Origin of the sequence: Anaerospora sp. (genome assembly GCF_032013335.1) — a bacterium.
Lineage (GTDB): Bacteria > Bacillota > Negativicutes > Sporomusales > DSM-15969 > Anaerospora.
The window spans coordinates 1-57,671 of sequence record NZ_DALZUO010000011.1 but is presented as its reverse complement, the minus strand read 5'-3'; the positions used below and the strand labels follow the sequence as shown (position 1 = coordinate 57,671).

General features: G+C 44.5%; 60 protein-coding genes, 2 tRNA genes and 1 riboswitch (1 of these 63 running past the window's edge). Of the genes, 56 read left to right on the top strand and 6 right to left on the bottom strand.

What is annotated here, in order from left to right; all coding sequences use genetic code 11:
- The 22 genes from RTR76_RS10870 to pfkA all read left to right on the top strand — a co-directional run.
- A protein-coding gene (locus tag RTR76_RS10870) for an AraC family transcriptional regulator (protein ID WP_312520491.1) crosses the window boundary here: on the top strand, positions 1 to 435 show its 3' end. 450 nt of this gene lie to the left of the window's left edge; the window shows 435 of its 885 coding nt (coding positions 451-885); its start codon lies off the left edge, out of view; it ends in the stop codon at positions 433 to 435.
- A gap of 385 nt (positions 436 to 820) precedes the next feature.
- Positions 821 to 1,525: an RNA polymerase sporulation sigma factor SigK gene (sigK, locus tag RTR76_RS10865; RefSeq protein WP_312520662.1), complete on the top strand. Its 705-nt coding sequence runs from the start codon at positions 821 to 823 to the stop codon at positions 1,523 to 1,525.
- 21 nt (positions 1,526 to 1,546) lie between these two features.
- Positions 1,547 to 2,125: a YqeG family HAD IIIA-type phosphatase gene (locus tag RTR76_RS10860; protein ID WP_312520488.1), complete on the top strand. Its 579-nt coding sequence runs from the start codon at positions 1,547 to 1,549 to the stop codon at positions 2,123 to 2,125.
- A complete protein-coding gene (locus tag RTR76_RS10855; protein ID WP_312520485.1) occupies positions 2,122 to 2,898 on the top strand; it encodes a carbon-nitrogen family hydrolase in 777 nt (258 codons plus the stop codon). Before RTR76_RS10860 ends, RTR76_RS10855 begins: the two co-directional genes overlap by 4 nt.
- Positions 2,865 to 3,755 (top strand): shikimate dehydrogenase, encoded by an 891-nt coding sequence (aroE, locus tag RTR76_RS10850; RefSeq protein ID WP_312520483.1) that lies wholly within the window; start codon positions 2,865 to 2,867, stop codon positions 3,753 to 3,755. The genes RTR76_RS10855 and aroE overlap by 34 nt, the downstream gene beginning before the upstream one ends.
- A 176-nt stretch (positions 3,756 to 3,931) precedes the next feature.
- On the top strand, positions 3,932 to 5,608 hold the full coding sequence (locus RTR76_RS10845; RefSeq protein WP_312520480.1) for an ATPase, T2SS/T4P/T4SS family: 1,677 nt from the start codon (positions 3,932 to 3,934) through the stop codon (positions 5,606 to 5,608).
- Positions 5,609 to 5,625: 17 nt separating this feature from the next.
- Complete coding sequence (locus tag RTR76_RS10840) at positions 5,626 to 6,687, top strand: type IV pilus twitching motility protein PilT (RefSeq protein WP_312520478.1); 1,062 nt, start codon at positions 5,626 to 5,628, stop codon at positions 6,685 to 6,687.
- Between the two features lie 24 nt (positions 6,688 to 6,711).
- Complete coding sequence (locus RTR76_RS10835; protein ID WP_312520475.1) at positions 6,712 to 7,932, top strand: type II secretion system F family protein; 1,221 nt, start codon at positions 6,712 to 6,714, stop codon at positions 7,930 to 7,932.
- Between the two features lie 26 nt (positions 7,933 to 7,958).
- On the top strand, positions 7,959 to 8,345 hold the full coding sequence (locus RTR76_RS10830) for a type II secretion system protein (RefSeq protein WP_312520472.1): 387 nt from the start codon (positions 7,959 to 7,961) through the stop codon (positions 8,343 to 8,345).
- 50 nt (positions 8,346 to 8,395) lie between these two features.
- Entirely contained in the window at positions 8,396 to 9,136 is a 741-nt protein-coding gene (locus RTR76_RS10825) for a prepilin peptidase (protein WP_312520468.1), read from the top strand.
- Positions 9,136 to 9,585: a prepilin-type N-terminal cleavage/methylation domain-containing protein gene (locus RTR76_RS10820; protein WP_312520465.1), complete on the top strand. Its 450-nt coding sequence runs from the start codon at positions 9,136 to 9,138 to the stop codon at positions 9,583 to 9,585. Before RTR76_RS10825 ends, RTR76_RS10820 begins: the two co-directional genes overlap by 1 nt.
- A gap of 17 nt (positions 9,586 to 9,602) precedes the next feature.
- A complete protein-coding gene (locus tag RTR76_RS10815; RefSeq protein ID WP_312520463.1) occupies positions 9,603 to 10,025 on the top strand; it encodes a prepilin-type N-terminal cleavage/methylation domain-containing protein in 423 nt (140 codons plus the stop codon).
- A 27-nt stretch (positions 10,026 to 10,052) separates the two neighbouring features.
- A complete protein-coding gene (locus RTR76_RS10810) occupies positions 10,053 to 10,571 on the top strand; it encodes a type II secretion system protein (RefSeq protein ID WP_312520460.1) in 519 nt (172 codons plus the stop codon).
- 15 nt (positions 10,572 to 10,586) lie between these two features.
- Positions 10,587 to 11,570, top strand: a complete 984-nt coding sequence (locus tag RTR76_RS10805) for a pilus assembly PilX N-terminal domain-containing protein (protein ID WP_312520457.1) — start codon at positions 10,587 to 10,589, stop codon at positions 11,568 to 11,570.
- An 18-nt stretch (positions 11,571 to 11,588) separates the two neighbouring features.
- Entirely contained in the window at positions 11,589 to 11,867 is a 279-nt protein-coding gene (locus tag RTR76_RS10800) for a late competence development ComFB family protein (protein ID WP_312520454.1), read from the top strand.
- Between the two features lie 5 nt (positions 11,868 to 11,872).
- The gene (pilM, locus tag RTR76_RS10795) at positions 11,873 to 12,946 is read left to right on the top strand and encodes a type IV pilus assembly protein PilM (protein WP_312520451.1); all 1,074 of its coding nucleotides are present in this window, start codon (positions 11,873 to 11,875) and stop codon (positions 12,944 to 12,946) included.
- Positions 12,943 to 13,473 (top strand): PilN domain-containing protein, encoded by a 531-nt coding sequence (locus RTR76_RS10790; RefSeq protein ID WP_312520448.1) that lies wholly within the window; start codon positions 12,943 to 12,945, stop codon positions 13,471 to 13,473. The genes pilM and RTR76_RS10790 overlap by 4 nt, the downstream gene beginning before the upstream one ends.
- Positions 13,474 to 13,475: 2 nt before the next feature.
- On the top strand, positions 13,476 to 14,048 hold the full coding sequence (locus RTR76_RS10785; RefSeq protein ID WP_312520446.1) for a type 4a pilus biogenesis protein PilO: 573 nt from the start codon (positions 13,476 to 13,478) through the stop codon (positions 14,046 to 14,048).
- A gap of 32 nt (positions 14,049 to 14,080) precedes the next feature.
- On the top strand, positions 14,081 to 14,611 hold the full coding sequence (locus RTR76_RS10780; RefSeq protein ID WP_312520443.1) for a shikimate kinase: 531 nt from the start codon (positions 14,081 to 14,083) through the stop codon (positions 14,609 to 14,611).
- Between the two features lie 132 nt (positions 14,612 to 14,743).
- Positions 14,744 to 15,871 carry an efflux RND transporter periplasmic adaptor subunit gene (locus RTR76_RS10775; RefSeq protein WP_312520441.1) on the top strand — a complete coding sequence of 376 codons (1,128 nt, stop codon included), beginning with the start codon at positions 14,744 to 14,746 and terminating at the stop codon, positions 15,869 to 15,871.
- The gene (locus tag RTR76_RS10770; protein ID WP_312520439.1) at positions 15,871 to 18,954 is read left to right on the top strand and encodes an efflux RND transporter permease subunit; all 3,084 of its coding nucleotides are present in this window, start codon (positions 15,871 to 15,873) and stop codon (positions 18,952 to 18,954) included. The genes RTR76_RS10775 and RTR76_RS10770 overlap by 1 nt, the downstream gene beginning before the upstream one ends.
- Positions 18,955 to 18,965: 11 nt before the next feature.
- A complete protein-coding gene (pfkA, locus tag RTR76_RS10765) occupies positions 18,966 to 19,925 on the top strand; it encodes a 6-phosphofructokinase (RefSeq protein ID WP_312520437.1) in 960 nt (319 codons plus the stop codon).
- Positions 19,926 to 19,970: 45 nt separating this feature from the next.
- On the opposite strand, the gene RTR76_RS10760 is transcribed toward pfkA, so the two are convergent.
- Positions 19,971 to 20,249, bottom strand: coding sequence for a CC/Se motif family (seleno)protein (locus tag RTR76_RS10760; protein ID WP_312520434.1), 279 nt, complete (start codon positions 20,247 to 20,249; stop codon positions 19,971 to 19,973).
- 140 nt (positions 20,250 to 20,389) lie between these two features.
- Here RTR76_RS10760 and RTR76_RS10755 point away from each other — a divergent pair, with 140 nt between their 5' ends.
- From RTR76_RS10755 to RTR76_RS10705, 11 genes are all read left to right on the top strand, one after another.
- Positions 20,390 to 21,364 (top strand): 2-hydroxyacid dehydrogenase family protein, encoded by a 975-nt coding sequence (locus RTR76_RS10755; RefSeq protein ID WP_312520431.1) that lies wholly within the window; start codon positions 20,390 to 20,392, stop codon positions 21,362 to 21,364.
- Positions 21,365 to 21,482: 118 nt separating this feature from the next.
- Positions 21,483 to 21,935: a hypothetical protein gene (locus RTR76_RS10750; RefSeq protein WP_312520428.1), complete on the top strand. Its 453-nt coding sequence runs from the start codon at positions 21,483 to 21,485 to the stop codon at positions 21,933 to 21,935.
- A gap of 234 nt (positions 21,936 to 22,169) precedes the next feature.
- Positions 22,170 to 22,922 (top strand): nickel pincer cofactor biosynthesis protein LarB, encoded by a 753-nt coding sequence (gene larB, locus RTR76_RS10745; protein ID WP_312520426.1) that lies wholly within the window; start codon positions 22,170 to 22,172, stop codon positions 22,920 to 22,922.
- 5 nt (positions 22,923 to 22,927) lie between these two features.
- Positions 22,928 to 24,118: a nickel pincer cofactor biosynthesis protein LarC gene (larC, locus tag RTR76_RS10740; RefSeq protein ID WP_312520423.1), complete on the top strand. Its 1,191-nt coding sequence runs from the start codon at positions 22,928 to 22,930 to the stop codon at positions 24,116 to 24,118.
- A 90-nt stretch (positions 24,119 to 24,208) separates the two neighbouring features.
- The gene (locus RTR76_RS10735; RefSeq protein ID WP_312520420.1) at positions 24,209 to 25,279 is read left to right on the top strand and encodes an HD-GYP domain-containing protein; all 1,071 of its coding nucleotides are present in this window, start codon (positions 24,209 to 24,211) and stop codon (positions 25,277 to 25,279) included.
- Positions 25,280 to 25,303: 24 nt separating this feature from the next.
- The gene (locus RTR76_RS10730) at positions 25,304 to 27,274 is read left to right on the top strand and encodes an Eco57I restriction-modification methylase domain-containing protein (RefSeq protein WP_312520417.1); all 1,971 of its coding nucleotides are present in this window, start codon (positions 25,304 to 25,306) and stop codon (positions 27,272 to 27,274) included.
- A 26-nt stretch (positions 27,275 to 27,300) separates the two neighbouring features.
- A complete protein-coding gene (locus tag RTR76_RS10725) occupies positions 27,301 to 28,482 on the top strand; it encodes a PLP-dependent aminotransferase family protein (RefSeq protein WP_312520414.1) in 1,182 nt (393 codons plus the stop codon).
- 166 nt (positions 28,483 to 28,648) lie between these two features.
- Positions 28,649 to 29,503 carry a ChbG/HpnK family deacetylase gene (locus tag RTR76_RS10720; protein WP_312520411.1) on the top strand — a complete coding sequence of 285 codons (855 nt, stop codon included), beginning with the start codon at positions 28,649 to 28,651 and terminating at the stop codon, positions 29,501 to 29,503.
- Complete coding sequence (locus tag RTR76_RS10715; protein WP_312520409.1) at positions 29,496 to 30,482, top strand: lysylphosphatidylglycerol synthase transmembrane domain-containing protein; 987 nt, start codon at positions 29,496 to 29,498, stop codon at positions 30,480 to 30,482. The genes RTR76_RS10720 and RTR76_RS10715 overlap by 8 nt, the downstream gene beginning before the upstream one ends.
- 9 nt (positions 30,483 to 30,491) lie before the next feature.
- Positions 30,492 to 31,403, top strand: a complete 912-nt coding sequence (locus RTR76_RS10710; protein ID WP_312520406.1) for an NAD-dependent epimerase/dehydratase family protein — start codon at positions 30,492 to 30,494, stop codon at positions 31,401 to 31,403.
- A gap of 38 nt (positions 31,404 to 31,441) precedes the next feature.
- Positions 31,442 to 33,010 carry a glycosyltransferase family 39 protein gene (locus tag RTR76_RS10705; protein ID WP_312520404.1) on the top strand — a complete coding sequence of 523 codons (1,569 nt, stop codon included), beginning with the start codon at positions 31,442 to 31,444 and terminating at the stop codon, positions 33,008 to 33,010.
- A 6-nt stretch (positions 33,011 to 33,016) separates the two neighbouring features.
- Here RTR76_RS10705 and RTR76_RS10700 read toward each other — a convergent pair whose 3' ends face one another.
- A complete protein-coding gene (locus RTR76_RS10700; protein WP_312520401.1) occupies positions 33,017 to 33,175 on the bottom strand; it encodes a hypothetical protein in 159 nt (52 codons plus the stop codon).
- Between the two features lie 96 nt (positions 33,176 to 33,271).
- A complete protein-coding gene (locus RTR76_RS10695; protein ID WP_312520399.1) occupies positions 33,272 to 33,625 on the bottom strand; it encodes a hypothetical protein in 354 nt (117 codons plus the stop codon).
- 440 nt (positions 33,626 to 34,065) lie between these two features.
- On the opposite strand from RTR76_RS10695, the gene RTR76_RS10690 reads away from it, so the two are divergent.
- A complete protein-coding gene (locus RTR76_RS10690; RefSeq protein ID WP_312520396.1) occupies positions 34,066 to 35,037 on the top strand; it encodes a TAXI family TRAP transporter solute-binding subunit in 972 nt (323 codons plus the stop codon).
- 52 nt (positions 35,038 to 35,089) lie between these two features.
- Positions 35,090 to 36,127 (top strand): aminotransferase class V-fold PLP-dependent enzyme, encoded by a 1,038-nt coding sequence (locus tag RTR76_RS10685; protein ID WP_312520393.1) that lies wholly within the window; start codon positions 35,090 to 35,092, stop codon positions 36,125 to 36,127.
- Between the two features lie 55 nt (positions 36,128 to 36,182).
- Here the strand turns inward: RTR76_RS10685 and ldhH are convergent, their stop codons facing one another.
- On the bottom strand, positions 36,183 to 38,357 hold the full coding sequence (ldhH, locus tag RTR76_RS10680; protein ID WP_312520390.1) for an L-lactate dehydrogenase (quinone) large subunit LdhH: 2,175 nt from the start codon (positions 38,355 to 38,357) through the stop codon (positions 36,183 to 36,185).
- Positions 38,357 to 38,968: a lactate utilization protein gene (locus tag RTR76_RS10675; RefSeq protein WP_312520386.1), complete on the bottom strand. Its 612-nt coding sequence runs from the start codon at positions 38,966 to 38,968 to the stop codon at positions 38,357 to 38,359. The genes ldhH and RTR76_RS10675 overlap by 1 nt, the downstream gene beginning before the upstream one ends.
- Positions 38,969 to 39,237: 269 nt before the next feature.
- Positions 39,238 to 39,418, top strand: a riboswitch (cobalamin riboswitch).
- A gap of 89 nt (positions 39,419 to 39,507) precedes the next feature.
- Between RTR76_RS10675 and cbiD the strand changes: the two genes are divergently transcribed.
- The 19 genes from cbiD (at position 39,508) to RTR76_RS10580 (ending at position 56,492) form a co-directional block, all read left to right on the top strand.
- Positions 39,508 to 40,608, top strand: coding sequence for a cobalt-precorrin-5B (C(1))-methyltransferase CbiD (cbiD, locus tag RTR76_RS10670; protein ID WP_312520384.1), 1,101 nt, complete (start codon positions 39,508 to 39,510; stop codon positions 40,606 to 40,608).
- Positions 40,593 to 41,222 (top strand): precorrin-6y C5,15-methyltransferase (decarboxylating) subunit CbiE, encoded by a 630-nt coding sequence (gene cbiE, locus RTR76_RS10665; RefSeq protein ID WP_312520381.1) that lies wholly within the window; start codon positions 40,593 to 40,595, stop codon positions 41,220 to 41,222. Before cbiD ends, cbiE begins: the two co-directional genes overlap by 16 nt.
- Positions 41,215 to 41,805, top strand: coding sequence for a precorrin-6Y C5,15-methyltransferase (decarboxylating) subunit CbiT (gene cbiT, locus RTR76_RS10660; RefSeq protein ID WP_312520379.1), 591 nt, complete (start codon positions 41,215 to 41,217; stop codon positions 41,803 to 41,805). The genes cbiE and cbiT overlap by 8 nt, the downstream gene beginning before the upstream one ends.
- On the top strand, positions 41,806 to 42,516 hold the full coding sequence (gene cobI / locus RTR76_RS10655) for a precorrin-2 C(20)-methyltransferase (RefSeq protein WP_312520378.1): 711 nt from the start codon (positions 41,806 to 41,808) through the stop codon (positions 42,514 to 42,516).
- Between the two features lies 1 nt (position 42,517).
- Positions 42,518 to 43,273 (top strand): precorrin-4 C(11)-methyltransferase, encoded by a 756-nt coding sequence (gene cobM / locus RTR76_RS10650; protein ID WP_312520375.1) that lies wholly within the window; start codon positions 42,518 to 42,520, stop codon positions 43,271 to 43,273.
- The gene (locus RTR76_RS10645; RefSeq protein WP_312520372.1) at positions 43,270 to 44,343 is read left to right on the top strand and encodes a cobalt-precorrin 5A hydrolase; all 1,074 of its coding nucleotides are present in this window, start codon (positions 43,270 to 43,272) and stop codon (positions 44,341 to 44,343) included. The genes cobM and RTR76_RS10645 overlap by 4 nt, the downstream gene beginning before the upstream one ends.
- Before the next feature lie 11 nt (positions 44,344 to 44,354).
- On the top strand, positions 44,355 to 45,053 hold the full coding sequence (cobJ, locus tag RTR76_RS10640; protein ID WP_312520661.1) for a precorrin-3B C(17)-methyltransferase: 699 nt from the start codon (positions 44,355 to 44,357) through the stop codon (positions 45,051 to 45,053).
- The gene (cobK, locus tag RTR76_RS10635) at positions 45,050 to 45,823 is read left to right on the top strand and encodes a precorrin-6A reductase (protein ID WP_312520369.1); all 774 of its coding nucleotides are present in this window, start codon (positions 45,050 to 45,052) and stop codon (positions 45,821 to 45,823) included. The genes cobJ and cobK overlap by 4 nt, the downstream gene beginning before the upstream one ends.
- Positions 45,811 to 46,437, top strand: coding sequence for a precorrin-8X methylmutase (locus RTR76_RS10630; protein WP_312520366.1), 627 nt, complete (start codon positions 45,811 to 45,813; stop codon positions 46,435 to 46,437). Before cobK ends, RTR76_RS10630 begins: the two co-directional genes overlap by 13 nt.
- A 62-nt stretch (positions 46,438 to 46,499) precedes the next feature.
- Positions 46,500 to 47,885 carry a cobyrinate a,c-diamide synthase gene (locus tag RTR76_RS10625; RefSeq protein ID WP_312520364.1) on the top strand — a complete coding sequence of 462 codons (1,386 nt, stop codon included), beginning with the start codon at positions 46,500 to 46,502 and terminating at the stop codon, positions 47,883 to 47,885.
- A 17-nt stretch (positions 47,886 to 47,902) separates the two neighbouring features.
- Complete coding sequence (gene cobU / locus RTR76_RS10620) at positions 47,903 to 48,484, top strand: bifunctional adenosylcobinamide kinase/adenosylcobinamide-phosphate guanylyltransferase (protein ID WP_312520361.1); 582 nt, start codon at positions 47,903 to 47,905, stop codon at positions 48,482 to 48,484.
- Complete coding sequence (locus tag RTR76_RS10615; protein ID WP_312520359.1) at positions 48,477 to 50,000, top strand: cobyric acid synthase; 1,524 nt, start codon at positions 48,477 to 48,479, stop codon at positions 49,998 to 50,000. The genes cobU and RTR76_RS10615 overlap by 8 nt, the downstream gene beginning before the upstream one ends.
- Positions 49,997 to 50,950, top strand: a complete 954-nt coding sequence (gene cbiB / locus RTR76_RS10610) for an adenosylcobinamide-phosphate synthase CbiB (protein ID WP_312520357.1) — start codon at positions 49,997 to 49,999, stop codon at positions 50,948 to 50,950. Before RTR76_RS10615 ends, cbiB begins: the two co-directional genes overlap by 4 nt.
- 16 nt (positions 50,951 to 50,966) lie before the next feature.
- Positions 50,967 to 51,716, top strand: coding sequence for an adenosylcobinamide-GDP ribazoletransferase (gene cobS / locus RTR76_RS10605; protein WP_312520660.1), 750 nt, complete (start codon positions 50,967 to 50,969; stop codon positions 51,714 to 51,716).
- 21 nt (positions 51,717 to 51,737) lie between these two features.
- Positions 51,738 to 52,625 (top strand): GHMP kinase, encoded by an 888-nt coding sequence (locus RTR76_RS10600; protein ID WP_312520355.1) that lies wholly within the window; start codon positions 51,738 to 51,740, stop codon positions 52,623 to 52,625.
- On the top strand, positions 52,613 to 53,719 hold the full coding sequence (cobD, locus tag RTR76_RS10595; protein ID WP_312520352.1) for a threonine-phosphate decarboxylase CobD: 1,107 nt from the start codon (positions 52,613 to 52,615) through the stop codon (positions 53,717 to 53,719). Before RTR76_RS10600 ends, cobD begins: the two co-directional genes overlap by 13 nt.
- Positions 53,712 to 54,335 (top strand): alpha-ribazole phosphatase, encoded by a 624-nt coding sequence (gene cobC, locus RTR76_RS10590; protein WP_312520349.1) that lies wholly within the window; start codon positions 53,712 to 53,714, stop codon positions 54,333 to 54,335. The genes cobD and cobC overlap by 8 nt, the downstream gene beginning before the upstream one ends.
- Before the next feature lie 126 nt (positions 54,336 to 54,461).
- Positions 54,462 to 56,180, top strand: a complete 1,719-nt coding sequence (locus RTR76_RS10585; protein WP_312520346.1) for an ABC transporter ATP-binding protein/permease — start codon at positions 54,462 to 54,464, stop codon at positions 56,178 to 56,180.
- 111 nt (positions 56,181 to 56,291) lie between these two features.
- On the top strand, positions 56,292 to 56,492 hold the full coding sequence (locus RTR76_RS10580; protein ID WP_312520344.1) for a hypothetical protein: 201 nt from the start codon (positions 56,292 to 56,294) through the stop codon (positions 56,490 to 56,492).
- Positions 56,493 to 56,710: 218 nt separating this feature from the next.
- Here RTR76_RS10580 and RTR76_RS10575 read toward each other — a convergent pair whose 3' ends face one another.
- The gene (locus RTR76_RS10575) at positions 56,711 to 57,334 is read right to left on the bottom strand and encodes a hypothetical protein (RefSeq protein ID WP_312520341.1); all 624 of its coding nucleotides are present in this window, start codon (positions 57,332 to 57,334) and stop codon (positions 56,711 to 56,713) included.
- Between the two features lie 172 nt (positions 57,335 to 57,506).
- Between RTR76_RS10575 and RTR76_RS10570 the strand changes: the two genes are divergently transcribed.
- Both RTR76_RS10570 and RTR76_RS10565 read left to right on the top strand, forming a co-directional pair.
- Positions 57,507 to 57,583 (top strand) — tRNA-Gln (locus RTR76_RS10570).
- 5 nt (positions 57,584 to 57,588) lie between these two features.
- A tRNA-Lys gene (locus tag RTR76_RS10565) sits at positions 57,589 to 57,664 on the top strand.
- Positions 57,665 to 57,671 lie beyond the last annotated feature (7 nt).

The window sequence follows — 57,671 nt, the reverse complement described above, 5'->3', positions numbered from 1 at the left end:
CTTGCTGCTCTAATAATAAAGGAAATATTTTATCGCATTCTGCAAGCTGAACAGGGGCATTTTTTAAAACAAATTGGAATCAGCGACAGTTATACGCGAAAAATTGCTGAAATCACCTGCATTATCAAACAGGAGTTTACAAAAACAATACGTATTGAGCATTTAGCGAGGGCCGCCAACATGAGTGTTGCATCTTTGCATCGGCATTTTAGGCAAGTTACGGCGATGAGTCCCTTGCAATATCAGAAACAATTACGTTTGCAGGAAGCTCGTCGTCTTTTGTTGACGTCGAAGGTAAGTGCTGCTGACGCAGGTTTTCAGGTTGGGTATGAAAGCCCTTCTCAGTTTAGCCGTGAATATGCACGCATGTTCGGACGACCACCCAAAAGTGACATGAAACAGTTGAGGGAGTCGCTCAATCTGATATCAAACTGATGTTAAAATAACCAAACACCCGGTATATCGCATATTAGCGAAATAGCCGGGTGTTTATAAATAGCGTCATCTAATTATGAAGTGATTACCAACTCAATTCCGCTGCGGCAACCAATAAAATAGCAGTCAGATTCTGTTGGTATATAAAGCACGCCCCTGGCTTTATTCCGGAAATAACCGGTCCCAAAGAACATAAAGAGCTACTAATATTGCAGCAAAGATAACACCTATATCACCAATGTATTGATCCATTTTATCACCGCCTGTGCAAATTATAACAGAATCCTTCCAGGAAAATCCACTGAACTTTATTCTTAGTGACAGGCACAAACAGCTAATCCCCTCCATACAATGAAGAACAGACTCACTGGAGGTGAATAGCTTGGTGTCATTTTTTGCTGTTTTGGCAACTTCTATTATTAAAGGTGTTGCATTGCTTGCCTCTTATATTACAAACAACACTTTTCCCTTGCCTCTGTCAGAAAAAGAGGAGCAGCAGCACCTGGAAAGGTTGAAAAATGGTGAAGAGAAGGCACGTAATGTGCTCATTGAGCGAAATCTGCGACTAGTGGCTCATATCGTCAAAAAGTTTGATAATACCGGCGAAGATGTTGATGATCTGATTTCAATAGGTACCATTGGATTAATTAAAGCTATTAATACTTTTGACCAAACGAAAAAGATTCGTCTAGCCACGTATGCGGCCCGTTGTATTGAAAATGAAATTCTGATGCATTTACGCAGTACGCGCCGCACCCGCTCGGAAGTAAGCTTGTATGATCCGATCGGAGTTGATAAAGAAGGTAATGAAATCACCTTGATTGATGTGCTCGGTACTGCTCCCGATGTAGTAGCTGAAGCGGTAGAGAACCAGTGTGAGCAGGAGCGTTTAACCAAAGAAATACATAGACTTAGCGGTAGAGAACGATGGGTGCTTGAAATGCGGTTCGGTATGCCAGACGGCAGTCGAAAAACACAGCGTGATATCGCCCGTATGCTTGGCATATCCAGGTCATACGTTTCGAGAATAGAAAAGCGGGCTATTAGTAAGCTAGGTAAAAGTCTTGCCCCTAAAGACTGCCAATACTAATATTGTAAGGAGACTGTCAATATGGCAGTCTTTTTGTGTTTTACCGTACTTCGTGCTATAATTTTCCCCAAGGATTACCTGGAGGTGTCTGTTGTGTACACGTTGTTTAATCCCCGCTTATGCGTTACATCTTTATTTGATATTGATCTTGAGCAGCTGCGCCAGCAAGGCATTAAGGGTATTATTTTTGATTTGGATAATACAATTATTCCTTGGGACAGTGCGGATATGTGTCCCAAAATAACGAGTTGGCTCCATGAACTGGTTATACAGGACTTTAAAGTAGCCATTGTTTCGAACAATTGGAACAAACGGGTTAAATTAATTGCTGATCGCTTTAATCTGCCGTTTGTTTCGCGAGCATATAAGCCAGCTAAGCGAGGCTTCCATCAAGCTCTTGCCGCCATGGGGTTGCAGGCCCAGGATGCTGCAGTGATTGGTGATCAGCTATTTACCGATGTTCTTGGCGGAAACCGAATGGGTATGTATACTATTTGGGTGAAACCGTTAACTACCCATGAATTTATTGGAACCCGTGTTCACCGTAAGCTTGAGAATATTGTTATTCGCATTTTAAAAGAGAAGGGGTTGATGAAATGAAAGTTGCGCTTATTCAAATGAGAGTTGTTGCCGGGAATGTAATTGAGAATCGCGCCCATGGTTTGGCATTGGCAGCGGAAGCGGCCCAAAAGGCAGAGGTGATTGTTTTACCCGAAATTTGGACAATTGGCTATGCCTTAAAAGAAATTGAACAGTGGGCAGAAGAGGAAACAGGTCCTACTATTACAGCTTTGCAGCTTATAGCGAGACAATCACAGGTAACAATCATTACCGGCTCGCTGCCTTACCGCAGAGACGGGAAAATCTACAACGGAGCTTTTGTCATTAATCCAGCTGGCGAAATTATTGGCGACTATCAAAAAGTACATCTATTTAATCTCATGGGAGAGCAGCGTTTTTTTGCCGCAGGCAGTAAGCGGTGTACTTTTGAACTGCAACATACAACCGGCGGCTTAACGATATGTTACGATTTGCGCTTTCCAGAATTATTCCGTGCCACAACGCAAGATGGAGCGACTGTCATTTTTCTTCCCGCTGAATGGCCTGCTTCCCGTGGAAGCCATTGGCGTACGCTCATTCAGTCTAGGGCGATTGAGAACCAAATTTACATCTGTGCAGTAAACTGTGTAGGACAGCACCGGGAGAATACTTTTTATGGTCATTCTATGATCGTTTCACCAAATGGAGATATTGTTGCTGAAGGCACAGATGAGGAAGCGATTATTTACGGTGAACTTGATACTGGCATAGTGGAACAGGTGCGCAAGGGGATGTCGGTATGGCAGGATCGCCGACCGGAGTTATACCGGTGAACGTTAGCGGAACAACGAGAGTGGTGGGGTTATTGGGATGGCCGGTAGAGCATTCGATGTCTCCGGCTATGCATAATGCTGCCTTTAGGGAAACTATGCTGGACTATACCTATGTACCTTTTGCAGTTAAACCTGACGATTTGCAGCAGGCTGTTGCAGCTATTCGGGCATTGAACCTAGCAGGGGCTAATGTTACCATTCCACATAAAGTTGCTGTTATGCAATATCTGGATGATATTGATGAGGGAGCCCGGAGAATTGGCGCAGTTAATACTATTGTTAATGTGCAAGGCAGACTAATAGGCTATAATACGGACGGAATGGGGTTTATACGGTCACTTAAGGAACAGGCCGTAGTTATAACTGATGCTAAAGTTGTATTATTGGGAGCAGGCGGCGCAGCTCGTGCAGTAGTGGATGCATTATTGTCAGCTAAGGCAGAGTTTGTGACAATAGCGGCCCGGTCTGGAGTTAAGGCAAGCGATTTAGCCAGTCACTATGTAAAGTCATCTGTTAGCGGCATGGATTGGTGCTCTGAGGAATTCAATCAGAAACTAGCGGATTGCAATATAATAATCAATGCTACCCCGTTAGGAATGGCTCCCCATAGTGAGGAAATGCCGCCGGTTATATGGTCTTCACTTGCTCCTAATGCAGTTGTATGCGATTTGATCTATAATCCTCTGACTACTCGCTTTTTGCAGCAGGCTAAAGAACGGGGACATAAAATTGTGACAGGTGAAGGAATGCTGGCGGGGCAGGGAGCTCTAGCTTTTCAAATATGGACCAATGTGCCTGCACCTTATGAAGTAATGGCAAAAAATCTATTACAGCAAATAAGGGATATGTTTGAATAATTGTTAAATTTTTGTAGATTCCTGTTGTTTTTAGCAGGAATCTTTTTTATTAGTGAGAATATTCACGTTATACATACTAATACAAGTAATGGAGCAAAGCCATAATTTACGCAGCCAAACCGTGTATTACGCATGTTGCTTGGTTGTTTTTTATTTGCTCCGCAAGGTGATGGTCAATGATAAAGATGAACAAAAGACTTGAAGATTTGTTGCTAGCAGCAGGAGTACTCACGCAGGAGCAATTGGAAAAGGCTCTGCGTATTCAGCAGGAAACCGGTGAGCGCCTTATGCGGGTCATTCGTCATCTGGGATACATTACAGAGGATCATATGATACGGACTCTGGAATTGCAGCTTGGCGTTCGGCAGGTAGCGTTAGCAGAGATTGCAATTAACAGGGAAGTGGCTGATGCAATTTCTGTAACATTAGCAGAGCGGCATCAGGTCATTCCCATCAAAAAGCAAGGCAGGCAAATCACGCTCGCAATGACCGATCCCACTAATTTCGATGCCATTGATGATGTACATATGATGACAGGCTGTGAGGTTCAGCCGGTGATTGCCGCCGAGAGAGAGATTTTACGCGCAATTGAGCAGGCGTATGGAGTTAAAGCAATTGTTGATAAAGCGGTTAACCGACTGCGCATCGAGGATCAGACCGCCATGGTGGAAATACAGACTGCCGATGAAGCGCCGGTTGTCAGCATTGTTAATTCACTTATCAGTCAGGCTGTTAAAGATCAAGCTAGTGATATTCATGTTGAACCGGAAGCAAATCATATTCGTGTCCGCTTTCGTGTTGACGGCGTGCTCCGAGAAATGGTCAGCCTTCCTAAGTCTATTCATGCCGCTATAATATCGCGAATAAAAATTATGAGCGGACTGGATATTGCCGAAAAAAGGCTGCCCCAGGATGGACGTCTCAAAGTACAGGAGCAGGGACGTGACATTGATTTGCGTATTTCTACCTTGCCAACCATTTTAGGGGAGAAAATTGCAATACGTATTCTTGATAAAGACAATGCAGTCCTTGCTATTAAGGAGCTAGGTTTCCGGGATAACAACCTTTTACGATTCCGCCAGCTTATTGGTCATGCATACGGTATGTTATTAGTAACAGGGCCTACAAGCTCAGGAAAGACAACGACGCTGTATTCAACGCTCACAGATATAAATTCAGCGGATAAGAACATTATTACAGTAGAAGACCCGGTGGAAATGCTTTTAGACGGCATCAATCAGGTTCAGGTCAATAATAAGGCAGGGCTTACCTTTGCTAATGCTTTGCGCTCTATTTTACGGCAGGATCCGAATGTCATTATGGTAGGGGAAATCCGGGATACGGAGACTGCAGATATTGCCATTCGGGCAGCCTTAACGGGTCATTTGGTTTTTAGTACACTTCATACCAATGACGCGCCTGGTGCGTTACCACGTTTAATTGATATGGGAATTGAGCCGTTTTTAGTAGCATCGTCAGTATTAGGCGTGGTGGCGCAGCGATTGGTAAGGCTGATTTGTAACGACTGTAAGCAAAGTTACACTCCAGAGCCAGCTTCGCGGGAAAGGCTGCTTTTGGGGCTGGAACCAACAGCGCAGGTACGCCTCTATCGGGGGGAGGGATGCGCTCACTGCGGCTATACTGGTTATAGAGGGAGAATACCTATTCATGAAGTGATGCCTGTAACGGCAGCTATCCGTAAATTAATCGCTAAACGTGCTGCCGGTGATGAGTTGGGAGCTGCAGCACGGTCGGCAGGTATGAGTACAATGGGGGAAGATGGTATTCATAAAGTCATGGAGGGGCTTACTACAATAGATGAAGTAATCCGGGTAGCTTATACAGGGTTATAGCATAGGAGTGCGATAACATGAAAATGGAGAGGTTACTGCGGGAGGCGGTTGCCAAAGGTGCCTCTGACCTCCATCTAACAGTGGGGATGCCACCGGTTTTACGGTTAGATGGCAGTCTGATGCCTACTGATCATCCAGTATTATCAGCCAGTGATACAGATGAATGTTTGGCGGCTATTACAACTGATGAGCAACGTTGTAAATATCATCAACAGGGTGAACTGGATTTTGCTTTTTCTCTGCAAGGAGTAAGCAGGTTTCGAATAAATTCTTTTCGGCAGCGTGGCTTTACCGCTCTTGCTATTAGGGTAATTCAGGAAAAAATTCCTGCCATAGAACAATTAGTACAAACGGAAGCTGTACAAGCTTTGGCCCGTAAACTGCGCGGGCTTGTTCTTATCACCGGGGCGACAGGCAGCGGCAAGTCGACAACCTTGGCCGCCATGATCGATTTAATTAACAGGGAACGGAGCTGCCATATTATTACTCTGGAAGATCCGATTGAGTATTGGCATGAACATAAGCGGAGCATAGTGAATCAACGGGAAGTTAATACGGATACCCCATCTTTCGCTGCGGCTCTTAGGGCAGCTCTCAGGGAAGATCCTGATGTTATCCTGGTTGGTGAAATGCGCGATGCCCAAACTATGGGAATAGCCATTACGGCAGCCGAAACGGGGCACTTAGTATTGGCAACATTGCATACAAATGATGCCGTTCAGACAATTGACCGGATTATTGATGTATTCCCACCTCATCAGCAGCAGCAAATCCGCATTCAGTTGTCATTAACTCTGCAGGGAATAGTAGCTCAGCAGCTGGTGCCGTGCTGCACTGGTGGTGGCCGGGTGGCAGCCATGGAAGTAGTAATCGCTACTGCGGCTATACGCAACCTGATTCGTGAAGGAAAGAGTCATCAAATGATGTCTGTTATCCAGACAAGCGCGAAAGCGGGAATGAGGTCTATGGATAGAGCGTTGCAGGAACTCTATCAGCAAGGCATTATCTCCTATGAAGAAGCCTTGTCCCGAATGATAGATCAGGAAAGTTTTAGCAGACTGATCAATGGAGCAAGCTAAAATGGTGAGTTAGGAGATGAGCAGGTGGCTAAAACATTTTGCTATAAGGCCAGGGATCGGACTGGGCATGTTTTAGCAGGCACTATAGTGGCTGAAAATGAGGCAGCTGTTGCAAGTTTTATTCATAGCAAAGGTTATTTTGTAACGCAGATTACGAAACAGCGGCGTGAGTGGCTGCTGCGGGAATTTTTGCAAAGCCTTTCCCCTGTTGCTGTCAAAGCGTTAGTAGTTTTTTGCCGTCAGTTTGCTGTTATGATAGATGCGGGTTTACCGATGCTTGTATGTTTGAATGTGTTGATAGAACAAACGTATAACGGCAAATTAAAAAATGCCTTGCAGGCCGTACATAAAAAAGTTCAGGAAGGCACGCCATTATCCGTTGCAATGAGCGAACACAGCCGCGTATTTCCTGAGCTTATGATCAGGATGGTAGAAGCCGGTGAATTGGGAGGCGTGTTGGATAGTATTCTCAGACGACTCGCAGTACATTATGAAAAAGAGCATAAGCTGAATGAAAAAGTTAAGGCAGCGATGACATATCCGGCTGTAGTTGTCAGTTTGGCGATAGTGTCGGTTACGTTCATCCTGATAGTTGTACTGCCTGTTTTCACGAAACTTTTTGAAGACATGAGCCTCGAAATCCCGTTGCCTACGCGTGTTTTACTTACAACAAGCCATTTCCTGGGAAATAATGGTATGTCTATTTTTGCGCTGCTATTACTTTTATGTCTTGGTCTTAGTTTTCTGGCAAAGCAGGAAGAGATGAAGAAGGGGATAGACAGCATTCGCTTCAAAATACCTGTTTTTGGAATGGTGAGAAAGAAAATTGTCATTGCACGCTTCTGCCGCACACTGAGTACGCTGCTGCGGGGGAGTGTTCCATTATTGAGCGCTATTGAGGTGGCCCAAAAATCCACAGGCAGCAGCAGTGTAATTGCTGCTCTGACTATTGCTATGCAGGGCATTAGACAGGGCTTGGGGCTAGCTGCGCCCTTAAGCAATTGCGGTGTATTTCCTCCCTTGGTTATCCAGATGATAGCAATCGGCGAGGAGACGGGAGAAATCGATAAAATGCTGGAGAAAATAGCTGATTTTTACGAAGAAGATGTGGATGACATTGTTACGCGCTTAAGTAGTATGCTGGAACCGCTGTTAGTTGGTTTTTTAGGCGGAATAATTGGTTTAATTGTAATTGCAGTCGTACTGCCTATGTTTGAGGTCGTAAGTGCTGTGGGAAGGCAATGAGATAAAAGTGAGAGGAGAAAAGAGTAATGGATCTGAGGTGGAGAAGGAAAGGGCAAAGTGGTTTTACACTAATTGAATTGATGGTAGTAATTGCTATTATTGGAATCTTATCGGCAGTTGCTATTCCCAAGTTTAGCCAATCGGCAAATGCTGCAAAGGATGCACGATTACGGGTAGACTTGCGCACTGTTGACAGTGTGGTGATGCAATATTATGCGGCAAAGGGTAATTATCCTGAGAACACTGCAGCTTTCTCGAATTACCTAACTGAGTGGCCTAAAGACTCGACAGGGACTGCTCTTGTATATGCAACGGTTGAAACCGGCTATACGGTAACGGGGACGAGCATCGATAACAGTGGCGGTACGACAGTAAGACGTTCCCCGGGAAGTGTGGGTTACACTGCTTGGTGATATGCAGCTAAGGAATAACGGCAGACTGATTCAGTGAAAGTTGTGATGGTATGGAGGTAGTATTTTTTTTAATCGGTACTGTTTTTGGCAGTTTTTTAGTAATGTGTGCTTATCGTATTCCCCGGGAGCAATCAATCGTTTTTCCGGCATCACATTGCTTACTTTGTAAGACTAAACTGGCGGTAAAGGATCTAGTTCCTGTACTAAGCTATCTTCTGATAAAAGGGCGTTGCCGCTATTGTCATGGGCGTCTGCCTACTCGTTATCTATTTATAGAGTTAGTGAGTGGATGCATTTTTCTATGGTGTTACAGAGTACTGGGACTTTCGTTTGAACTGATAAGTGCACTCATTTTTTCATCATATTTAATTGTGATTACGGTTATTGACTATGATCACCAACTGATTTTAGATAAAATTCTTGTTTGGCTAGCAGGATTTGGTGCAGCTATACAGCTTTGGCTGAAGGATATTCCGGTTGGAGAGATGGTTCTTGCAAGTGCAGTTGGCGGAGGTATATTGCTAGCGATTGTTATAGTAAGCAATGGTGGTATGGGATTGGGCGATGTAAAATTTGCTGCCGTGTTGGGCCTTTGGCTGGGGGTACCGTATACGGTATTAGTTCTTTTGTTAGCCTTTATAGTAGGAGGGATAAGCGGTATGCTGTTAATCGCTTTTAAAGTGAAAAGCGGTAAAGATGTTATCCCTTTTGGCCCCTGTCTTGCTGTAGGGGCATTTATTGCTATGCTGTACGGTAACAGGCTTATCACTTGGTATTTGGAGAAATTCTGATGAAACAGACGGTAAAAGAGCAAGGGTTTACGTTGATTGAATTAATCATTGTTGTAGCTATTATCGCTATTGTTACAGCTCTTGCTGTCCCTAAGATGGGTGATTGGCTAGCAGAGCAAGATTTAAATATAGCCGCCCGCGAACTTGCTGCCGACTTGCGGCTAGTACAGCAGCTTTCCATTAATTGTGCTGGAACTACCCCGGAATTTTATCTCATAAATACCAGTCCTTATGGGTATGTGACAGCGTTAAATACCAAAGTAATTCAACCAAAGCGTACCTTTCCTAGGACAGTAAGAGTTAGCGGGTCAGCGACAACCATTAGTTTTACTAATAATGGCATACCAAAGCAAGGAACAGACATGACCATTGCGCTAGCCCGGGTAGATGGTAGGGGGACTAAACGGATTATTATTCAGGCTCAAACGGGGAGGGTACGCATCGAGTAAAGGCAGGTTAGCACTAGATGAATAAGCAGAGAGGGTTCTTGCTGATTGAAGTACTGATTGCCGTTGTGATCATAACTATAGCAGTAACAGCCGCTGCAAGCCTCTTGATGCAGTCGGTAAAAAGCAATATCAGCGCAGGGAAATACACTGTTGCTGCGAGCTTGGCGCAAAAGCAGTTAGAATATCTGAAAAGCAGAAGCACCGCAGTTGCGTGGAATCAGTTAACAATTCCTGAAACCGGAGAAGTAAAATTAGGCGCAGACTGGCAATCTGAAGCAAATAATACCGTGCTTTTGAATAATACGACATATACGCTGGCTAGTCTGGCAAGTAAATGTCCGGAAGACAGTGCTGATTTAGTTCAGATAAGAGTGGTTGTAGCCTGGAGCAGGAACTCAGACGACAATATAGAGATGACGGCAGTTTTTTCGAAGCGTTAATTATTGGTCGTGAATAAAGGGGGGAACATGTCTAGAATTGCCACTAAGCAAGCAGGCTTTACTTTGATTGAAGCGATGATTTGGTTAACCGTAACCGGATTGCTTCTCACTGCACTTGTACCTTTATTTTCAGCCTCAATTGTGTCATGGCACAGAAGCAGCAGCCAGAGTGAAGTACAGCAAACCGCACGTTTGGCTATAGACAGTATGGTACGCGATCTGAAATTCAGCAGGAATATTACGAAGAAAAATGACAATGAGCTGTCTTTTATTGATTCGCAGGGGCGTCAAAGCGGGTATCGATTAAATACGAACACCCATATTTTGTATAATTTGCTGAGTAATGATAATCCTCAGCCCGTAACGGGTGTCAATATACAGAAGTCAGCAAATGTATTAATTTATGGTGATTATGGAGCATCAAAAGCACTGTTTGAGGTGCAGGGTCAGACGGTATTTCTTCATCTTACAGCTGTTGATACCTTTACTGGACAAAAAATTGTGGTGCAAACAGCAGTAGTTGGTATTTCAGAATATCTGAAGTAGCAAGGGGGAGATAAATTGTTTGTTGCTTTAAAGCAGAGCCGGGGAAGCGCCGCGATTACGGCGCTTATTGTTATGACCATGCTGGCGATAGTTGGTACTGCTGCTGCTGTACTTAGTTCGACAGAAGGCGCCATTGCTGCCGGTTATCGGGATGGAATAGCAGCACAATATCTCGCTGAAGCCGGTGCTTTATGGGCTATTACCCAACTAAAGAAGGAAAATAGCGTAGTAATCACTAACATACAAACTACAGGTGAATATAAAGCTGTTTCTTCAACCAAAAACAGCGGTGCTACTACAGGGAACTACCAGATAAGCATTGCAAATCCTGACTTTCCACAGGATAAGGGCAGCCGGACGATTACATCCGTTGGTGTCATTTCAGTCAGCAAGGCGGCGCGAACAGTCGGGCTGCTGACAATTGGCGGCAGCGGCACTGGAGGTATTTACAAAAACGCAGTTTACTCAGGCTCTGATATAGTTGTGGAAGGTCAAGGAGTAATCACAGGTAATGCTGCCGCAGCAGGCAGCATTGCCGGCAGTCACGCGATCAGTGGCAGCAGTAGCCCTCACAGCCAAGAGCCAATGCCTTCGTTCGGAATAATTGATTATATGAATAAGCCGCAGATTAACCCTATTATCAGCAATCTGGAAACGGTAACATTACGTGCAGCAAAATACTATACGGACAAAGATTTTTCTGTAGGCGGAACAATTGATAATGTTACAAGCGAGCCCGTAATCATATATGCAAAAGGAAATGTAACCATCAACAATGGAGCGAAATGTAGAGGTCCGATAACCATTGTGACCAGTGGCACTGTAACTGTTAATCAGCATGAAAGTACCAGCCTTACCCTTGTTGCATTAGGCAGTCATGATTCACAAGTGACAGCCGGTACGGTGCTAAATGGCCGTATTATTGCTAAAGGAAGAGTAATTGTCAATGGTATGGTAAGCCACGGATTCCAAGTCGTAGCCTGGAAAAATCACAGATAAGATGAGGAGGATTTCATTATGGAAGTAAAGAACTATATGGAAAGTCTCGTATGGCAGCAAGTTGATGAGATCATAGCTGCACATAGTGGGATTTGCAAATGTGAAAAATGCCGCTACGATATCATAGCGTTAGCGCTCAATTTTCTTCCGCCTCGCTATGTTGCTACTGAGAAAGGCCAAACCTATACCCGTATCAAGGCTCTGGAGCAACAGTTTACTATCGATATTCTCACTGCCATTTCCAATGCTATAAAAATTGTTAATACCCAGCCTCATCATACTGAGACTAGCCAGTAATTAATATGTTTACCAGGTTTCAGCGACTATTTACCGGACATGAAGAAAGAGTAATAGGAATTGATATTGGTACTGAAAGCGTAAAGCTGGCAGAAGTGTCTAATCAGCGTCAGCAGCAGCAACTGCTGGCGATAGGGCTTCTTCCAATACCCGTTGGTTTGCTCGCTGATGGCAGTATTGCCGACAGTAAAGAATTTCAGGACTTACTGCGTCAATTATTGTCTAGCTGTGGTGCGAGTGCCAGGAATGTAGTCCTGTCACTGGGCAGCCGGTCAATTTTTGCCAGAGAAGTTTTATTTCCGGCAATGGCTGAAAAGGAATTACGGGAAGCTATGAAATGGAATGTAGAAAAATACGTTCCTTATGAGGCTGGGAGCTATTATTATGATGTTGCTATTGCCGGCAAAACAAAATCAAATCTGGAAATGAAAGTGCTGATTGTTGCTGTACTTCGTAATACCATCAATCCAATAATTTCAACTATAAAAGCTATTGGACTTAAACCCCTTGCAGTTGAAATAGAATCACTGGCCTCTTATCGTACGCTGGAGGGAGCGGCCAATTCAGTTGTTATTGATTTGGGCTGTGAACTAAGCCAAATCACTGCTTTTCAGCAAGGCAGTCCAGCGGTAATACGCGCTATCGGAATAGGTGGCAGGCGCTTTACGGAAGCGATTATGCATGACTTATCCTTAGATTATCAGGATGCGGAGCACGTAAAACAATGCCAGACAGACTCCTTCCTCCAAGAGCAATTGCCTGTTCAACAATTGGACAAGCAGAGCCAAGTGGAACTGGTGGCTGGGGAGTTAATCCGGGAAGTGCGCCGAACCATAGAATACCATCAAAATCAAAACCCTGATGCATCTATCAACAATCTCTTTTTGACCGGAGGTGGCGCTAAACTCAAAAATTTATCGCACTATATTGCTTCTCAATTGGACTTGCCCGTTCAGCTGCATCAGCCTTTACGCAGCTTAGTACCGTCAGGGAACGTAGAACAAGAGCGTTTGAACGATCTTTTCCCCCAGTTTGCCGTTGCAATTGGCTTAGCCTTGAGAGGAGGAGAAGACAGATGATTCAAATCAATTTGTTACCTCCCGAGGAGAGAAGTATTGAAATTCCCCTCAAGCGCGCAATAAGAGTCAGTATTTTTTTTGTAGGTCTGCTACTAGTCAGTCTATACGGTTATGGACTTTATACGGAACTAACGCTGCAGCAGGACTTGCAGCGAGCTCGCAATCAATATGAATTATTACGCCCTACACAGCAAAAGATGCTTGCAGCCGATCAGAAGCAGCAAGCTATAATAAATAAAAATGCTATTCTTACTGCCTTGACGAAGGAACGAAAATCATGGCATGCCGTTTTTGCCCATTTAGGAACTGTTGTTCCTGAACAGGTTTGGCTGACGGAGGTGTCGGCAGGTAATGAAAATTTGTTGCTGATTAAAGGCAAGGCAGCTAATTATCCTGAGGTGGCTGCTTTCCTGAAAAAACTTGCAAAGGACAGTCTTTTTACCGACATGGTACTGATAAAGGCTGAACAGGAAATGATGCTTGATACTTTACGATTTGAGGTTTCCGTTAAAATCAAGGGGCTGTAAAAATGGAAAGTACTATTGCTAAATTACTGTTTAGGCGCAGGACTCTGGCAGGGATTATCATTTGTCTGGCAAGTATTTATCTGTTTCTTGCAGCATTATGGTTTCCTCAGCAAGAAAGAATTGTAGGTCTGCGGGCTGATTTGGCTGCTGCCAGGCAAGCCGTACAGCTAATTCAAGGTTATGGCATTGCTCATCCTGATGGAACACAATACTTAGCTGAGTTGGATAAAAAACTGCTGTTTATTGATCAGCTTTTGCCAAATGATCCCGATATTGCAAGCTTTCTAATACAAGCTGAGCAAGCTGCTCAATTGAGTGGCGTTCAAGTAGCTGAGATTGTTCCTAATCAGGCTGAGCCTAAAAATGGATATCGTGAATTTTCTGTTACTATGACAATCAAAGGAGATTACTTTCAAATGCTGGATTTTTTCCAGCGGCTGGAGGGAATGCAGCGTTTTAGTTCTGCGGCAGCGCTTGCTGTTCAGGTTAAACCAGGTGTTATTGAGGGTAAGATAACCGTGCAGGTTTATACCTATGGACTTGCATCTGGTGCTGTTCCTGGTGTACAAAAGTAACAAACTATGAGCAGCAGTGCAGAGGTGATGCAGTGAAAAATGTTGTATTAATCGGATTTATGGGAACAGGAAAAACCAGTACGGGTAGGCTACTAGCCAGCCGGTTAGGCCGCCCTTTTGTGGATATTGACCGCAAGTTCGAGCTAGAGTGTAATATGACGGTGGCAGAATATTTCAAGTTACATGGAGAATTCGCGTTTCGTCAAAAGGAAAAAGCAATTATTGCTAAGGTGGCCCGCTATTCCTATAGTGTTATTGCTACAGGCGGCGGCTCAGTATTGGACCCCGATAATTTCAATAAGCTTAAAGCAAATGGAATAATCGTGTCACTGACTGCATCAGTAGATACAATTGTTGAACGGACCGGCAGGCGCAAAGGGATACGGCCCCTGCTGGATTGTGAAAATCCTCGCGAAAAAGTGGCAGCTTTGCTGGAGCAGCGTGTCGGTATATACCAAAAGGCAGATTTTATTATCGATACAAGCGTATTATCGCCTCACCAGGTTGCGGAAAGGATTATTGTGTTTCTTCGTCAAAGTGGCTATTTAAAGGGGAAAAGTTAATATTCAGCGATAATGAGGACTTGGCATAAGCTAAGTCTTTTTCTAATGTTAAAATTTCGGTTCAGGCAGGAGAGTCAAATGGCCAGTCGAATACTTACCGGATAATGGTATTCTATCTGGAGGATGAGCAGATTGGCATTTAAGAACAAAAGAATAATGATTGGCGCAATTATTGTATTCCTTATATTGACACTAACCATCAGCTATCGAATTTACACAAACTTGGCTGCCAATAAGGACCGAGCCGACAAGGCAACACAAGGCCGGGCAGTTGCAGTTGAAACTGCAGTCGTAACACGCCGTGACATTACACCCACATTACTATTTTCCGCTAATCTTGAGCCGGTATGGAGTGCGGATATATCGTCCAAAGTAGACGGACGTATTGACCGGCTGGTAGTAGAGGAAGGTGATGGGGTAAAAGCCGGTGATATTGTTGCAACACTAGATACAAATGAACTTGCAGCACAAGTCATACAGGCAGAGGGAAATTTATTGACTGCCCAGGCAGGATTAGAGCAGGCTGAACTGGATCTTCGCAGAAATGACGCTCTTGCGAAACAAGGCGCTGTTTCCCTGCAAACACTGGACACTATGCGTATTAAAAGGGATCTAGCGTTAGGGCAGCTTCGGTCGGCTGAAGGGAATATGTCTTTATTGACGGCGCGACTGGAAAATGCCAATATTACTGCTCCCCGTAATGGTGTTGTTATTAAAAGATTCGTACAATCCGGATATTATACAAAAAGCGGATCGACAATTGTAACACTTGCCGATACCAGCTCACTGCTGGCGAAAGCTACTGTTGGCGAAGCTCAGATGCAGGATATCATTATCGGATCAACAGTAAAAGTACTTGTAAGTGCATTGGGGAACAAAGAGTTTTCCGGAGTGATTACTCGGTTATCGCCTGCAGCAGCATCACCTTCGCGCACCTTTACGGCAGAAATTACTATTCCTAACCCGCAAGGCGAGTTGAAACCCGGTATTTTTGCCAATGTATCTACGCCGGTTCAGGCTAGAAAAAATGTAATTGCCGTACCGGAAAGTGCTCTAGTTATGAAAGAGGATCAAAAGACGGTATTTGTCGTAAATGCCCAGGGGGTAGCACAGCAAAGTGTTCTGAAGCTTGGGTACGTTGGTGAAGGGTATGCTGAGGTTTTGGCTGGCTTACAAGAAGGAGACGTCATTATCACAGCCGGTCATAATAAAGTGAAAGATGGCTCTGTCATTGCCGGTGCCAAGGCTGGTGCCAAGTAATGAATATAGAGACATTTATTAAACGGCCGGTCTTTACTACCATGCTTGTTATGCTGCTGGTAGTCTTTGGTCTGGGAGCATATCCGACTTTGGGGATTGATTTGAATCCTGATGTTGATTTTCCGATTGTTACCGTTTCAGTGACTTATACCGGTGCTTCACCGGAAGAAATGGAAAGCTTAATAACCAAGACAGTTGAAGATGCTGTTAGTTCAGTGGCGGGTATCAAAACGTTGTCGTCCGTATCCCGCGAGGGTGTTTCGCAGACGACTATTGAATTTGAGTTTGGAACTAACCCTAAGCTAGCTGCTAATGAAGTACGGGAAAAAGTAGCGAGTGTACGCAAGCGCTTGCCGGAGCAGGTTGATGAGCCTGTCGTGCAGCGCTTTGATCCTAACTCACAGTCAATCGTCTATTTCAGCCTTGTTTCTGATGCGAGAAGCAGAGGTGATATTCGCAAAGTAGCCGTTGATATCGTAAAAGATGAACTCCAGCGCCTGGATGGGGTTGGCCAAGTTGATGTTTATGGTGCGTCCGACAGGGAGATTCAGCTGCTAGTGGATCCGCGCAAATTGGAAGCCTATGGCATTACCTATCAACAAATTCTGGACATTGTCAATACCCAGAATAGCAATACTCCCGGTGGCCGCGTTAATGACAGAGGACTGGAGTTGACAGTCAGGACAATTGGCAAATACAAAGACATTCAGGATATAAAAAATATTATTGTAGCGAATCAGGGCGGCCATCTGGTCCGGTTAGGCGATGTAGTAACAATTGAAGATGGTTGGTCGGAAGAAAGAGTCTATTCCCGGGCTAATGGTACGCCTAGTGTTATGGTTTCTGTCCAAAAACAATCTGGCACAAATACAGTTGATGTTGCTGAGCGGGTTAAAAAAGCCATGGAAGATATGCAGCAGCGTGTATTACCGCCTGATATTCAGGTACTGACAGTCCGCGATGGATCGGTATACATTCGCGATAGTGTTGAGGACGTACTGGTTTCACTTGTTTTTGGCGGCTTGCTTGCCGTGGCGATTACCTATTTGTTCTTACAGAATAGCCGGGCTACATTAATTGGTGCTATTGCCATTCCAACTTCCGTTATTGCAACCTTTTTCTTGCTTAAGACAATGAATTTTACGTTAAACACCATGTCACTAATGGGGCTAAGCTTGGCAGTCGGCATTCTGATTGATGATGCAATTGTTATTATTGAAAACATTTATCGCCATTTGGAGGAGGGCAAGTCTGCCTTTGAGGCTGCTCGTGACGGTACAACAGAAATTGCCTTAGCAGTTATGGCGACAACCTTATCCATTTTGGCAGTTTTTGTGCCTGTTGCGAATATGGGGGAAATCATCGGGCAGTTTTTTAAGCAGTTCGGTCTGACTATTGCCTTCGCGGTGGCTTTTTCCCTATTCGGCGCTTTTACTTTAACCCCAATGCTGTCAGCATATTGGTTGACTAATCATGGTGAGCAAAAACAAGCTTCCTGTCTGCAGCGTTTCCTTGATAAATGGGAAAGGGGTTTTGTTGCTTTTCGTAATGTTTACGGTCAGATTCTGCGCTGGGCTCTGGAACGCCCTAAAAAGATGGTTGCATTAGCTGTATTATCATTATTTATTAATGCCGCGCTAGTGCCATTTCTGGGAGTGGAGTTTCAGCCAACGTATGATTCAGGCGAATTTAATATTATTGCCACTGCTCCTGCAGGTACTTCTATTGATAAAATGAAAGAATATTCGTCTCCCATCGAGAAAGAAGTACTCTCCATTCCTGAACTTAAATCAGCGTTTATGATTATCGGCACAAACCGGCAGACCTATCGGACGATGATTGGTATTCGGCTTGTCGACGCAGGTGACAGGAAACGATCGATGATGCAGATCATGGATGAATTGCGTATGAAATTTCGTAATGTCCAGGCTGTTAAAGTTGCAGTGCAAAGCACTCAAGGCGTCGGCAGAGGGGATACTCGCCCCGTGCAGGTTGCCTTGCGCGGCGCAGAACTGGAATTACTGAACCACTATGCGCAGGAGCTTGCTGATCATATCAAACAAATTCCAGGAACGACTGATGTGGATATTTCCAGTGAACAGTCAGAGCCGGAGGTACAAATTCGGATTGATCCGGCCCGTATGGGAGATATTGGTATTAATGCTTCCGTTGCAGGCGATGTCATTCAAATGGCTTTTCTTGGAAAAACCACCAAGAATCAATACAATATCGGTGATAATGATTATGATATACGAGTGCGGCTGCATCCTGATTTTCGGTTAAGTATTCACGATGTGGAGAATCTCAGAATTTCTACTGCTTCGGGTACCTTTGTGCGCTTAGGCGATATTGCACAGGTTAAATTGTCTTCAGGGCCTACTCAGATTGATCGCGAAGGAAGACAGCGCCAGGTCATTGTCTACGCCAATGCGGTGGGGGCATCACCTGGTGAAATAATTGCCAAGGTGAGAGAATTTATTCCTACGATGAATCTTCCACTAGGCTATTCGTTCCGCCTTGTCGGACAGGCTCAATCGATGCAGGATGCTTTTAAAGAAATTTTGAAAGCTCTTATTCTGGGTATTATCCTCATATATATGGTATTAGCAGCTGAATTTGAGAGCTTTATTCATCCCTTGACCATTATGTTATCGCTGCCCTTTTCCTTAATAGGGGCTATTATCGGGCTGCTGGTTTCGGGTAAAACAATCAATATTATGTCATTAATTGGTGTCATCATGCTGATGGGGATTGTTACAAAAAATGCTATATTGCTTGTTGATTATACGAATCAACTGCGGCAGCAGGGCATGCCGTTGACAGAGGCGTTAATTGAGGCTGGTATGGTGCGCCTCAGACCAATCATTATGACCACTTTGGCCATGATCTTTGGGATGATTCCCATTGCATTGGGAATCGGTGCCGGAGCAGAGCTCCGTTCTTCAATGGGAGTGGTGCTGATCGGCGGTCTCGTAACATCGACCTTTTTAACTTTAATTGTTATTCCTTTAGTATATCTACTAATTGAGAGATTCCGGTTGTACATAAAAAATCGGAACAGCCAAGAAACTATCAGTATGTGAGGAGGTAAGGTATGAAACGAATTGCCGTTTTGACCAGTGGTGGCGATGCTCCTGGTATGAATGCAGCTATTCGCGCTGTTGTTCGTAAAGGTATTTATCATGGCTTGGACGTGTTTGGTATAGAAAGAGGCTATGAAGGTGTAATCAATGGTGATTTTAGGCCTATGTCTCTTCACTCGGTTGCAGGGATTATCGGGTATGGCGGGACAATGCTGAAAACAGCTCGCAGTGAGGCTTTTAAAACGAATGGCGGCTTTTCTAAAGCTGTGTGCAATTTAAAGGATCACCGCATTGACACATTGATTGTCATCGGTGGCGATGGCTCTATGGCTGGTGCACAAAAACTCACGCAAGCCGGTATTCAAACAATGGTTTTACCGGCAACTATTGATAATGATATGTGCGGCACTGAGTATACAATTGGCTTTGATACGGCACTAAATACAGTGCTAGAGGCGGTTAACAAAATCCGTGATACGGCAGCTTCTCATGAGCGGGTCGCCATTGTAGAGGTGATGGGGCGCAGCTCAGGACATATTGCCCTTATGGCCGGTTTGGCCTGTGGTGCAGAAGCGATTATGCTGCCGGAAAAACCGACTGATATTGAGGAACTTTGCCAGCGGCTGCACCAGAGTCATGCCCGTGGCAAGCTATACAGTATTATCATGGTGGCCGAAGGGGCAGGCAATGGCTTTGATATTGCGGCTCAAATCGGCGGACGAACGATGTATAAACCGCATGTTACCGTATTGGGATATATCCAGCGCGGCGGTGCTCCCAGTGCCATGGATAACATTATGGGCAGCCGGATGGGAGCTAAGGCTGTTGATGCTATTTTAGCAGAGCAGACAAATTGCCTTGTCGGAACAAGCAAAGGTGAGTTGGTAACTGTAGACTATGATACTGCTTTTTCCTCTAAACGGGGTATCGACCTGTCCTTATATGATCTTTCCCTTATGTTATCCATTTAACAAAAGGGAGCTGTACTGAAACGGATGTTCAGTACAGCTCCTTTATTACGCTAGTTTCCAGCCCTCGATTGCTAATCTCTTAAAGCCTAAAAAACTAGTTATGATGATGGTTAAAGGGATAGTTGGTAGATTGTGAGGGAGGTAAACGGTTACTCCGCTGATTTCCAGCTTTTCGTGACACTCAGGCTTCGGGGGATTGCCCAAATTGATCATCGGTGCTTCCTGCAAATGCATACAACAATCGATAACAGGCGGAAGTTCCAGATAAATGGCATTGTTTCGTTCTTTTATATATTGGATAGCCTGTGGAGTAATTGTCAGCATAAAATACCTCCTAAGAGAATTTAATTATTTATTCTGTATGGTGGGCCTGAATCCTGCTAGCCGCTTACGGTTGTTTGACACTGTGATTATATAATTTTATAATGCAGTATTATAACTTTAGTCAGAAAGGGTGATTGATTTTGAGGAAAAAAGTGTTTATATCAGGAAAAATACCAGACATTGCTTTTGAAATGTTATCCCAACATTTTGACGTGACAATGCATAATGAGTTACGACTATTGACCAAAGAAGAAATTATGGCGGGAGTGGCAGGAAAGGATGCATTGCTGTCGCTGCTGTCTGATCCGATAGATGCAAATATTATCCGTTCAAACCCTAACTTAAAGGTCATTGCTAATTTTGGTGCTGGCTATAATAATATTGATGTTAATGAGGCTACGCTGAGGAGAATTCCTGTTACGAATACCCCGGATGTTTCCACAGAGGCTACAGCAGACTTGACAATTGGCCTGATGCTTGCAATAGCACGCCGTATTGTGGAAGGTGATAAAACCACCAGAGCAGACAAATTTACCGGCTGGGCGCCGTTGTTTCACCTGGGAGTTGAAGTAAGTGGAAAGACACTTGGTATTGTTGGAATGGGAAACATCGGCAAAGCAGTAGCCAAACGGGCCAAAGCCTTTAATATGCCAATTATTTATTACAGCCGTACTCGTCAATCGGCTGAGGTAGAAGACGAACTTGGTCTTCAATACATGCCTTTGGAGGATGTTATCAAGCAGGCAGATTTCCTTTCCTTTCATTTGAGTTATAATCCCTCGTTAAAGCATATGGTCGGAGCGGAGCAGCTAGGGCAAATGAAAAGAACAGCATTTTTGATTAACGCGGCCCGCGGTCCCCTAATTGATGAAGCCGCTTTAGCGGAAGCTCTGAAAACTAAGGTCATTGCAGGTGCGGCTCTTGATGTGTATGAGTTTGAGCCCAAGGTAACGCCAGCACTCTTAGCTCTGGATAATGTTATCCTTTGCCCTCATCTTGGTAATGCTACTGTCGAAACCCGTAATGCGATGGCCAAAATTGCCGCAGAAAACATCATTGCCGTACTGCAAGGCGGCAAACCTTTCACTTGTGTAAACCCAGAAGCCATAAAGTAAATTGCGCCTCAAAAGAGCCCAAGCGGCTCTTTTTCTTTTTACCTTGTCCCTGTTGTATACATAACGGGTAGATAGTGAATAAGATATAGTAGGTATTGGAGAAATAGGAGGTGAAGGGGTGGATAGCAACAAGGATTTTTATAGCATCTTAACACTTATGCAAGTACAAAATACCTATATAAACCAAGTTGCTCGCTTACTATATCAGATTTGTTCTGATTTTAATATTGCCGCTAGCGCCGAGTTTCAGGATTTTACAGCCCATTTTACCACTTTCATGCAGAATCAGGCAGGTAGTGAAGGGTATGGGAGGGCAATTCATTCTATTCAAATTTATCATTATGCGATATTGGAGCGCTTATTGGACAGTGAAGTATTAGCTGCTGCTGAACAATTAGAGATAGCTATTAGTCATTTGGAGCTCGCGGCCAGAGAACCTAAAATCCGTATCAATCCTCACATCATGCTGCTTACACAAGGCATCTGTCTGCTTGAAGAAACACAATTGAAAATAATTGAGAGCTTAGAGACATTTATCCTAGTTTCCCGACCGGTTCAATTACAAAATTAATTGACTCCATCTAATTTCAAACAGGATTTTTGCCGTTAAAGGTAAAATTATACTAAGAGTAGGATTAGCAATTGTCGCAATGAAACAGGAGTTGTGTCTAAAGGCATATTCCGGTTGGAATTATGTCTTTGTTTTTTGAGGCGAGAGTAAATAATAAATGAAGCGGACATAACGTTGGTACAACTTGATGAAAGAATGAAATATGTAATAGGGTGGATAATGAGGTGACTGTCAGTGAATGCTGATCAAGTGCGAAATCTCCTGCTGGCTTTTCAAAGTGGACAGGCTAGTTTGGAAGAAGCAATGGAACAATTGCGTACTATGCCATTTGAGGATCTGGGGTATGCAAAAATAGACCATCACCGGGCTGTTCGTCAGGGATTTCCTGAAGTCGTTTATTGTGAAGGGAAGACAGTTGAGCAGGTAGCATCAATTATTGAACATCTAGCCGAGCGCAACCCGAACGTCTTAGGAACCCGTGCTTCACGCAGCATGTTTGAAGCAGTAAAAGCAAAAGTGTCTGAGGCCTGTTACCATGAATTGGCACGATTAATATGTATAGAAAGGCAGCCGGCAATCATTGAGGATTCGCGGTTTATTTTAGTTATGACAGCCGGAACCAGTGATATGCCCATTGCGGAAGAGGCGGCTCTTACGGCCGAAATTATGGGCAATCGTGTTAAACGTGTATATGATGTGGGAGTTGCCGGAATTCACCGCTTACTTGCCCAGCGGGAAGTGATTGAACAGGCAAATGTAATTGTTGTTGCTGCCGGTATGGAGGGAGCACTTGCCAGTGTAGTGGGAGGAATGGCTGCGAAACCGGTTATTTCAGTTCCGACCAGTGTAGGCTATGGGGCTAACTTCGGAGGATTAGCGGCGCTGCTGACGATGCTGAATAGTTGTGCTGCCGGTGTGGCTGTAGTCAATATTGACAACGGCTTCGGTGCAGGCCGCCTGGCCAGCATGATTAATAAAATGAGGTGAATAACTTGAAAACAATTTACTTTGATTGTTTTGCCGGAATTAGCGGTAATATGCTGCTTGGCGCTTTTTTGGATGCAGGAGTTCCTGAGGAAAAACTGCGCAGCGCACTTGATAGATTAAATTTATCAGGCTATGAATTAGAGATCGAACGTGTAGTTAAACAGGGGATTACCGCGGTACATGCTGATGTGAGGCTTGTGCATCACCATCATGACGATCATCACGAGCATCACCACCACCACCGGTATTTATTGGATATCTATGCAATTATCGATCAGTCTACTCTAGCGCAGGCAATAAAAGATAACAGTAAAAAAATATTTTTACGATTGGCCGAAGCCGAGGCCAAAGTTCATGGAACAACAGTCGATAAAATTCATTTCCATGAAGTAGGTGCCATTGATTCAATTATTGATATTGTTGGAGCAGCTTTCTGTTTGAACTACCTGGGAATAGAAAAAATTTATGCTTCGCGCTTACAAACAGGTAGTGGCTTTGTGCAGTGCAGCCATGGACAGATGCCTGTGCCTGCTCCTGCTACTGCTGAGTTATTACGCAATATACCCTACTATAACGGAAGTGCGGAAAAAGAGTTGGTTACTCCAACAGGAGCTGCCTTTTTAGCTGCTTTGGGCAGTGGATTTGGTGCTGTACCTGAAGGGTTTCTTAGCCATACGATTGGTTATGGAGCTGGTGGATGGGATCTTGATTTCCCTAATGTACTGCGCATGTATGTTGGCGAAATTCAGCAGCAGGCAGAAGGACAAATGCAGGTTATTGAAGCAAATATTGATGATTTAAATCCTCAAGTATATGAATATGTGATTGAAAAGCTCTTAGCTCAAGGCGCACGGGATGTATGGATGACGCCGATCGTTATGAAGAAAGGCCGGCCGGCAATTACTCTTTCTGTATTAGCTGCCGCCCCGCTTCTCGAATCTATTGTGTCTATCTTATTTGCCGAAACGTCAACAATTGGTATCCGGTACTATTCTGTTCAGCGACAAATTGCGGAGCGAGAGATGAAAATGGTTGCAACCTCCTGGGGAGAAGCGGCTGTAAAAGTAAGTTCTTATAAAAATAAAATCAGCAATATAGCTCCCGAATTTGAAGATTGCCGTAAAATTGCCGAAGAGCATAATATACCATTAAAAACCATTCTGCAAGAGGTACTGGCACAGGCAATCAGGAAATAAGCTGTACAACAACTTATATAATCCTATAGTGATACAATGTGGCAATACATTTAAAGTCAGTCTAGCTGGCAAGGCTTAGAGGTGAGAAAGATGGGAAACAAAATCAAACGATATAGCCTGAAGAATGTTAAGCCAGGTATGGAAGTGGGACAGCTTGTTTTCACAAATGACGGTCAAGTTGTACTTGGCGAAGGAACGATACTAACGCCTAGTCTGATTGAACGTTTGGACTATTGGGGAATAACGTATTTGCTGATAAAGCAAAATGGCGATGATAGTTTGCCATGGCAGGAAGGACCAGACTCGCTGATTCAGCAGGAGTTTTTTGCCGATTATTCTCAAACAGTAGATGTTATCAAACAGTCATTTACAAACATGCACTTTGCAAATGAAGTGCCGGTAAGGAAAATGCGCGAACTGGTAGATTCTATGATTGAGCCTTTGGCGGGATCAGTTGGGGTAATTAATCATTTGCAAATGGTTCCCCGCCAGGATGATTATACGTTTCATCACTCTATGAACGTTGCAGTTGCCAGCGGGCTATTGGGCAGATGGTTAGGCTACACCGGACAAAATCTCAAAGAACTTATTTTGGCGGGTTTGCTTCATGATGTTGGGAAAATGAAGATTCCTCCTGAAATACTAAATAAACCAGGGAAGTTAACTGTTGATGAAATGGAAATCATGAAACAGCATACTACCCGTGGCTATCAATTAATCAAGCGGGATGCCAATGCTTCATTGGGGGTTCTCTGCGGCATTCTTCAGCACCATGAACGTATGGATGGGACCGGGTATCCGTTAAAAACAGCTGGTGATAAAATCCACCCCTTTGCCAAAATTATTGCTGTTGCAGATGCTTATGATGCAATGACATCCGACCGCGTATACCACAAAAAAATAGCACCTTTTGCTGTGGTCGAGTTATTAGTACAGGAAATGTTCGGCAAATTGGATCCAACCGTATGTACCATGTTCTTAAATAATGTGCGAGATTACTTTTTGGGTAACATTGTTCAATTATGTGATGGACGGGAAGCTGAAGTCATTTATCTTGGTCAATATATCGGCTCACGTCCGGTAGTGCGGACAATAGATGGCGAGCTGCTTGATTTGGAAAAACAAAAAAAATACACGATTGTCAAAACAATTAAAGCCTAAGAGATTGACAGACGAGGTTGGTGCATGGCGATGGCTAAACAGAACCCGGTTTATTCCTGCTGCCGGACGATTCGACAATTGCTTATTCAGGCAGGTTACAGCAACAGTGAAGAAGTGATACTGAAGCTATGCCTATTTGCTTTGCGCGGTGAAACCGATGTCGAAAAGATGGTAAATGGGGCTGTACAAGCAGGCAGTATGAGTGAAGCTGTGCAGGCTGTTCTGGTTGAAGCTCATCTGTCAGCAATCTCGGAGGATATCTTGGGGGCTGTTGCTCGCTTGCTTTTTGAATTTAAGCGGCAGCCTGCCGGTTTAGGCGATATTTATGAGCAATTGGCATCTGGGCGCAAGGCACAAGGCGTATATTATACGCCTCCTGAAGTGATTGATTTCATTTTAGAAAATACACTAAAGAACGCCAATATTTTGGAAGATCCATATCTGAGAATACTGGATCCAGCCTGTGGATGCGGTAATTTTTTATTAAGGGCCTATGATCTTCTGTTAACAAAATACCAGCAGGCCCGGGAGCAGTTAGTACTTCGAAATCCTCAGCAAGACTGGTCGGATGACGGTCTACACCGCCATATATTACGTTATAATCTGTGGGGAGCAGATCTTGATGGTCAGGCAGTGGAAATTGCCTGGGCCGGGTTGTTCTTAAAGCGGCCCGCCTGCAGAATAACTGACGGGCTTAATATCATTATTTGTGATAGTCTCAAAAATCATGAAATAAGTATGCTGGGGAAACATCGTCATTTCTGGACGCAAAAATATCACTTTGTTCTGGGCAATCCGCCCTACCTATCTTTTGGCTTAAGAGGGAATGAAAATCTTGCAAAAGAGTACCGCAGCTATTTGCGGCAAACATTTCCTGATTCCGCTGAATATAAATTAAGTTATTATGTCTTATTTATGGAACAAGGCATTACCCGGTTAAAAGAAGGCGGATATTTAGGATTTATTGTACCTGACAGCTTTTTGCTTGGTCGTTATTATTCTAAAATCCGCAGTTTTATAATGAAGAATACAGATATAGAGGTACTTGTCCATATTGATGGGCCAGTTTTTAAAAAGGCGGCTACCGGTTTTACTGCAATTTGTATTTTCCGTAAGCGGGATGCTGCTTCACAATGTGAAGGGAAGCGGCTAAAAGTATACCGGGTGAAAGATAAAAGCGAGCTTGCTTGTGCTGCTCCCGTGAATAATATGGACCAGAACTATTTTGCTACATTGCCGCATCAGCGCTTTCGCTTGTTTTTTGATGAGACAGCTGAAAAACTGATTAAGAAAATAGAGTTGACTGGTCTGGCTTTAAAGAATTATGCTGCTGGCCATACCGGTATCCGGGCACTTAGCAAGCAGGGCAAAATTATTCAGACAGCTTCTCTTGGCGAAAGCTGGCACAAGGGATTAATTTCGGGAAGTCAGATAGGACGGTATGAATTAAATTATGCTGGTCACTGGCTGAATATTGATCCATCATTGTTATACAAGGGCGGGTGGCGCCCCGAAATCGTTGGCTCCCGTAAAATGATGGTTCGCCAAACCGGATATAATTTAATTTCCTGCATAGATGAAAGCGGGCTATATCACCTCAATAACCTTCATAGTTTTGTGTTAAATGGCAATCAATTAAGTTTAGAGTATCTATTATTGTTGTTTAACTCGGAACTACTGTCTTTTTATTATCATGTTGTCAGCATGGAATATGGAAGGCCAATGGCTCAGACGGATATTGAAACCCTTGAGCAGTTACCTATTTGTTTTCATCCCGAAATTAATCAACAGGCTAATCAGATAACAGCAGTTATGCAGGGATGTCTGCATAAGGCGAAAGAGGGCGACACGCAAGCGTTAAGCCAATTTCACGCGCTTGACGATTATGTTAATCAACTTGTTTATCGTATTTATCAGTTAAGTGATGAGGATATTGCTTATGTTCAGCGTTATGAGAAGGCACTGAAAGCCAGATATCGCACTAAAAAAACATAGTTAAATTGAAATATTGAGGTGGAATAATGAATATTAAATGGGCTGACGGTGTTAGCGGTATGGACAATCCTGCAGTAAATAATGTGTTAAAGATTATTCAGCGCAATGATATTATTTCTTTTGCCGGAGGTCTTCCTTCTGCACGTTCTTTTCCAATCAAGGAGTTAGCAGCTGCTTTTCAATCAACCTTGCTAGAGGAAGGGGCGGCAGCATTGCAGTACGGCGTTGCCGATGGCTATGAACCTTTGCGCAGTTGGATAGCTGCGCGACTGCAGAAACAAGGGATAAACTGTAAGTCCGGCAATGTAATCATTACGAATGGCTCGCAGCAGGTTTTGGACCTGGCCTGTCGGCTGCTGGTAAATCCCGGGGATGCGATTGCGGTAGAAAACCCGACTTATCTGGCTGCTATACAAGTATTTAAAGGAGCTCAAGCAAGGCTGCTGCCTATTCCTGTTGATGAACATGGTATGGATGTTGATGAATTGGCTAGAGTGCTGGAATACGAACGGCCAAAGTTTATCTATGTAAATCCGACCTTTCAAAATCCCACAGGTGCAACGATGTCCATTCAAAGACGGGAACAACTGGCCCGGTTGGGAGCTCATTATCAAGTGCCAATTGTGGAAGATAATCCTTATGGAGAATTGCGCTATGATGGAACGCCTGTACCGCCTATTAAAAGTTTTCCTGGTGGAGAGTGGGTGTTATATGCAGGGACAATATCCAAAATTGTTGCTCCTGGTTTGCGCATTGGCTGGATGGCAGGCGAAGAAGAATTTGTGGCGAAAATGGCATCTGCCAAGCAGTTAAGTGATGTATTGACTAATTCTTTAACGCAGCGGGCTCTTTATCGTTACCTTAGTAATAATGATATAGACGGGCATATTACTACGATAGTTGCTCAGTATAGAGAACAAAGGAATAGTATGCTGGAAGCTATGCAAATCTTTTTCCCGGCTGAGGTTACATGGACAGTTCCTGAGGGGGGGATGTTCATCTGGGCAACGCTGCCGGAGCATATGGATACAACGAAGTTATTGACAGAAGCGATTAAAGAGAAAGTCGCCTTTGTACCAGGAGCTCCTTTTTATACAGATAGCCAGGGACAAAATACGATGCGCTTAAATTTTTCTAATTCGACTCCGGAATCAATTTATACTGGAATGGAGCGGTTAGGTAAATTGCTTAAGGTTCATTTAGGATAAATAGAATAGAATGTAAGGGAGCCTTGGAAGAGGCTCCCTTACATTCTAATTTTAATCGTAAAATAGATTTATTTGGCTACTCTATAGGTAAAGTGAAAAAATTGCCAGAATAAGAGCGCCATGTTACCATAGAATTGAAGATAGAGTTAGTGCGAGGATATTGTTGATGAAGAAACTTATCATTAATGCGGATGATTTTGGCATACACGAGAGTGTGAACCACGGTATCATAGATGGATTTCGCCGAGGCTGTATTAGCAGCACGACACTCATGCCCGGAGCAAAAGCCTTTGAACAGGCGGTTGCACTGGCGGCGGATAATCCCGGGCTGGGTCTGGGTGTTCATTTAACACTTGTCGGGGAAGAGGCTGTTGCTCCGCCTGCAGAAGTAGCCTCACTGGTTGACTCTAATGGGCGGTTGCCTCTGGAGTACGGCCGTTTTTTACAGCTGTTTGTGACCGGGCGCATCCGTTTAGCTGATATTCGCCGTGAATTGGAAGCACAGGTACATAAGGTAGCTGCCACCGGACTTCCCATAACCCATTTGGACAGTCATCAACACCTGCATGTTGTTCCGGGTATTGTTGATATTGTGCTTGATATTGCCAAGCAATTCAGGGTGAAAGCAGTGCGCATTCCGGCAGAACCAATTTGTTTTTTGGGGGGATTTTCCTGCAATGCCGGCAGATTCATCGGCAGAGGAGGGTTATCTGTGCTTGCAAGTCTTGCACGAGGTAAAGCACGCAAAGCAGGTATCAAAACAACGGATCACTTTTACGGTATGCTGGCAGGTGGGAATATGGCTGAGCCTTATTTACTTACTATTATTAACCGCTTGCCCTCTGGAACTACTGAAATTATGATGCATCCCGGAGCGGATGACAGTACAATGACTAACCAATACGGTTGGAACTATAATTGGCAGGCTGAACTTGCTGCGGTCACAAGTGCGCATCTAAGCAATCGATTGACACAAGAGAAAATTAAGCTGATCAATTTTGGAGACCTTATTCATGAATAGATACTGGCATCGCTTTCTATTGCTGCTGGGTTTAGTAGTACTGATATCCGGAGCTGTAATCTATGCTACTGTTGATATGCACACGCTAACTCACCTGAATGCTTTCCAACCATGGGCAGTAGCGCTGGCATTGGTTTTTCTGGCAATCGGTATGTATTTCGACGGTATCCGTCTCTCCAAGCTTGTTATACTAGCCGGTGAGAGAATATCATTCGGCACGGCACTCCAAGTTATTTTTGGCAACTATTTTTTAGCCCTATTAACTCCTGGCGCTGCCGGGGGAGCTGTTGCACAAGTCATGTTTCTTCGTCGGGCGGGGATTCCACTTGGTAAGGCAACCATACTGGTACTTGTCAGGACCTTATTGTCCATTCTGTTTTTGCTTATTTGTATGCCGGTCATTTTTTACTATGATCCGGCGCTTATTCCCTGGTTGTCGCCAGGTATGCTGGCACTCGTTGCACTTATACTTGTGGCAATAAGTTTTGGCGGGATGCTTTTCTTGCAAACTCGCTTATCTTTGACACTCGTGCTTGCCATTATTAAGCGTATGAGGCCGGGAAACGGACGCAGAAGGATGATTTTGCACTTATATCGCGACTTGCGGGCAGCTGTCAGGCTGCTTTTCGCCACACCTGCCGGTGTCATACAGGTATTCGTGGAATCCGGTTTAAGCTTGCTTGCACTTTATGCAATTGTACCAATGCTGTTTCTGGGGTTAGGGATAGCAGTAGACTGGCCTATTGTTATGGGGCGAATGATTTTTTTAAATCTTTTATTGTACTTTGCACCAACACCTGGTGGTTCGGGGATTGCTGAAGGCGGCTTTGTGCTGCTGTTTAACGATTACTTACCGCCAGGAACGGTGGGCATCTTAGCTGTAGCCTGGCGGATTCTTGCCGAATATGTACCTTTTGCAATCGGGTTTTATTACACAATAAAGGTTTTTGGACGTGACTTTTTAACAAGACGGAAATAGGGTGAAGAAATGCGGATACTCGTTACTGGCGGAGCTGGATTTATTGGCTCTCACATTGTAGATCAGCTAATTGATCACCGTTGGGATGTTACTGTAATCGATAATTTAAGTACTGGTTTGAAAAGCAATTTAAACAAGAAAGCCCGTTTTATCCCTATGGATATTCGCAGCACACAAGTACTGGAACTATTCCGGGAAAGCTGCTTTGACTATGTTATTCATCAGGCTGCTCAGACTATGGTGCCAAGATCGTTAAAAGAACCCCTGTATGATTGTGATGTCAATATATTGGGAACCGTTACTATTTTAGAAGCATGTCGTTTAACAGGTGTAAAAAAAATCATATTTGCCTCCAGCGCTGCCGTATATGGGGATGCTGTCGCGGTGCCAATAAATGAAGGAGCTATGACTTGTCCCAGCTCTTTTTATGGGCTTAGTAAATTGGTAATTGAGAAGTATTTACCACTCTATTATCAGCAATTCGGCCTTGAATACGCTGCATTGCGGTATGCGAATGTCTATGGCGAGCGGCAAGGCGATGCCGGAGAGGGAGGCGTAATTAGTATTTTTATTCGCCAGATCTGCGCAAAGCGCCCAGTCGAGATATTTGGTGATGGCGGGCAGACACGTGACTTTATTTATGTTGGCGATATAGCTGCTGCGAATGTTGCGGCAGTAACAGCCACGAGTCCAGAGGGGCTGTATAACATTGGTACTCAGACAGAAACTAGTATTAATGAGCTGATTACTATCATGGGCAAAATCACCGGACAGGATGTTGAAGTGCGCTATTGCCCTGCGCGGCAGGGGGATATTTATCGATCGGCACTGGACCATTCAGCGGCAGTCAGCCTGCTTGGCTGGCAGACAAAGACGAGACTCTACGAAGGATTGGAAAGAACGTACCTGTCTCTGGTTTAAGCGGAGGCTGCCATTTACGATCAGATTTGGGAGGTTGTATGTTACAAAAAATAAGCGGTAGTTCTTTTCTTCTACTTGCGCTGATTTCTCTCATCATTTTATTCTCTAACCTAGGTGGAATACCGCTGTTAGATCCCGATGAACCTGTCTATGCACAAACGCCTAAAGAAATGCTGCAATCCGCTGATTTAATTTCACCGCGAATTTACGGGGAGTTTTGGTATGATAAGCCGCCAATGTATTATTGGTTAGTGGCAGGTGCTTATCAGCTTTTTGGTGTTAATGAATTTGCGGCACGTTTTCCTTCGGCCTTGCTTGGGCTTATCACGGTCTTATATATATATGTGATGGGAACACGGTTTTTCGGTGAAAGAGCAGGTTTTTTCAGTGCTCTGATTTTAGTAACAAGTATTGAGTTTTTTTATCTGGGTAAAGCTGCCGTTACAGATATAACGCTTACTTTATGTTTAACAATTGCATTGCTTTCTTTTATTGATAAAAAGTATTATTTGTTTTACATTTTTGCAGGATTAGCAACCGTTACAAAGGGGCCGGTCGGGGTTCTCTTTCCGGGAGCTATTATTGTCTTATACATAGCATTAACCCAGCGCTGGACCGAATTGAAGTCTATGAAGCTGCCTGCCGGTATTTTTATTTATGCCGCTGTTGCTTTACCCTGGTATGTAATCATGTACCAGCTTCACGGTGCGGCATTTATCGATACTTTTATTGGCTTTCATAATGTAACCCGTTTTACGAGTCCTGAGCACCCTGAAGGAGTACTGTGGTACTATTTCATTCCTGTTTTGCTTCTGGGCTTTTTCCCCTGGTCTGCTGTCATGCTCCAGGCAGCATGGTCTTCCCTTACAAGCAGTAATCGAGGGTTTTCAAAATTAGCTTTTTTAAATATCTGGGCCTGGTTTATTTTTCTGTTCTTTACTGTATCCCGTACTAAACTGGTTTCTTATATTTTGCCGATGTATCCCCCGTTGGCTATGATTGTCGGGTGGTATATAGCCACACTGCTTGAACGACGGACAAAACGCGGACAGACTGCATGGGCAGCAGCATTACTGGTGCTTGGTTTATTGCTGACAGGTGTTTGCATTCTGGGAAGCAGGGAAATGCCTCAACTAATGTGGGGAGCCTATGCAGCTGCCGTTGTTTTTGGACTAATCGCAGTTCTCGGCAGCTATTGGTTGTGGAAAAATGAAATCAAACGGGTTTTGGGATTGCAGATTGCGGCGATGGCTGTTTTTAGCGTCATTTTCGTAACAATGCTGCTGCCGGCAGTAGAGCAGTACTTTTCTTCTCAGCAATTTGCCAAAGAATTTCAGGCTAAATATGATGGTAACTCGCCTGTTTATGTCGTTAAATTCTTGCGTCCAGGCCTGGCATTCTATGCTGATTTTTATGGAACTGAGATAGAAAGCAATTGGGGAGATGCTCCCCTTTTGGCTGAAGTTGTGGAAAAAGAGAAAAAAGAGAATAGAAAAGCATATTTTATTATTCAGCAAATGCAATACAAAAAGCTTTCTGCTGAACATCAGCAGGAATTGCAGGTGCTGGTGAAGGTCGCTGACAGTATGGTGCTGCTAAAAGAATAGACGCCCTTATTTGGAATTGTGTTCCTGTTCCAACATTTTTTCTGTTACCCAGCGGTAAAAAGTTTCGGCACAGCGGCCACAGCAGTAGAGGTTCCAGCCATACGTAAGCTGTCCGCCGATAAGGTGGGCGCGGCCGCCGCAAGCGTGCTTAATAGAATAGTACATTTGTCGTCCTCCTTTAGCGTAAGCGTTTCTATAACTATATATGATTAGCAAGTAAAAAACTACCTTGGCAAAATGCCAAAGTAGTTTTTATTTTTCTTATGATAATAACCCTTGCTCTTCCATGAGGGCAGGCGGACTTGGATAAAAGAAGTGACAATGCTCCGGAATAAAGTAGTCGCTTCTTAGTTGAACCAGCAGTACGTCTGACAGAGTTGCTTCGAAAGTGAGTAATTCATCAGCCGTAATTGTAGCGTCTTCAACAAGTACCGTTAAGTAAGCAGTAACGTCAGGCGCGTTCTCGGGAATCTCTGCCCGGTCAAGCGGAATTCCTAAAATAACGCGGATGGCTGCTACATAATCGCCGCTATCGTTTGTTACTTTTCCACGATATGTATTGTTCCACAACGTACGGGCCATTTGCAGTTGATAAGTAGTGTTTTCAGTAGACACAACGCACTTCCTCTCCCTAAATTCAACTTATTATACCACAAAGATGAAAAAGAGCCAATAATGTGTCAAAAGGCAGTTTAGACTCGCTCTTACCGGTAAATAATAATAGTAAATTTGGTTAGAAGGGAAGAGCAATTTGGATTTTGTCTATTGGTTATTAAACAGGACTGGTACGTTCACCAGCCCATTTGGACTTCTTTTGTGGGGATTTTTACTTATTAGTATGCTATTTAGTATTACTGTAAACCCCTTTAATACGGTAGCTGGTTTTTCCGTATGGATGGCTGTTATGTATCATTTGTATAAAAGAGAATAAAAGCAGAGTAATCGGTGAGGCGATGCCAGCCGGTTACTTTTTTTATAGCAGCATTTCAGCAGGGAAACACTCTAATGCGCAGAAATGTATAACCAGGCCATCAATGAAAAGGGTGGAGGAAGCTATGATAAAGACAGTGGGATTTTTGGTAACTCTTGCAATTTTTGCCGGTCTTTTGCCCGGATGCGGTACTACAGGCGGAAGTCCTGCCGCCGGGCGGAACCCGGTTCTTCTTACTTTGGCTACTGGTGGTACTGCAGGTATGTATTATCCCTTTGGAGATGCGCTGGCAAAAGTCTTCAATCAAAAGGCAGGTGTACAAGTTGCCGTTCAGGCAACTGACGGATCGGTTGAAAATCTTCAATTGGTTAATCGAAAACAAGCAGAGCTGGCTATCGCTCAAAGTGATATGATGGATTATGCTTATAATGGCAGAGAAGCATTTAAAGATAAGCTGACCATGATTAGAGGGATAGCTATTTTATATCCGGAGATTATTCAAATTGTAGTCCGCGCAGACAGCAATATAAATACGATTGCCGATCTTCGCGGGAAAAAAGTGGGGATAGGCTCGCCGGGAAGTGGGACAGAAGCCAACTTCCGCCAATTGGCGGCTATTTATGAACTTGATTATAAAGATTTTCAGCCCCTGTATTTATCGTTTGGCGCCAGTGCGGCTCAATTTAAAGAAAAGGCTATTGATGCTTTTATTATTGTTTCGGCAAGTCCAAGTTCAATCATACAGGATATAGCTGGGCAGCATAAAATTAAAATATTATCCATGTCAGATAATGTGATTGCCAAAGTAAATAAGCAATATCCATTTTTGGCGCCTATTACTATTCCGGCAAATACTTACAAAGGTCAAACTGCGGCCATCAGAACCGTTGCGGTTCAGGCTGCATTAATTGTCAATAGCTCAGTACCGGAGGACGTAGTTTACACGATGACAAAATCCCTGTTTGAAAGTCAGTCTGAACTTGTGCGGTTACATCCCAAGGGAAAAGAACTCAGTCTGGAAAAGGCGGCAAGGGGAATGTCAATACCGCTTCATCCCGGTGCGGTGAAATACTATAAAGAAAAGGGAGTCTATTGAAACTCAGACGTTCTATTGTTGTTAATTATGAAGTATTGGGAGACGATTAAAGATGATACGATTTGAAAGTGATTATACAGAAGGCGCCCACGAGCAAATTATGAAACGATTAGTAGAAACCAACGAAGAGCAGACACCCGGATACGGAATGGATGAACACTGTGAAAAGGCCCGGCAATATATTAGAAAAGCATGCCGGGCCGAACATGCAGATGTCCACTTTTTAGTTGGTGGAACACAGGCGAACACTATTATGATTGCTTCTATTCTGCGTCCCCATCAGGGGGTAGTGGCTGCGAGTACCGGTCATATCGCAGTACATGAGACTGGAGCGATTGAAGCTACTGGCCATAAAGTGCTTACTTTACCGAGTCCGGATGGGAAACTTCAGGCTGAGCAGGTAAAAGAATTATATGAGGCTCACTGGAATGATGTTACTCATGAGCATATGGTACAGCCAGGCCTGGTGTATATTTCTCATCCTACCGAGAATGGAACTACTTATAGTAAATCCGAGCTGGCAGCATTAAGTAAAGTTTGCCGTGAATGTGATTTACCTCTTGTTATAGATGGTGCTAGATTAGGCTATGGTCTGGCGGCGCAAGACAGTGACCTATCTTTGGCAGATATCGCAAGCCTATGTGATATGTTTTACATAGGTGGTACGAAGGTTGGGGCATTGATGGGGGAAGCCGTAGTCATAATCAAGGATGCCTTGAAAAAAGATTTTAGGTATATTATCAAGCAAAATGGCGGCATGCTGGCTAAGGGGAGATTGTTGGGGATTCAGTTTGAAACCTTGTTTGAAGAGGGATTATACCATGATATCTCTAAACATGCGGTTGATATGGCAATGTTGATTCGCGAGGCTTTTGCGGCAAAAGGAGTTTGTTTTCGCTATGCTTCTATGACGAATCAGCAGTTTCCAATTTTGCCGAATGAGATTTTACGTAAATTAAGAGAAAAATATTCTTATTCGCACTGGGAAACTATTGACGCCAGACACAGTGCGGTGAGATTTTGTACAAGCTGGGCAACGAAGAAAGAGCATGTGGAAATGTTGATAAAAGATATTAAGGAATTATTATAGAATGGTAGAAACAATGAAAAGAGCACTCGAATGGGTGCTCTTTTCATTGCGTTTTTTATTTATCTAGTTGTTCAGCCAGTATTTGTGCAACATGTTTTACCTTAACTTGCGGAAGCTGTTGATCGAGTCCGCCACGGAGCTGCATCATACAAGCCGGGCAGGCAACGGCAACCACTTCAGCACCGGTATCGCTGATATTCGTTATTTTTTGCTTTAATATCGGCCTGGATAGAGCGGCATATTTGACGCCAAACGCTCCGGCCATACCGCAGCATTTATCGCAGTCCTTCATTTCAACAAAATTGTAACCTGGCAGTGCTTTTAATAATTGACGGGGCTCTTCGAATATATTGAGGCTCCGCCTCATGTGACAAGAATCATGATAGGTTACCTTAATTCCATTGTTGGCAGTTGAAGTGAGCCTGCCTGCTTTCTCATATTCCTCAGCAACAAAACTGGTAAACTCCCGTACTTTGCCAGCCAGATTTTCCGCGCGCTGTTTCCACTCCGGCTCATCATGGAGGATTTCCACAAATGTTGTCTGCCAGGTTTCGGCACAAGTAGGGCAGGCAGATAGAATCACATCGGCATTGGCTGCTTCAAAGGCTTTAATATTTTGTTTTGCAACTTTTTTAGATGCTTCCCGCTCGCCTATGCCAAGCATAGGCTTTCCACAGCAGCTTTGGTCTTCAGGGAAGATTACCTCCATATTCATATCCTGTAATACTTTGTATACAGCTACACCTGTTTCCGGAAAAACAAAATCAGTACTGCAGCCACTAAAAAAAGCAATTCGTTTAACCGGGCGGGAATTTGTTTTTGTAATTCGCTTAATTTGATCTCTGAGAGGATTGGCTGTTACTGCCGGTAGACTGCGATCTTTGGTCAGACCGGCAAAAAAGAGCGGGAGATGACGAATAAAGTCGCCTGACTGGAATGGCTTTTGACCAATGGAAGCTAATCTAAGTAATGTATGAAATACTTTTCTGTTAGCAATGACATGATCAAACATGGCCTGAACCGCAAAGGGCAATCCTTTTTCTTTGACTGAATGTGCCCTTAGCTCCTCAATGAGGCCTGGGATATCAATTCGTCCTGGACAGACTGTGGTACACTTGCGACAGCCAATGCAGAGTTCGTTGATTTTTTCAAAATCACCCATACTATGAAGAAAGGCAGTCAAAATAGCTCCAATACCGCCTGCATATATATGTCCGTACACATGGCCGCCCACTAAAGTGTAAACAGGGCAAACGTTAAGGCAGGAAGCACAGCGGACGCATTGGTAGATTTGCTTGAATTTCTCGTCTTTAGCTGCTTTCAGCCGTCCGTTATCCAGCAGGATAATATGCAGTTCCTTTTGTTCTTCTACCCATTTGCCGTCTTTCTTGACCATGGCAGGAGTAGGTCCGCAAATCATGGTCATGTAGCTGGTCATTAATTGAGCAGTGGCGCTGCGAGGCAGGCTGCGTAAAATTGGAACGGCATCTTTAATAGTAGGAATAAGCTTTTCATAACCAATGATAGCAACATGGATAGGGGGGAGCGTAGTTGCTAAGCGGGCATTTCCTTCATTCGTTACTAAGCCAATCGCACCATTTTCAGCAATGCCAAAATTAGCACCTGAAATACCCATGTCAGCCTGCAAAAATTCTTGGCGCAAGTTTTGCCGTGCGACTTGCACCATAAACGGAATATCCGGTTCTATTGTTTGACCCAGTTCCTTGGAAAAGTAATGGGCTACCTGGTCGCGATTCAGATGGATAGCGGGCATGACCATATGGGAAGGCTTTTGTCCGGCGAGGGAAATGATCCATTCACCCAGGTCTGTTTCTTTTACATGCAGGCCGGCCGCTTCTAAAGCAGCATTCAGATGGATCTCTTCGGAAGCCATAGATTTAGATTTAACAATACGCTTGACACCTTTTTCCTGGCAAAGTCGTAACAAATACTCTTTTACTTCTTCTCCGTTGCCTGCCCGAAAAACTTTGGCACCCCGCCGAGTCGCTTCAGTAACAAACTGATCGGCAATTTCTTCTATTTTTTCAACGGCAGCCGATTTCATTTGCTGTACCCAGTCGCGCAATTCTTCAATATTATCTACATTCTCGTAAGCCTTTGCTCTGGAGATCGGATAGGCTTCGGCAAAACGCCCTAGGGCGCCACGCAATATATCATCATCCAGTTTTTGATTAATTTCTTCACGTATGTTGCGGTTATTGGTCTCCATTAAGCGTCACCTCCGGCAGATTGGTCTATGGCAATGACGATTAAGCGACTCGGGCCATGAACTCCGATAGTCAACACCCTTTCGATATCTGCAGTTCTGCTTGGCCCGGTAATAAAGCTAATATAGCCATGATGAAAAACCTGAGAGATAACATCAAATGCTTCTTTAATGCCAGGTAGAATATGGCTGCTGTCTAAAATAGCAATATGAACAGGCGGAAGTGTTGAAACGAGACGGCTTTCAACGGCATAAGCATCCTGGCAGACACTGCCGGTTTCTGCTATGCCGAACTCGACACCGGAGATACCAATATCAGCCGATTCGGCATGCTCGGCAATATCGCCTTGCTCTGTGTATACAGTGAGACCCATTCCCCGGATTGCATCATGAAGCTGGATTGCTTGCTGCAAGGGACAGTTTACGGCAACAACCTTTTTTGCATTCGTATTCTCAATGATACCTGTAATGGCAGCAATTGCATCAGAAGGAGCTTTTACCCGGATTATCTCTGCTGAAGCACCGGATGCGCGGCTTTGAAATTCTTCAAATAGTGAAATTCCAACAGAATCGGCAGGAAGATATTTTTCCCAATTTTCACACACTTTTTTCACTGTCTCACTCCTTCGCTACTGGTCAGACCAGTAAAGTTCATAAATAATATTCGCACATCTAAATTAAAATCCTTTTTCCCGGCATGAAAATAGTGCAAAAAAATGAGGATAAGAAAGATATTGCTTGAATTTATGTGAAAAAGTAAACAAATTCACGTTTTCGGTAATTGCAGTCAAAAAAATTTATATTTTGATAAAATCAACCATAAAAGGAGGGAAAGCGGTTATTTTATGGAATATATAACAAATACTATCAGAGTATTACCAATTATATATATATGGGAATAGGTGCAAGTTTGCTTAAAAGGGAAGCCGGTGCAGATGCCGGCACGGTCCCGCCACTGTAATAGGGAGCTTAGTTGTGTAATAACCACTGGACAAATGTCTGGGAAGGTGCAACTGCGGCGAAGAACTAGAGTCAGGAGACCTGCCTGTTCTGACACACCGTTATGACTTACGGAAGATAGGCAGGTGGGTGGAAATATTAACACTTGATTCGTGTCTATTTTACCCCCCTGCATAGTGTAGGGGGGTTTTTAATGTCAAAGCCAATGAGAAATGGGATTACCACTGGTACTTGTGTTGCCGCTGCTGCTAAGGCTGCTATTCTTTCCTGGCAGGGAATTACGATTGCACAGGTAGATGTAACAACTCCCCAGGGACGAATATTAACTGTGCCGATTGACGCTTCCGGAGCCGATGAAAAAAGCGGCTGGGCGAAGGTCATTAAAGATGCCGGTGATGATCCGGATATCACCAATGGCGTTAGTATAGAAACAGTTGTAGAAATGCGGCTGCAGCCAGGTATTGCTATTGTTGCCGGTGAAGGTGTGGGAACGGTTACGAAACCTGGACTGTCGGTCCCGGCAGGTCAGCCTGCGGTAAATCCCGGGCCCCGTATAATGATCGAAAAAGCAGTAAGTGAATCGCTTCCGGCAGGCTGGGGTGCAGTTGTGACCATTAATATTCCCCGGGGAGCGGAACTAGCTAAGCGGACGCTTAACCCTCAACTGGGAATTGTGGGCGGTTTATCCATCATAGGTACGACCGGAATCGTTGAGCCTATGTCTGAAGAAGCATTTAAGAACTCGCTGACACCTCAGGTTAATATGGTAAAAGCATTAGGCTATGATAGTATCGTCTTTGCACCGGGAAAGATCGGACAAAATATTGCGATAAATATATATAATCTGCCAGGAGAGACTGTCATTCAGACTAGTAATTTTATTGGACATATGCTCGAATATGCAGCAGCGCAAGGCATGAAACAAGTACTGCTGTTTGGTCACTTAGGTAAAGTTGTAAAGATCGCAGCTGGCGTATTTCATACTCATAACCGGGTAGCAGATGCCCGGCTTGAAACAATGGCCGCTTATGCCGGGGCTGTTGGTGCCTCGCAGCAGGCAATTCGTGATATTCTTGCCTGCACCACTACAGAAGCAGCCATGGCGGTTATTGCCGAACACCAATTAGAAAGTGTCTATCCTTTGCTGGCAGACCGGGCGAGCCAAAGAGCCTGCCGGTATGTTTTTGATGATTTAGTGGTCGGGACTGTCATTGTAACCCTGCAGGGGCAAATTCTCGGCATGGATGACGCGGCAAGAGAAATAGGAGGAACCTTGGGATGGAATATTACATAACAGTTGCCGGAATTGGGCCGGGATCACCTGATTATTTGCTGCCTGCAGCGAGCAAGGCAATTGCAAATGCCTCTGTTTTGATCGGCAGCCGCAGGGCCTTAACTGCTTTTAGCCGTAAAGATCAAAAAAGTTATGTGATCGGCAGTGATATTGAGGGAGTTCTTGCTTATATAGAAAAAGCCGTTGCAGCAGAAGACGTTGTGGTTATGGTTTCCGGTGATCCGGGCTTCTACAGCTTGCTTGCTGCCCTTAAAGATAGGTTTGGATCCGCTAAGCTGAAAGTCATACCGGGGATCAGCTCTGTACAATTGGCTTTTGCCAGAATAGGTCGCTTCTGGCAAGATGCGCTATTACTCAGTATGCATGGCCGGCGGGCGGATGACGGGGCACTCGCATTTCAGCCAGGAAAGAAAATGGGCTTTTTGACTGATGGTAAACATAACCCGGCTTTTATTGCTGAATTGCTGATCAAGCTGGGCTGGCCCCCGGCAACGCAGTGCTGGTTATGTGAAAATTTATCCTATGATAATGAGAACATCGCTGCGCTAACCTTAGAAGAGGGTAGTAAAGTGACTGGTTTTCATCATTGTGTTATGGTGGTGTCTGATGAGTAATTATCATTATTATCCGGGTATTGCTGATAATGAATTTATCCGCGGCGATATTCCAATGACAAAACAGGAAATTCGCATACAGGTACTGGCAAAGGCGCGGATTGCCAAAGGTGATACGATTATTGATATTGGTGCTGGAACGGGCTCTTTATCCATTGAAGCTGCCCTGCAGTCCCAAACCGGTGCTGTGTTTGCCATAGAGAGAGAAACGGAAGGCATTGAATTAATCAAGGCAAATGCCCAACGGTTCGGTACACCTGCTGTTTCGGCCATCTTAGGCAGTGCACCTGGGGCAATGGCGGCGCTGCCTCAAGCAGATGTTATTCTCATTGGCGGCAGCGGCGGCAAGCTTTCCGCAATATTGGCAGAAGCAGACCGTCTGCTTAAGGTGGGTGGCCGTTTGGTGATAACGGCAATAACCGTGGAAACTTTGCATGGTGCGCTTCAGGAACTGAAGAAACGGAATTATCCGAGTGAAGCTTGCGGCATACAGGTCAGCCGCATCCGCTCTGTTGGGGCTTCTCACATGTTCCAGGCGCTTAACCCTATTTATATTATTAGTGCAACCAAGGAGGAAGGGTAATTGAAAGGCGAATTTTATGGTATCGGAGTTGGTCCCGGTTCTCCAGAGCTTCTCACAATCCGGGCGACCCAGGTGCTTCAGATGGTGGATGTTGTTTGTGTTCCCCGCTCAAGTGCTGATAATGAGCTGGTAGCATTACATATTGCGGGACCTTATATTCCTAAAACGACGGAGATTGTCGAGATTTCGACGCCCATGACCCGGGATAAAGCCGTTCTGGAGGCTGAGTGGCAACGGGGGGCCGAAAAAATAGCTTCCTATTTAAAAGCTGGCAAGCGAGTCGCTTTCATTACGATTGGGGATGCTATGCTGTTTAGCACATATACCTATTTATTAAAGCGAGTGCAAGCCTTGGCTCCTGAAGCTGCGGTAGAAAGTGTCCCAGGGGTAACTTCTTTTGCCGCAACAGCTGCTCACCTGAATGTAGCTTTAGCCGAAGGCAATGAGCGTTTGGCAATTATCCCTGCCGTGGATGATCCCGCTGAACTACGCCCTGTATTTGATCATTTTTCTAATGCTGTGTTAATGAAAGTTGCCGGTAAATATGATCAAATATTAGATGTTTTAACAGAAAAACAGCTGCAGGATAAAGCGGTTTTTGTGAGCAACCTCGGCCGGCAGGATCAATTTATCACCTATGATTTAGAGAGTCTGCGCGGCAAAGAGAAAAATTATTTATCACTCATTCTAGTGAAAAGAGAGGGCTTTTAACATGCAAGTAGTTTTTGTCGGAGCAGGTCCGGGAGATCCTGAATTAATTACCGTAAAGGGCCAACGCCTGCTGAATCAGGCTGATGTGATTATTTATGCAGGTTCATTGGTTAATCCTGAGCTGCTGCAGCTGGCTAAACAAGGAGCCAGCATTTACAATAGTGCCTCTATGACACTGGAAGAGGTAGTCGACGTTATGGAAAAAGCGGTGGCTGCCGGTCAGAAGGTGGTTCGCCTGCATACTGGAGATCCCAGTATATATGGAGCCATTCAGGAACAAATGGATCTTTTGGATAAGAAAAATATTACTTATGAAGTGATACCCGGGGTCAGTTCATTTTTGGCAGTGGCGGCGGCTTTGAAACAAGAATACACCTTGCCTGAAGTTTCACAGACGGTAATTATTACCCGACTCGAGGGCCGGACTCCGGTACCGGAAAAAGAAAAACTGGCACTGCTTGCCAGCCATACTGCGACAATGTGCATTTTCTTAAGTGTTCATATGCTCGATAGTGTAATTGAAGAATTAATTAGTGGCGGCTATACGCTTGAAACGCCTATCGCAGTCGTGCAAAAAGCAACTTGGCCGGACCAAAGAATTATGCGCGGTACTTTAGCAACGATCGCACAGACGGTAAGAGAAGCTGGTGTTGACCGGACGGCAATGATTGTTGTTGGCAATTGCCTGAATAATGATTATGCCTTATCCCGCTTGTATGCACCTGAGTTTGGCCATATGTTCCGGGAGGCTAAATGAAAGTAGCAATTATTTCCGTAACGTATAAAGGGGCGCTTTTGGCTGAACACTTGGCAAAAAGTCTCGATTTTAAGGTAGACATATTTGCCAAGTCAGGCAGGAGCGCAAATGACGCAGGGCAGACTTATGATTCCCTGAGTCATTTAATCCAAGATGTTTTTACTGAATATGATGGATTTGTTTTTATCATGGCAACAGGCATTGTTGTGCGCGTAATTGCTCCGTATATACAGGATAAGCGCTTTGATCCTGCTGTTGTTGTTATGGATGATGGCGGACAGCATGCGATCAGCTTGTTATCTGGGCATATTGGCAGAGCAAATGAGCTTACGATAACGGTAAGCAAAGCCGTTAATGCCGTTCCTGTCATTACGACAGCCACTGATGTGGCCGGGCTGCCGGCAGCTGATGTGCTTGCGGTTAAGCTGGATCTTGTGATTGAACCGTTTGAACAGCTGAAAGCAATCAATGCTGCCATTGTAAATGGAGATCAGGTAACATTTTTTATGGACCGCTCGTTAGCTAACTACACGCATTTTTATCTGCCTGCAGTTGAAATGGGCGTCCGCCTGGTTGATATGGATGATTTGGGGGCGGCCGAGAACTACGACAGTGCGGTTGTCATTACAGACAAAGAATTGTACATGACAAAGCCGCATCTTTATCTAAGACCAGCTACCCTGGCAATCGGCATAGGCTGCCGCAGAGGAACAAGCAGTACGGAAATATTGACGGCTATTGAAAATTGCTGCCGCAAAATTGGCCGCAGTCCCAAAAGCATCGCCGTTCTTGGTACTACCCAGGTTAAGCATGATGAAGTTGGACTGCTTGCTGCGGCTCAGCAGCTGGCAGTGCCGTTAAAGTTTTTTACCAATGATGAATTGCAGCAATGTATATCAGAACAAAAATTTACTACTTCCAGTTTTGTGGAAGAACAGATAGGAGTTGGCAGTGTATGCGAACCAGCAGCATTATTAGCGGGGCAGGCGAACAGTCTGTTGTTATCCAGGACAGTACATCCCAAAATAACCATTGCAATAGCCGAGGTAAAGTCTCGGTGGTGGGAATAGGCCCTGGCAGTATGGAAGATATGAGTCTTAGGGCTCATCAGACAATCAGCCAGGCAGATACCATAGTTGGTTATGACACGTATATTGAATTGATTGAAGAATTGTTACCAGGCAAGGCCGTAATTGGAACAGGAATGATGCAGGAAGTTGACCGCTGCCAGGCTGCAGTGGATGAAGCTATTGCAGGGAAGAATGTAGCTGTTATTTCCAGTGGAGATCCAGGGATATACGGTATGGCTGGACTAGTTTTAGAATTGGCCATGAAGCATCCGGCTGCGACAAGACCGGAAGTAGTTGTTGTCCCCGGTATTAGCGCAGTTGGTGCATCGGCAGCTATTTTAGGTGCCCCTTTGATGCATGACTTTTGCGTTATCAGCTTAAGTGATTTGCTCACACCCTGGGAAGTGATTAAAAAACGGGCAGAGATGGCTGCGGCCGGCGATTTTGTCATTGCTATCTACAATCCGAAAAGCACGAAGCGGGTCAGCCAAATTGAAGAAGTACGTGAAATTGTACTGCGTCACCGCTCTGGCAAGACACCTGTCGGCATTGTTCACCATGCCAGCCGTAAGAAAGAAGATAAGGTGTTGTCGGATCTGGACAATTTTACACAAGAGCATATTGACATGTTTTCCCTTGTTGTCATCGGTAATAGCCAGACTTATATTCAAGATGGTGCGATGATAACTCCCCGGGGATACCGGTTATGATTCTGGTTTTAGCTGGTACTCTTGACGGACGCCAGCTTGCCGTTGACCTGGTCGGCGAAGGTCATGAGGTGCTGCTGTCGGTTGTAAGCGAATACGGTGGCGAACTTGCCAGGAACAGCCGGCTTACCGTTAGAGTAGGCCCTCTTGATCAGTTTGAGCTTGTTGCTTTTCTAAAGCAAACCCCTATCCGTATGGTTGTGGATGCCAGCCATCCTTATGCAGCGAATGCTTCGCAAAATGCGATGACTGCCTGCAGGGATGCAGGGATACCGTATATTCGATATGAACGTCCTGCAGTGCCGCTGCCGGAGTATGAACGGCTGTATGAAGTATATGATGCCGCTCAAGCGGCAAAGACAGCTGCAAAGCTTGGCAATATTGTCTTTCTGACAACTGGAAGTCGGGCGCTGTCTTTGTTTAAGGGAGAACCGCTGCTAGCGGACAAACGGTTGATTGCCCGGGTACTTCCTGAACCGGCAGTGCTAAAAGAGTGCCTGGAACTGGGATTTTCACCGCGCGACATTGTAGCGATGCAAGGACCCTTTTCTCATGCTTTGAATGTGGCGATGTTCGAGGAGTTCCAAGCAGAAGTTATCGTGACCAAAAATAGCGGTCAGGTGGGGGGCAGTGATACAAAAATCAGCGCAGCTATGGCGCTAAACTTGCCGCTCATTGTGATAAGCCGTCCCAAAATCAATTATGGAGCGGCTGGCTATTCAAAACAGGAAATCATTACGTTAGTTAAGGAGGCGTTCCTATGCAATATATAACAGACCCAATGACAATTGAAACACGCAGTATGGAAATTATTGCTCCCTATTTGGCTGATAAAAATCTTGCGGAGCCCGAAATTAAGGTCGTGTCCCGTATCATACATGCTGCCGGTGATCCTGACTATGGCAATGTCGTTGTCATTCATCCCGAAGCAATTGCAGCAGGCTGCAAGGCACTCCAGAACGGAGCGTCCATTTACACTGACGTAGAAATGGTCCGCACCGGCATCAATCGCCGCCGGCTGGCGGAATTAGGCGGACAAGTACACTGCTTAATTGCTGATGAAGAGGTAGCGCGCCTTGCAAAAGAGCAGGGAATAACCCGCTCCATGGCAGCGATTCGTACGTTTGGTGAACGTTTGGATGGTGCAATTGTTGCGATCGGCAATGCGCCGACGGCTTTATTTGCACTGCTGGAGTTAATGGAGCAGACCTCTATTCGCCCCGCTTTGATTATCGGCGTGCCGGTAGGATTCGTCGGTGCCAGTGAATCAAAGGATTTGTTAGCGGAAAAGTCACCTGTTCCGTATATTACCGTTAAGGGCAATAAAGGCGGCAGTCCGATTGCCGCGGCAACTACAAATGCGATCATGTATATGTTAGGTAGATAGCAGCCTTGTAAAAAGACAAGGCTGAAGTATCGGGCAATTTGTATGGCAGCAAGGAGGAAAATATGTCTGGCTTAACTATTCCCCGGATTATTATTGCCGGTACAAGCAGTGGAGTTGGAAAAACGACAATTGTGACCGGTGTACTGGCTGCACTGCGCAGGAGAGGCTTTGCTGTGCAGTCCTATAAAGTTGGTCCTGATTATATTGATCCTGGTTATCACCGGCTCGCCAGTGGTAAACCCTCTCACAATCTGGACACCTGGCTGGTGCCTGCTGAAAAAATAGCAGATGTATTTGCCAAGACTGCTGCTGGAAATGATATTGCGATTATTGAAGGTGTAATGGGACTTTATGATGGAGGCCGCAATGGAATAAGCAGTACGGCAGCAATTGCCAAACTGCTCCAGGCTCCAGTTGTGCTAGTTATTGATGCCAAGTCGATGGGGGAAAGTGCTGCAGCTACTGTTTTGGGTTATAAGATGTATGACCCGCAAGTCAACTTAGCTGGCGTTATTGTGAATCGGTTAGGTTCTGCCAGCCATTGTCAAATGGTGTGTGAGGCTGTGGAGCGGTTGGGAGTTCCAGTCCTTGGAACCGTTTACCGCAATAGCGGACTGACAATGCCTGAACGGCATCTTGGCTTAAAACCGGTTACAGAAAATGATGCGCAGGAAACAATTAACCTGATGGCCGAGCAAATTGCCGGACAGGTCGATTTAGATCGACTCCTGGCGGCAGGGCGAGAGGCACCGCAGCTAAAAGTGAATGCAGTTCCTTCGCGCAAGTTTACAGAGACTGTACGGATTGGTGTTGCCCAGGATGAGGTTTTTAGTTTCTACTACCCGGAAAGTCTGGAAGTTCTGACTGCTTTGGGGGCAGAGCTTGTGCCGTTTAGTCCTTTGCACGATATGCAATTGCCTAATGTGCAGGGGCTTTTATTAGGCGGCGGCTTTCCCGAAATGTTTGTTGAAAAGCTGGCGGCCAATACGGACATGCGTGAAGCCATCGCACAGGCTTGCCGGTGCGGTATGCCTGTATATGCCGAATGTGGCGGCCTCATGTATTTATGCCGTCAAATTATTGATTTTGAACACAATGCGTATGACATGGTTGGAGTCATCCCGGCTGTTTGTGAAATGCAGACAAAACTGGAAACAGTGGGATATGTGGAAGCAACCAGCTTACATGATAATATATTAGTCGGTGCGGGAGCTTCACTTAAGGGGCACGAGTTTCATTTCTCCCGGTTCTTGCCGGATGGTGATGAGAGCAGTTTCCCTTGGGCAATGGAATTTAAAAAGATGCGCACCGGGGCTTGTTATAATGGCGGCTATGCTGCTAATAATGTATTAGCTTCTTATTTGCATTTGCATTTTGCCGGTAATGAACAAGCCGCAAGCCGTTTTGTTGAACAATGCCGGAATTATCAAGGCTGTAAAAGCTGCTAGAGTGGTGGGGAAAAGCAATGGCTGGAAAAATCATACTGGTTACAGGCGGTGCCCGCAGCGGTAAAAGTGTCTTTGCCGAGAACTACGCTTCAAACTGTGCGGGACCAATGGCATATATTGCTACTGCGCAGATATATGACGAGGAAATGAAGGAACGGGTAGCAATCCATCAAAGCCGGAGATCGGCGGAGTGGATTACTTTTGAAGCTCCTTATGAAGCAGATAAAGCTATAGTCACAGCCGGACTGCAAGCAGAGGTAATCTTGTTCGATTGTCTGACCCTTTATACGACCAATTTAATGCTTGCGCCCACCGCTCCAGAGGATCGGGAAAGCAGGCATGATTATGTTATTAATGAGATTACAAAATTGCTGGATGCTGCGAAGCTGCTGAATAAGACGGTTATTTTTGTTACAAATGAGGTTGGAATGGGAATTGTTCCTGATAATGCTATGGCACGCGAATATCGCGATTTGGCAGGCATTGCCAACCAGAGGGTAGCCGCTCAGGCTGATGAGGTCTATTTGGTGGTTAGCGGACTCGCAATTGAAATAAAAGCAAGAGCGTTGCATCAGGAGGTGGCAAAAAGCCATGGCTAAGACAATTATGCTTCAGGGTACGAGTTCACATGTTGGTAAAAGTATTCTTACAACTGCTTTGTGCCGGATTTTCCGGCAGGATGGCTTTGCCGTTGCGCCGTTTAAAGCACAAAATATGGCTTTGAACTCGTATGTTACCAAAACCGGCGGTGAAATGGGACGGGCTCAGGTCGCCCAAGCAGAAGCTGCCGGGTTAGATCCAGTCGTAGAAATGAATCCGGTTTTGTTAAAGCCGACAGGCAATTCCTGTTCACAGGTTATTTTAATGGGACGTCCTGTAGGAACTATGTCTGCTCGTGAGTATCATACGCAATACAGCCTTACGGCATTAGGCGTAATCAAAGAGTGTTTGGAAAAGCTCCATAACCAATTTGATGTTATTGTTATTGAAGGCGCCGGCAGTCCGGCAGAGGTTAATCTGAAGGCAAATGATATTGTCAATATGCGGATTGCCAAGCTTGCGCCTGCTCCGGTACTATTAATTGCCGATATTGACCGTGGCGGAGCTTTAGCTTCTGTTGTGGGAACATTGGAATTACTTGAACCGGATGAACGGGAATTAGTTCAAGGCATTATTATTAATAAGTTCCGTGGCGATATCAGCTTACTAAAACCGGCACTTGATTTTCTGGAACAAAAAACAGGAAAGCCGGTTATTGGCGTTATCCCTCACCTTGATAACCTGGGAATTGATGATGAAGACTCGGTTTCGCTTGATGACAAGCAGACCGTTCAAAAAGGTGAAATTGAGATTGTTGTCATGCGTACTCCCAAAATATCGAATTTTACCGATTTTGATGCGCTGGCTGCGGAAGAAGATGTAGCTGTTCGCTTTATTAAACAGGGAGACGCAATTGGCAATCCGGACCTGATTATTCTGCCGGGCAGTAAAAACACTACTGAAGATTTGCTGTATCTTCGTCAGCAGGGCTATGATCAGGAAATTGCTAAGTTAGCCAACAACGGTGTGCCGGTAGTTGGTATTTGCGGCGGCTATCAAATGCTCGGACATGAAATTCATGATCCTGAACACACCGAATCATCCTTTGATAAAGTGGATGGCCTTGGGCTGCTACCGGTAAGCACTACCTTTGAACAAGATAAAATCACCCATCAGGTAACTGCAACCTGCAGCCACCATGCTTTCTTGGGGCTTGCCTATGATGACAATGATTTGACTGGTTATGAAATTCACATGGGGCGTACAGAGTTTTTAGAACCTGTTTCGCATGCCTTCACGATTACTTCCCGTTCTGGTGAGCAATGCGCTTCGGCAGATGGGGTGGTAAGAAATGATGGCTTGGTGATGGGAACGTATCTCCATGGAATTTTTGACAATAATCAATACCGCCGTTCTGTAATTAATGCATTGCGTGAGCGTAAAGGCTTGGCACCTTTGGCGCATATCCTAAATGTTAAGGAAAGCAAGGAAGCTAGCTATGACCGTTTGGCCGAAGTTGTCCGTCAGAACATGAACATGGAATTGCTGAATCAGATCATGGGGAATAAGAAATGATAAGCGGTTTTGAGAAATGGATACCACTTGGGGCGGTGCTGTTTGACAGTTTGATTGGCGATCCCCGTTCCAGGTTGCATCCGGTAGTGCTGATTGGCAATTACATTAGCCTGCTTGAAAAAGCGCTCCGACGGACGGCTCATTCTCCCCTCTGTCAGCAGGCAGCTGGTGCTGTGTTAGTTTTTGCGGTATTGGGCACCACCTATGCCGTTGTCTGGTTAATTGTCGCCGGGCTCCAATGGTTAGATCCGCTAGCGGTGTTTTGGGGAGAAGCTCTTATTCTTTCTTTTGCAATAACGCCGCGCAGTCTGGCCTCTGCGGGCAAAGAAATCTGTCAGTATTTACTTGACGGAAATCTAGAGCAAGCCCGCTATAAAGTGGGCTGGATTGTAGGCCGGGACACGCAACAGCTGGACGAACGCGAAGTGACGCGGGCAACGGTAGAGACAGTAGCAGAAAATATTGTAGACGGGATTATATCGCCGTTAATCTATTTCGCTATTGGCGGCGCGCCGTTGGCTTTTTTGTATCGGGCTGTCAATACGCTGGATTCGATGGTGGGCTACAAAAATGATAAGTATTTGTATTTTGGCAGGGTAGCGGCACGGGTTGATGATATTTTCAACTATATTCCGGCCCGCCTAACTGGAATTATGCTGGTTATTGCTGCACTGTTGCTGGGCTATAACGCCAGAGGCTCTGTCAAAATGATACTGCGTGATGCAGCCAAACACCCCAGTCCCAATAGTGGTATAGCAGAAGCCGGAGTTGCCGGAGCGCTGGGCGTACGCCTGGGGGGATTGAATTATTACGGAGGAGTTGCTTCTTTGCGGGCCTATATGGGAGACGAGGAAAATACGCTCTCTGCCGTTTATATTCAGAAAACAGTTCAGATTATGTATGCTGTCACCGCTATTTGCGTACTGCTGCTTATAGTAAGTAAATGGTAACAGGGAGGTAAGGGTGTTGTTACAGGACTTTTTAACTGGTTTGCAATTTCTTACCCGTCTAAAAGTTTCTCATCAGACGAACTGGTCACCAGAAATTTTTGGCAGGAGTGTACGTTATTTCCCGCTGATAGGAGCGATTATCGGGCTGATTTTGGTGGCTGTTAACTTATTTTTAGGAAAACATTTACCACCAAATGTTCTGGCTGTTATACTAATTACAACTGAAATTGTTATTACTGGCGGACTCCACGGAGATGGACTAATGGATACAGCCGATGGAATCTTCTCGGGACGAAACAGGGAACGGATGCTGGAAATCATGAAAGACAGCCGGGTTGGTGCTAATGGAGTCATGGCATTTTGTCTGATTGTCCTCTTAAAGTGGTCACTGCTGATGGATATGACTCCAAGCCATTTGACGGCGGCGCTATTTATCATGCCCGTAGTCAGCCGCTTTGCAATGGTTGTGGGTATTACCTGTTTTCCCTATGCCCGTCCTGACGGTATGGGCAAAGCATTTGCGCAGTACGCCGGTAAGAAGGCATTATTTGTTGCTGCGCTCCTAACAGGTGCATTAGTCCTGCTATGTGCGACGGTATTCCTGGCAGGAAAGCCTGCGTTGGCAGCTCTTGCAGCAGTGCTGGTCTTTATTGTGCTGTTTGGCAATTATGTCAAAGGCATTTTAGGCGGCTTGACCGGTGATACATACGGAGCTATTACCGAACTAAGCGAAGTAGTTGTATTATTTGTATTTCTAATTCTATAAAAAGTATTACAGGAGAGGCCTATGGCGATTAAAGTTAAGGCGCCCGGCTCCTGCGGCGAACTTGTGCAGGGTACCATTAAAGGGCAAAATTTCTTAATTACTTGTCCCATTGACGTGTATTCTCAGGCTCATATTATTTCCTGTGCATCAACAGTTTTGCCTGATTACCAGAAAGCGGCAACGGCAATGGAAATGACGTTGCGCTATTTGGGAGTACCACAGCAAAGTCATTCCATTCAAATTCAATCAGAGCTTCTAATTGGCAAAGGCATGGCTTCAAGCAGTGCTGATATCAGTGCTGCCTGCCAGGCAACGGCTATTCATTGCGGCCGGCTGCTAAAGGCTGAGGAAATTGCTGCAATTGCATTAGCAATTGAGCCGACTGACGCTATTTTTTATCCTGGCATTATGATGTTTGACCATGTGGAGGGAAAAATAAGCGAAAGCTTAGGTAATCCGCCGCCAATAGAGATTGTTATATTAGATGTTGGCGGTGAGATTGATACACTGTCTTTTAATCGCCGCAATGATTTGGCAGATCGCAATTATTCCAAAGAAAAAGCCGTACTTGAGGCGGTGGAACTAGTTGCAGCCGGATTGAAAAAAGGGGACAGCCGACTGATTGGTGAAGGCGCTACGATTAGTGCTCTGGCCAATCAATCTATATTATATAAACCCTATTTGGAACAAATTATTGAAATTGGCAAATACTATGGAGCGGTAGGTGTGAATGCAGCTCACAGCGGGACTGTACTCGGCGTACTGTTTCCAGCTGGACATAGAGGACAACAACAATGTATTGAACATATTCTTTCCTTATGCGATGGGAAGGTGCAATATATCCGTACCGCCCGTCTGATATCCGGCGGATTAACGCTTGTGGAGGTAGATGACGAGTGGAAGATATAGCCGTTTATGAACATGGAGGAAATTTATACCAAGCTGCCCGCTTAAAAGGCGGGAATCTTGGAGAACTGCTTGATTTTAGTGCGAATATCAATCCATTAGGGATATCACCGACTGTCAATAAAAGGATTGCCGAACAGCTGCCGCATATCATTCACTATCCTGACGCACAGGCAACGGACTTGAAAGCGGCGATTAGTACCTATTATCGTGTTCCGCCTGAACAGATTATTGCAGGCAATGGTGCTGTTGAATTGCTGTATCTGCTGTGTCATATGCTTCACCCAAAACGCGTTGTGGTTCCAGCGCCTACTTTTAGTGAATATGAGCGGGCAGCTATTGCAGCCGGTGCTGAAATTGATTATTGTTTTTTGCAGGAGACAAGTGATTTTGCTTTTGAACTATCTTATGTATTAAAGGCTATGACTGCAAAATCAATTGTATTTCTTGGCAATCCCAATAATCCTACAGGTGGCCTGATTTCTCGCGAGGATATCACGAGAGTAGTGGCAGCTGCTGCAGAGCTGGACAGCCTGGTGGTCATTGATGAGTCTTTTATTGATTTTATTGAAAATGATGACAAGTATACTTGCCGCTGGCTGGTAGACCAATATCCCAATTTGGTGATAGTACATTCGCTGACTAAATTCTATGCTATTCCAGGCTTGCGTCTGGGCTTTGCTATTGCAGATCCTGCCTTAGTACGTTTGCTGCATAAGGGAAAAGATCCCTGGAATGTCAATTCGCTGGCTCAGGCTGCCGGCGTGGCGGCTTTGGCGGACCAGGAATACCGCCAGCTTAGCCGTCGGGTAATTGTTGATGCAAAAACAAGACTATTTCAGGACTTATCATTAATCGGCAGTATTAAGGCATATTCTCCGTCAGTTAACTATATTCTTATTAATATAGCTAAGACGGGGTTAAGTGCCGCGCAAATGCGAAAGCAGTTATTTGCGCATCATATATTGATTCGAGACTGTAGTAATTATCCGGGCCTTGGTAATCATTTTATTCGGGTGGCTGTAAAGCTGCCAGAACAGAATCGAAAACTTATTGAAGCACTTCAACAAATTTTGGCAGGTGAAGAGCATGACTAAAGTAATTTTGGTTCGTCATGGGCAAACACTATGGAATCATGAAATGAAATATCAGGGACATACTGATATCGCTTTAACTGCCGAAGGAATACGACAGGCTGAGCTTGTGGCAGAGCGCTTGGCTGATGAGCCGCTGACAGCCGTTTATGCCAGTGATTTAAGCAGGGCATTTGTTACTGCTGAACATATTGCTGCTAAACATGGGTTAGTTGTTGGTAGCGTACCGGCCCTTCGGGAAATCTGCTTTGGCGAGTGGGAGGGACTGACCTACGACGGAATTAATGAGCAATGGCCTGGCATGCTTGAAAAATTATATAGCTATGCTGATGAGGTAGAAATTCCGGGTGGAGAGTCATTTCCTATAGTGAAAGAAAGAGCATATGCAGCTGTTTGTGAACTTGTCAATAATCATCCGGGGGAGACAATTGCAATAGTTTCTCACGGGGGGACCATCCGGTCCTTGCTTTGTGCAGTACTCAATCTTCATTTAAATCAAGTATGGAGCTTAAAGCAGGATAATACGGCAGTTAATATCCTGGAATATTACGAAGGCAGGGTAATGCTCGGCTTGTTTAATGACTCGTGCCACTTGCATCACGCAGGTAAAACAAAATAAGCTTCGCAATTGTAAATCCGGCAGTTAAAATACTGCCGGATTTTTTGTTTGTGAGTTACACCTTTTGTCATGACAATGGGAGTCGGGAAATATAACATAGAGAGGTGAGGAGGAGAGGATGCTGTAATGAGACGGGGAGCTGTATTGAGAAGTGCTTGGACCATTGCCCGTTCCTACTGGTTTTCCGAAGAAAAATGGTCAGCCTGGCTATTGTTAATAAGTGTTATCAGCTTAAATCTTGTGTTAGTATATATAACAGTGCAGCTCAATCTCTGGCAGAGCGATTTTTATCAGGTCATTCAAAACTATAATCAGAGTGGCTTTATTGAATCCATAGAAGTTTATGCATTGCTGGCTACATTGTTCATTGTTGTAAAGGGATATCAAATCTATGCCCGTTTGCTGTTGCATAACCGTTGGCGCCGTTGGTTAACGGAACGGTATTTAACAAAGTGGCTGCAAAAGAAAACATACTACCGTCTGCAGCTAATGGCAGGAAATGAAGCCGACAATCCTGATCAGAGAATAAGTGAAGATGTTGAACTGTTTGTCATGCTTACTTTGCGATTATCTGTAGATTTTCTGCAGGATGCCGTGACCGTGTTTTCCTTTGTGCTTATCTTGTGGAGTTTATCTGGAGTTGTAACGGTTTCCATTGCCAATCTCACTATATCCATATACGGTTATTTAGTATGGCTGGCTTTAGGGTATGCTATAGCTGGGACCTATTGGACCTTGCGAACAGGGCGTCCCCTGGTCAGACTGGAATATAATCAGCAGCGATATGAGGCCGATTTTCGGTTTAGTCTGGTCCGCATACGTGAAAATGCAGAGAGTATTGCACTATATAATGGAGAGAATAAAGAAAGGCAGAATTGCCTGCGCCATTTCAATAATATTGTTACTAATTTTATGCAAATCATTGCAGTTCGTAAACGGCTTATGTGGTTAACTACGGGATACTCACAAGTAGCGGTTATCTTTTCTATTTTAATTTCATCGCCCCGTTACTTTCTAGGGCAAATCCATTTAGGGCAGATGTTTCAGGTCATTGACGCTTATCATCATGTTCAAACAGGTTTCTCTTTTATTATTGACAGCTTTACCCGGCTTGCACAGTGGAGGGCTGTTGTTAATCGGCTTAATAACTTCCTTACCTACATGGAGACGGTACAGACGAAGAATGTAAATCAACAAGATATTATCTATCAAGCAAGCAGGGACTGCTTCACGACCGAGAATGTAACGGTTTTTCAGCCTGATGGATATGGTTTAGTAGCAGGCTTGTCAGTTAAAATCAATAGGGGAGGGAGAGTCGTAATTACAGGCCCATCCGGGTGCGGTAAGAGTACTGTATTACGTACCTTAGCGGGAATATGGCCGTTTGCCAGCGGCAATATTGCTTTTCCTCATGCAGATAAAATTATGTTTGTACCTCAGAAATCTTATATGCCGATCGATACATTGCGAGAAGTCCTTCTATATCCAGGAGTAGAGCACACCGTGAATGATCAAGATTTACAGATGATTCTCACGGCCTGCAAGCTGCCATATTTAACAACTAAACTGAATGAAGCACAGGATTGGGGACAAGTGCTATCCTTAGGGGAGCAGCAGAGAATTGCTTTTGCGCGGGCCTTACTGCAAAAACCGGATTGGTTATTTTTAGATGAGGCTACTTCTGCTCTAGATGAAGATGCTGAACAAATTGTCTATGCGTTAGTATGTAAAGCCTTGGACAAAACCGCAATTATCAGTGTTGGCCACAGAAAAACACTGCTTAAGTACCATCAACAGAGGCTGGAATTGGACGATGAAGGGGGATGGAGCTTCGGAAAATGTTGATGAACGATTATTTCATACATGTTAATAACTTTTTATTAAATTTTTCTTGTATTTCACTCGACTTACCGACTATAATTTTGCTTATAGATAAAATAGTATAGCGAGGACATAATGACGAAAACCTTTACTTTATATACAGATCAATTAAAAAGAGTGATTGAACGAGTTGAAGAAAATGCAAAAACTAATCCCCTTGCCAACAATGCTATTACAGTATTCGTATCGGAAGATGACCCTTGTTTGAGGATGTTTCAGAAAGTAGGGCATGATTGGATTTACCTCGATGAAGAGGAATTTTGTGAAACGAAATAACGAAAGCACGACGGCATTGTCATAAAGTGCTAGAATATTCGCGGGTATGTTTCTTCGGAGATATCTCGTAGGCTGATTTTGCAAGCAGCGCAAATCGGCTTTTTTTACGCCGTTTTTGCAAAAACTGTTGTGAGAAGCGAAGCTGTTCCCAGAAGGTGACTCACGAAAGATGAGAAGAATCAAAAATTGGTACCGCTTAAAAGCGGTACCAATGGTAGTTACAAGCTGCGCACGGAGATGATGTGCCAGTCCCTGTTCGAATCTCTTTCCAGGTTAACTAAAAAACGTTTCCCTGTCGAGTTCTTGGTTACTTGGACAGTTGCGCTATTAGTAGACTGAGAAATAGTTGTGAAAGAATCATTGTATCTACTGAATCCATAATTAGCAGCAGAAGCTTTTACAGCGTCTACAGGGCTGCTGAGATAGTGGGAATAACCATAGCGATCACTGTTATAATTCCGGTAGTTATCGCTGCGATAATAGATGCGTCCGTTTTCATACCAGCCCTGATTTTCATCTGCACTAGGCCAGCCATATTTATGTTCATGCCAGCCGTTATTGCGGTCTCGATCTCTATCACGCCAGCTATCCCGATAATCTCTGCGATCCTTGGTCGATTCTTTTTCAGCAACCACTTTTTTCACAGGTTTTTGCGTATCCTTATCAATCATTGTGGTCTGCTCAGTTTTATTAGAAGGAGTGTAGGGGTTCTCAGCCGCTAAGGCCTTAGCAACTGGCACTCCCGGTAAGGCGGCTCCTGTTAAAATAGCAGCGCCTGCTACGGCAGCGGCATAACGTTTATACTTACGGCGCAATTTACGTCTTGTTGATGTTTTTTCCATTCGCACTGTCGCCTCCTTTTTTTTTTAGTTTTTCATCTTTTTATGGACACAATCCCTGGTAAATAAAACTGATCATTCATCAATATTTTAAAAAAAAGCGCAACTAAAAAGTTGACTTATGTTATATGCGGGTGTATACTATATCAAGTAACGGCAAATTAATTGCTGACGTTGGGGAGTCGCCAAGCTGGCTAAGGCACCTGACTCTGACTCAGGCATTCGTGGGTTCAAATCCTCCCTCCCCAGCCATATATGACTCACTAGCTCAACTGGCAGAGCAACTGACTCTTAATCAGTAGGTTGTAGGTTCGATTCCTACGTGGGTCACCAATGAATT

Excerpts from the sequence above, each read along its gene's own strand:
- RTR76_RS10860 (WP_312520488.1), top strand. The coding sequence starts at position 1,547 with ATGGCAGTCTTTTTGTGTTTTACCGTACTTCGTGCTATAATTTTCCCC.
- RTR76_RS10855 (WP_312520485.1), top strand. The coding sequence starts at position 2,122 with ATGAAAGTTGCGCTTATTCAAATGAGAGTTGTTGCCGGGAATGTAATT.
- aroE (WP_312520483.1), top strand. The coding sequence starts at position 2,865 with ATGGCAGGATCGCCGACCGGAGTTATACCGGTGAACGTTAGCGGAACA.
- RTR76_RS10845 (WP_312520480.1), top strand. The coding sequence starts at position 3,932 with ATGATAAAGATGAACAAAAGACTTGAAGATTTGTTGCTAGCAGCAGGA.
- RTR76_RS10840 (WP_312520478.1), top strand. The coding sequence starts at position 5,626 with ATGAAAATGGAGAGGTTACTGCGGGAGGCGGTTGCCAAAGGTGCCTCT.
- RTR76_RS10830 (WP_312520472.1), top strand. The coding sequence starts at position 7,959 with ATGGATCTGAGGTGGAGAAGGAAAGGGCAAAGTGGTTTTACACTAATT.
- RTR76_RS10825 (WP_312520468.1), top strand. The coding sequence starts at position 8,396 with ATGGAGGTAGTATTTTTTTTAATCGGTACTGTTTTTGGCAGTTTTTTA.
- RTR76_RS10820 (WP_312520465.1), top strand. The coding sequence starts at position 9,136 with ATGAAACAGACGGTAAAAGAGCAAGGGTTTACGTTGATTGAATTAATC.
- RTR76_RS10815 (WP_312520463.1), top strand. The coding sequence starts at position 9,603 with ATGAATAAGCAGAGAGGGTTCTTGCTGATTGAAGTACTGATTGCCGTT.
- RTR76_RS10810 (WP_312520460.1), top strand. The coding sequence starts at position 10,053 with ATGTCTAGAATTGCCACTAAGCAAGCAGGCTTTACTTTGATTGAAGCG.
- RTR76_RS10800 (WP_312520454.1), top strand. The coding sequence starts at position 11,589 with ATGGAAGTAAAGAACTATATGGAAAGTCTCGTATGGCAGCAAGTTGAT.
- pilM (WP_312520451.1), top strand. The coding sequence starts at position 11,873 with ATGTTTACCAGGTTTCAGCGACTATTTACCGGACATGAAGAAAGAGTA.
- RTR76_RS10790 (WP_312520448.1), top strand. The coding sequence starts at position 12,943 with ATGATTCAAATCAATTTGTTACCTCCCGAGGAGAGAAGTATTGAAATT.
- RTR76_RS10785 (WP_312520446.1), top strand. The coding sequence starts at position 13,476 with ATGGAAAGTACTATTGCTAAATTACTGTTTAGGCGCAGGACTCTGGCA.
- RTR76_RS10770 (WP_312520439.1), top strand. The coding sequence starts at position 15,871 with ATGAATATAGAGACATTTATTAAACGGCCGGTCTTTACTACCATGCTT.
- pfkA (WP_312520437.1), top strand. The coding sequence starts at position 18,966 with ATGAAACGAATTGCCGTTTTGACCAGTGGTGGCGATGCTCCTGGTATG.
- RTR76_RS10760 (WP_312520434.1), bottom strand. The coding sequence starts at position 20,249 with ATGCTGACAATTACTCCACAGGCTATCCAATATATAAAAGAACGAAAC.
- RTR76_RS10735 (WP_312520420.1), top strand. The coding sequence starts at position 24,209 with ATGGGAAACAAAATCAAACGATATAGCCTGAAGAATGTTAAGCCAGGT.
- RTR76_RS10730 (WP_312520417.1), top strand. The coding sequence starts at position 25,304 with ATGGCGATGGCTAAACAGAACCCGGTTTATTCCTGCTGCCGGACGATT.
- RTR76_RS10725 (WP_312520414.1), top strand. The coding sequence starts at position 27,301 with ATGAATATTAAATGGGCTGACGGTGTTAGCGGTATGGACAATCCTGCA.
- RTR76_RS10720 (WP_312520411.1), top strand. The coding sequence starts at position 28,649 with ATGAAGAAACTTATCATTAATGCGGATGATTTTGGCATACACGAGAGT.
- RTR76_RS10715 (WP_312520409.1), top strand. The coding sequence starts at position 29,496 with ATGAATAGATACTGGCATCGCTTTCTATTGCTGCTGGGTTTAGTAGTA.
- RTR76_RS10710 (WP_312520406.1), top strand. The coding sequence starts at position 30,492 with ATGCGGATACTCGTTACTGGCGGAGCTGGATTTATTGGCTCTCACATT.
- RTR76_RS10705 (WP_312520404.1), top strand. The coding sequence starts at position 31,442 with ATGTTACAAAAAATAAGCGGTAGTTCTTTTCTTCTACTTGCGCTGATT.
- RTR76_RS10700 (WP_312520401.1), bottom strand. The coding sequence starts at position 33,175 with ATGTACTATTCTATTAAGCACGCTTGCGGCGGCCGCGCCCACCTTATC.
- RTR76_RS10690 (WP_312520396.1), top strand. The coding sequence starts at position 34,066 with ATGATAAAGACAGTGGGATTTTTGGTAACTCTTGCAATTTTTGCCGGT.
- RTR76_RS10685 (WP_312520393.1), top strand. The coding sequence starts at position 35,090 with ATGATACGATTTGAAAGTGATTATACAGAAGGCGCCCACGAGCAAATT.
- ldhH (WP_312520390.1), bottom strand. The coding sequence starts at position 38,357 with ATGGAGACCAATAACCGCAACATACGTGAAGAAATTAATCAAAAACTG.
- cbiD (WP_312520384.1), top strand. The coding sequence starts at position 39,508 with ATGTCAAAGCCAATGAGAAATGGGATTACCACTGGTACTTGTGTTGCC.
- cbiE (WP_312520381.1), top strand. The coding sequence starts at position 40,593 with ATGGAATATTACATAACAGTTGCCGGAATTGGGCCGGGATCACCTGAT.
- cbiT (WP_312520379.1), top strand. The coding sequence starts at position 41,215 with ATGAGTAATTATCATTATTATCCGGGTATTGCTGATAATGAATTTATC.
- cobM (WP_312520375.1), top strand. The coding sequence starts at position 42,518 with ATGCAAGTAGTTTTTGTCGGAGCAGGTCCGGGAGATCCTGAATTAATT.
- RTR76_RS10645 (WP_312520372.1), top strand. The coding sequence starts at position 43,270 with ATGAAAGTAGCAATTATTTCCGTAACGTATAAAGGGGCGCTTTTGGCT.
- cobJ (WP_312520661.1), top strand. The coding sequence starts at position 44,355 with ATGGAAGATATGAGTCTTAGGGCTCATCAGACAATCAGCCAGGCAGAT.
- cobK (WP_312520369.1), top strand. The coding sequence starts at position 45,050 with ATGATTCTGGTTTTAGCTGGTACTCTTGACGGACGCCAGCTTGCCGTT.
- RTR76_RS10630 (WP_312520366.1), top strand. The coding sequence starts at position 45,811 with ATGCAATATATAACAGACCCAATGACAATTGAAACACGCAGTATGGAA.
- RTR76_RS10625 (WP_312520364.1), top strand. The coding sequence starts at position 46,500 with ATGTCTGGCTTAACTATTCCCCGGATTATTATTGCCGGTACAAGCAGT.
- cobU (WP_312520361.1), top strand. The coding sequence starts at position 47,903 with ATGGCTGGAAAAATCATACTGGTTACAGGCGGTGCCCGCAGCGGTAAA.
- RTR76_RS10615 (WP_312520359.1), top strand. The coding sequence starts at position 48,477 with ATGGCTAAGACAATTATGCTTCAGGGTACGAGTTCACATGTTGGTAAA.
- cbiB (WP_312520357.1), top strand. The coding sequence starts at position 49,997 with ATGATAAGCGGTTTTGAGAAATGGATACCACTTGGGGCGGTGCTGTTT.
- RTR76_RS10600 (WP_312520355.1), top strand. The coding sequence starts at position 51,738 with ATGGCGATTAAAGTTAAGGCGCCCGGCTCCTGCGGCGAACTTGTGCAG.
- cobC (WP_312520349.1), top strand. The coding sequence starts at position 53,712 with ATGACTAAAGTAATTTTGGTTCGTCATGGGCAAACACTATGGAATCAT.
- RTR76_RS10585 (WP_312520346.1), top strand. The coding sequence starts at position 54,462 with ATGAGACGGGGAGCTGTATTGAGAAGTGCTTGGACCATTGCCCGTTCC.
- RTR76_RS10580 (WP_312520344.1), top strand. The coding sequence starts at position 56,292 with ATGACGAAAACCTTTACTTTATATACAGATCAATTAAAAAGAGTGATT.
- RTR76_RS10575 (WP_312520341.1), bottom strand. The coding sequence starts at position 57,334 with ATGGAAAAAACATCAACAAGACGTAAATTGCGCCGTAAGTATAAACGT.